The 56187-nt window shown below is 72.8% G+C and carries 53 protein-coding genes and 1 tRNA gene; 28 read left to right on the top strand and 26 right to left on the bottom strand.

Going from position 1 to position 56187, the window contains the following annotated elements; all coding sequences use genetic code 11:
- Window positions 1–58 precede the first annotated feature (58 nt).
- Together R4Z62_RS09655 and R4Z62_RS09650 are read right to left on the bottom strand one after the other, a co-directional pair.
- Entirely contained in the window at window positions 59–1063 is a 1005-nt protein-coding gene (locus R4Z62_RS09655; RefSeq protein WP_491519571.1) for a zinc-dependent alcohol dehydrogenase, read from the bottom strand.
- A complete protein-coding gene (locus R4Z62_RS09650) occupies window positions 1060–2259 on the bottom strand; it encodes a mandelate racemase/muconate lactonizing enzyme family protein (protein ID WP_491519570.1) in 1200 nt (399 codons plus the stop codon). Before R4Z62_RS09650 ends, R4Z62_RS09655 begins: the two co-directional genes overlap by 4 nt.
- A gap of 263 nt (window positions 2260–2522) precedes the next feature.
- On the opposite strand from R4Z62_RS09650, the gene R4Z62_RS09645 reads away from it, so the two are divergent.
- Window positions 2523–3434: an SCO2400 family protein gene (locus R4Z62_RS09645; RefSeq protein ID WP_491519569.1), complete on the top strand. Its 912-nt coding sequence runs from the start codon at window positions 2523–2525 to the stop codon at window positions 3432–3434.
- 34 nt (window positions 3435–3468) lie between these two features.
- Here R4Z62_RS09645 and rph read toward each other — a convergent pair whose 3' ends face one another.
- Window positions 3469–6192, bottom strand: a complete 2724-nt coding sequence (rph, locus tag R4Z62_RS09640; protein WP_491519568.1) for a rifamycin-inactivating phosphotransferase — start codon at window positions 6190–6192, stop codon at window positions 3469–3471.
- 242 nt (window positions 6193–6434) lie between these two features.
- Window positions 6435–6887 carry a MarR family winged helix-turn-helix transcriptional regulator gene (locus R4Z62_RS09635; protein ID WP_018570650.1) on the bottom strand — a complete coding sequence of 151 codons (453 nt, stop codon included), beginning with the start codon at window positions 6885–6887 and terminating at the stop codon, window positions 6435–6437.
- Window positions 6888–7014: 127 nt separating this feature from the next.
- On the opposite strand from R4Z62_RS09635, the gene R4Z62_RS09630 reads away from it, so the two are divergent.
- From R4Z62_RS09630 to R4Z62_RS09620, 3 genes are all read left to right on the top strand, one after another.
- Window positions 7015–8037, top strand: coding sequence for an NADP-dependent oxidoreductase (locus tag R4Z62_RS09630; protein WP_491519567.1), 1023 nt, complete (start codon window positions 7015–7017; stop codon window positions 8035–8037).
- A gap of 120 nt (window positions 8038–8157) precedes the next feature.
- Window positions 8158–8577, top strand: a complete 420-nt coding sequence (locus R4Z62_RS09625; RefSeq protein ID WP_491519566.1) for an organic hydroperoxide resistance protein — start codon at window positions 8158–8160, stop codon at window positions 8575–8577.
- Between the two features lie 78 nt (window positions 8578–8655).
- Window positions 8656–9552: an EI24 domain-containing protein gene (locus R4Z62_RS09620; RefSeq protein ID WP_491519565.1), complete on the top strand. Its 897-nt coding sequence runs from the start codon at window positions 8656–8658 to the stop codon at window positions 9550–9552.
- Window positions 9553–9589: 37 nt separating this feature from the next.
- Here R4Z62_RS09620 and R4Z62_RS09615 read toward each other — a convergent pair whose 3' ends face one another.
- On the bottom strand, window positions 9590–10630 hold the full coding sequence (locus R4Z62_RS09615; RefSeq protein WP_491519564.1) for a LysR family transcriptional regulator: 1041 nt from the start codon (window positions 10628–10630) through the stop codon (window positions 9590–9592).
- Between the two features lie 49 nt (window positions 10631–10679).
- Between R4Z62_RS09615 and R4Z62_RS09610 the strand changes: the two genes are divergently transcribed.
- A complete protein-coding gene (locus R4Z62_RS09610) occupies window positions 10680–11510 on the top strand; it encodes an NAD(P)-dependent oxidoreductase (RefSeq protein WP_491519563.1) in 831 nt (276 codons plus the stop codon).
- A gap of 11 nt (window positions 11511–11521) precedes the next feature.
- Window positions 11522–11911: a RidA family protein gene (locus tag R4Z62_RS09605; protein ID WP_491519562.1), complete on the top strand. Its 390-nt coding sequence runs from the start codon at window positions 11522–11524 to the stop codon at window positions 11909–11911.
- Between the two features lie 258 nt (window positions 11912–12169).
- Here the strand turns inward: R4Z62_RS09605 and R4Z62_RS09600 are convergent, their stop codons facing one another.
- Window positions 12170–13153, bottom strand: a complete 984-nt coding sequence (locus tag R4Z62_RS09600) for an aldose epimerase family protein (protein ID WP_491519561.1) — start codon at window positions 13151–13153, stop codon at window positions 12170–12172.
- Window positions 13154–13167: 14 nt separating this feature from the next.
- Entirely contained in the window at window positions 13168–14064 is an 897-nt protein-coding gene (locus tag R4Z62_RS09595) for an SGNH/GDSL hydrolase family protein (protein WP_491519560.1), read from the bottom strand.
- A gap of 248 nt (window positions 14065–14312) precedes the next feature.
- Between R4Z62_RS09595 and R4Z62_RS09590 the strand changes: the two genes are divergently transcribed.
- Entirely contained in the window at window positions 14313–14807 is a 495-nt protein-coding gene (locus R4Z62_RS09590; protein ID WP_026253000.1) for a DUF3145 domain-containing protein, read from the top strand.
- Between the two features lie 97 nt (window positions 14808–14904).
- Here R4Z62_RS09590 and R4Z62_RS09585 read toward each other — a convergent pair whose 3' ends face one another.
- The 5 genes from R4Z62_RS09585 to R4Z62_RS09565 form a co-directional block, all read right to left on the bottom strand.
- Window positions 14905–16185 (bottom strand): beta-ketoacyl-[acyl-carrier-protein] synthase family protein, encoded by a 1281-nt coding sequence (locus R4Z62_RS09585; protein WP_064533002.1) that lies wholly within the window; start codon window positions 16183–16185, stop codon window positions 14905–14907.
- Between the two features lie 86 nt (window positions 16186–16271).
- Window positions 16272–16520 carry an acyl carrier protein gene (locus tag R4Z62_RS09580; protein ID WP_018570639.1) on the bottom strand — a complete coding sequence of 83 codons (249 nt, stop codon included), beginning with the start codon at window positions 16518–16520 and terminating at the stop codon, window positions 16272–16274.
- A 100-nt stretch (window positions 16521–16620) separates the two neighbouring features.
- Window positions 16621–17652 carry a ketoacyl-ACP synthase III gene (locus R4Z62_RS09575; protein WP_491519559.1) on the bottom strand — a complete coding sequence of 344 codons (1032 nt, stop codon included), beginning with the start codon at window positions 17650–17652 and terminating at the stop codon, window positions 16621–16623.
- 21 nt (window positions 17653–17673) lie between these two features.
- The gene (locus R4Z62_RS09570; RefSeq protein ID WP_385490042.1) at window positions 17674–18591 is read right to left on the bottom strand and encodes an ACP S-malonyltransferase; all 918 of its coding nucleotides are present in this window, start codon (window positions 18589–18591) and stop codon (window positions 17674–17676) included.
- 89 nt (window positions 18592–18680) lie between these two features.
- Window positions 18681–19886, bottom strand: a complete 1206-nt coding sequence (locus R4Z62_RS09565; protein ID WP_491519558.1) for a PucR family transcriptional regulator — start codon at window positions 19884–19886, stop codon at window positions 18681–18683.
- 91 nt (window positions 19887–19977) lie between these two features.
- Here R4Z62_RS09565 and R4Z62_RS09560 point away from each other — a divergent pair, with 91 nt between their 5' ends.
- Complete coding sequence (locus tag R4Z62_RS09560) at window positions 19978–20646, top strand: pirin family protein (RefSeq protein WP_491519557.1); 669 nt, start codon at window positions 19978–19980, stop codon at window positions 20644–20646.
- 13 nt (window positions 20647–20659) lie between these two features.
- On the opposite strand, the gene R4Z62_RS09555 is transcribed toward R4Z62_RS09560, so the two are convergent.
- Entirely contained in the window at window positions 20660–21484 is an 825-nt protein-coding gene (locus tag R4Z62_RS09555) for a serine hydrolase domain-containing protein (RefSeq protein ID WP_491519556.1), read from the bottom strand.
- Between the two features lie 162 nt (window positions 21485–21646).
- Here R4Z62_RS09555 and R4Z62_RS09550 point away from each other — a divergent pair, with 162 nt between their 5' ends.
- Both R4Z62_RS09550 and R4Z62_RS09545 read left to right on the top strand, forming a co-directional pair.
- Window positions 21647–23800 carry a choice-of-anchor A family protein gene (locus R4Z62_RS09550; protein ID WP_491519555.1) on the top strand — a complete coding sequence of 718 codons (2154 nt, stop codon included), beginning with the start codon at window positions 21647–21649 and terminating at the stop codon, window positions 23798–23800.
- 140 nt (window positions 23801–23940) lie between these two features.
- Complete coding sequence (locus R4Z62_RS09545; RefSeq protein WP_107440609.1) at window positions 23941–24648, top strand: L,D-transpeptidase family protein; 708 nt, start codon at window positions 23941–23943, stop codon at window positions 24646–24648.
- A 28-nt stretch (window positions 24649–24676) separates the two neighbouring features.
- On the opposite strand, the gene R4Z62_RS09540 is transcribed toward R4Z62_RS09545, so the two are convergent.
- Window positions 24677–25147 carry a GNAT family N-acetyltransferase gene (locus tag R4Z62_RS09540; RefSeq protein WP_491519554.1) on the bottom strand — a complete coding sequence of 157 codons (471 nt, stop codon included), beginning with the start codon at window positions 25145–25147 and terminating at the stop codon, window positions 24677–24679.
- Window positions 25148–25254: 107 nt separating this feature from the next.
- On the opposite strand from R4Z62_RS09540, the gene R4Z62_RS09535 reads away from it, so the two are divergent.
- Window positions 25255–25734 (top strand): MerR family transcriptional regulator, encoded by a 480-nt coding sequence (locus R4Z62_RS09535; protein WP_064532994.1) that lies wholly within the window; start codon window positions 25255–25257, stop codon window positions 25732–25734.
- 41 nt (window positions 25735–25775) lie between these two features.
- Here the strand turns inward: R4Z62_RS09535 and R4Z62_RS09530 are convergent, their stop codons facing one another.
- From R4Z62_RS09530 to R4Z62_RS09520, 3 genes are all read right to left on the bottom strand, one after another.
- Window positions 25776–26651 carry a DUF4429 domain-containing protein gene (locus R4Z62_RS09530; RefSeq protein WP_491519553.1) on the bottom strand — a complete coding sequence of 292 codons (876 nt, stop codon included), beginning with the start codon at window positions 26649–26651 and terminating at the stop codon, window positions 25776–25778.
- Between the two features lie 66 nt (window positions 26652–26717).
- On the bottom strand, window positions 26718–27935 hold the full coding sequence (locus R4Z62_RS09525) for an alpha/beta hydrolase (protein WP_064532992.1): 1218 nt from the start codon (window positions 27933–27935) through the stop codon (window positions 26718–26720).
- Between the two features lie 154 nt (window positions 27936–28089).
- Complete coding sequence (locus R4Z62_RS09520; RefSeq protein WP_018570628.1) at window positions 28090–28755, bottom strand: TetR family transcriptional regulator; 666 nt, start codon at window positions 28753–28755, stop codon at window positions 28090–28092.
- 203 nt (window positions 28756–28958) lie between these two features.
- Here R4Z62_RS09520 and R4Z62_RS09515 point away from each other — a divergent pair, with 203 nt between their 5' ends.
- Complete coding sequence (locus R4Z62_RS09515) at window positions 28959–30494, top strand: MFS transporter (RefSeq protein WP_382851634.1); 1536 nt, start codon at window positions 28959–28961, stop codon at window positions 30492–30494.
- 326 nt (window positions 30495–30820) lie between these two features.
- A complete protein-coding gene (locus R4Z62_RS09510; RefSeq protein WP_491521855.1) occupies window positions 30821–31129 on the top strand; it encodes a small hydrophobic protein in 309 nt (102 codons plus the stop codon).
- Window positions 31130–31237: 108 nt separating this feature from the next.
- Here the strand turns inward: R4Z62_RS09510 and aceE are convergent, their stop codons facing one another.
- The gene (gene aceE, locus R4Z62_RS09505; protein WP_491519552.1) at window positions 31238–33985 is read right to left on the bottom strand and encodes a pyruvate dehydrogenase (acetyl-transferring), homodimeric type; all 2748 of its coding nucleotides are present in this window, start codon (window positions 33983–33985) and stop codon (window positions 31238–31240) included.
- 489 nt (window positions 33986–34474) lie between these two features.
- Here aceE and R4Z62_RS09500 point away from each other — a divergent pair, with 489 nt between their 5' ends.
- The 7 genes from R4Z62_RS09500 (at window position 34475) to R4Z62_RS09470 (ending at window position 39377) form a co-directional block, all read left to right on the top strand.
- Window positions 34475–34912: a DUF3052 domain-containing protein gene (locus R4Z62_RS09500; RefSeq protein ID WP_018570624.1), complete on the top strand. Its 438-nt coding sequence runs from the start codon at window positions 34475–34477 to the stop codon at window positions 34910–34912.
- A 140-nt stretch (window positions 34913–35052) separates the two neighbouring features.
- Entirely contained in the window at window positions 35053–35511 is a 459-nt protein-coding gene (locus R4Z62_RS09495; RefSeq protein ID WP_381743412.1) for a peroxiredoxin, read from the top strand.
- A gap of 161 nt (window positions 35512–35672) precedes the next feature.
- A complete protein-coding gene (locus tag R4Z62_RS09490; protein WP_382846873.1) occupies window positions 35673–36248 on the top strand; it encodes a TerD family protein in 576 nt (191 codons plus the stop codon).
- 100 nt (window positions 36249–36348) lie between these two features.
- The gene (locus tag R4Z62_RS09485) at window positions 36349–36927 is read left to right on the top strand and encodes a TerD family protein (protein WP_018570621.1); all 579 of its coding nucleotides are present in this window, start codon (window positions 36349–36351) and stop codon (window positions 36925–36927) included.
- Window positions 36928–36999: 72 nt separating this feature from the next.
- Window positions 37000–38148, top strand: coding sequence for a DUF475 domain-containing protein (locus R4Z62_RS09480; RefSeq protein WP_064532986.1), 1149 nt, complete (start codon window positions 37000–37002; stop codon window positions 38146–38148).
- A gap of 135 nt (window positions 38149–38283) precedes the next feature.
- Entirely contained in the window at window positions 38284–39021 is a 738-nt protein-coding gene (locus R4Z62_RS09475; RefSeq protein ID WP_382846875.1) for a TerD family protein, read from the top strand.
- Window positions 39022–39029: 8 nt separating this feature from the next.
- On the top strand, window positions 39030–39377 hold the full coding sequence (locus tag R4Z62_RS09470; RefSeq protein WP_491519551.1) for a hypothetical protein: 348 nt from the start codon (window positions 39030–39032) through the stop codon (window positions 39375–39377).
- 27 nt (window positions 39378–39404) lie between these two features.
- Here R4Z62_RS09470 and R4Z62_RS09465 read toward each other — a convergent pair whose 3' ends face one another.
- Window positions 39405–40265: a TerD family protein gene (locus R4Z62_RS09465; RefSeq protein ID WP_382846878.1), complete on the bottom strand. Its 861-nt coding sequence runs from the start codon at window positions 40263–40265 to the stop codon at window positions 39405–39407.
- Window positions 40266–40437: 172 nt separating this feature from the next.
- Between R4Z62_RS09465 and R4Z62_RS09460 the strand changes: the two genes are divergently transcribed.
- From R4Z62_RS09460 to R4Z62_RS09450, 3 genes are read left to right on the top strand one after another with little or no spacing between them, the layout of a single operon-like run.
- On the top strand, window positions 40438–41613 hold the full coding sequence (locus tag R4Z62_RS09460; protein ID WP_491519550.1) for an HpcH/HpaI aldolase/citrate lyase family protein: 1176 nt from the start codon (window positions 40438–40440) through the stop codon (window positions 41611–41613).
- Between the two features lie 33 nt (window positions 41614–41646).
- Window positions 41647–44124, top strand: coding sequence for a phosphoribosyltransferase (locus tag R4Z62_RS09455; RefSeq protein ID WP_491519549.1), 2478 nt, complete (start codon window positions 41647–41649; stop codon window positions 44122–44124).
- Window positions 44124–44936, top strand: coding sequence for an HAD family hydrolase (locus R4Z62_RS09450; protein WP_491519548.1), 813 nt, complete (start codon window positions 44124–44126; stop codon window positions 44934–44936). Before R4Z62_RS09455 ends, R4Z62_RS09450 begins: the two co-directional genes overlap by 1 nt.
- Before the next feature lie 6 nt (window positions 44937–44942).
- Here R4Z62_RS09450 and R4Z62_RS09445 read toward each other — a convergent pair whose 3' ends face one another.
- Window positions 44943–45164, bottom strand: coding sequence for an FmdB family zinc ribbon protein (locus R4Z62_RS09445; RefSeq protein WP_026252994.1), 222 nt, complete (start codon window positions 45162–45164; stop codon window positions 44943–44945).
- 297 nt (window positions 45165–45461) lie between these two features.
- Here R4Z62_RS09445 and R4Z62_RS09440 point away from each other — a divergent pair, with 297 nt between their 5' ends.
- The 3 genes from R4Z62_RS09440 (at window position 45462) to R4Z62_RS09430 (ending at window position 50521) form a co-directional block, all read left to right on the top strand.
- The gene (locus R4Z62_RS09440; RefSeq protein ID WP_491519547.1) at window positions 45462–47822 is read left to right on the top strand and encodes a transglycosylase domain-containing protein; all 2361 of its coding nucleotides are present in this window, start codon (window positions 45462–45464) and stop codon (window positions 47820–47822) included.
- Window positions 47823–47916: 94 nt separating this feature from the next.
- Window positions 47917–49212, top strand: coding sequence for a polysaccharide deacetylase family protein (locus tag R4Z62_RS09435; protein ID WP_355477596.1), 1296 nt, complete (start codon window positions 47917–47919; stop codon window positions 49210–49212).
- A gap of 175 nt (window positions 49213–49387) precedes the next feature.
- A complete protein-coding gene (locus R4Z62_RS09430; protein ID WP_491519546.1) occupies window positions 49388–50521 on the top strand; it encodes an amidase domain-containing protein in 1134 nt (377 codons plus the stop codon).
- 39 nt (window positions 50522–50560) lie between these two features.
- On the opposite strand, the gene R4Z62_RS09425 is transcribed toward R4Z62_RS09430, so the two are convergent.
- The 4 genes from R4Z62_RS09425 to R4Z62_RS09410 all read right to left on the bottom strand — a co-directional run bounded on the left by R4Z62_RS09425 (window position 50561) and on the right by R4Z62_RS09410 (window position 53595).
- Complete coding sequence (locus tag R4Z62_RS09425) at window positions 50561–51982, bottom strand: hypothetical protein (protein ID WP_491519545.1); 1422 nt, start codon at window positions 51980–51982, stop codon at window positions 50561–50563.
- 85 nt (window positions 51983–52067) lie between these two features.
- The gene (locus R4Z62_RS09420; protein WP_064532976.1) at window positions 52068–52838 is read right to left on the bottom strand and encodes a DUF4097 family beta strand repeat-containing protein; all 771 of its coding nucleotides are present in this window, start codon (window positions 52836–52838) and stop codon (window positions 52068–52070) included.
- 226 nt (window positions 52839–53064) lie between these two features.
- Window positions 53065–53136, bottom strand: a tRNA-Val gene (locus R4Z62_RS09415).
- Window positions 53137–53229: 93 nt separating this feature from the next.
- The gene (locus R4Z62_RS09410; protein ID WP_491519544.1) at window positions 53230–53595 is read right to left on the bottom strand and encodes a DUF8825 domain-containing protein; all 366 of its coding nucleotides are present in this window, start codon (window positions 53593–53595) and stop codon (window positions 53230–53232) included.
- A gap of 148 nt (window positions 53596–53743) precedes the next feature.
- Here R4Z62_RS09410 and R4Z62_RS09405 point away from each other — a divergent pair, with 148 nt between their 5' ends.
- Window positions 53744–54271 (top strand): GNAT family N-acetyltransferase, encoded by a 528-nt coding sequence (locus R4Z62_RS09405; protein ID WP_491519543.1) that lies wholly within the window; start codon window positions 53744–53746, stop codon window positions 54269–54271.
- A gap of 41 nt (window positions 54272–54312) precedes the next feature.
- Entirely contained in the window at window positions 54313–54549 is a 237-nt protein-coding gene (locus tag R4Z62_RS09400; protein WP_355477592.1) for a DUF2277 domain-containing protein, read from the top strand.
- Between the two features lie 126 nt (window positions 54550–54675).
- Here R4Z62_RS09400 and R4Z62_RS09395 read toward each other — a convergent pair whose 3' ends face one another.
- Both R4Z62_RS09395 and R4Z62_RS09390 read right to left on the bottom strand, forming a co-directional pair.
- Window positions 54676–55314: a DedA family protein gene (locus tag R4Z62_RS09395; RefSeq protein ID WP_491519542.1), complete on the bottom strand. Its 639-nt coding sequence runs from the start codon at window positions 55312–55314 to the stop codon at window positions 54676–54678.
- A gap of 239 nt (window positions 55315–55553) precedes the next feature.
- A complete protein-coding gene (locus tag R4Z62_RS09390) occupies window positions 55554–56006 on the bottom strand; it encodes a DoxX family protein (RefSeq protein WP_026252992.1) in 453 nt (150 codons plus the stop codon).
- Between the last annotated feature and the right edge of the window lie 181 nt (window positions 56007–56187).

Genomic DNA, 56187 nt, shown 5'->3' with positions numbered 1-56187 from the left:
GGCGGGGCGGCCGGGGCCGGGGCCGGGACCGAGGCCGGAAGCGAAGCCGAAGCCGTGATCAGGGGCGGAGCAGCACCTTGCCCACCCGGGGGTCGCCGGACCCGGCCAGACCGACGGCGCGCGCGAACTCGGTGAGCGGGAGTTCATGGGTGACCAGCGGCAGCGGGTCGAGCAGGCGGGCGGTGAACATCCGCACGGCGTGCGCCCAGGCTCCCGGCGGTGCCCCGAAGACGGTGCGCACCTCCAGTTGCCGTACCACCAGGCCGGCCGGGTCGAGTCCGGCGGCGCCCGGTGCCGGGAGGCCGGTCAGCACCAGCCGCCCGCCGCGCCGCGGCAGCGAGGCGGACAGACGGGCCGCGTCCGCCGACCCGGCGGCCTCCACGACCACGTCGAAGTCGTCCGGGAGCGCCGGATCGTCCGCGGTACGGAATCCGGTGGCGCCGAACGACCGCGCCGGTTCGGCCCGTTCGGTGTGCAGGCCCACCACCAGCAGCTCGGCCGGGGAGACCGCCCGCAGGAACTGCACGGCGAGCAGGCCGAGCGTGCCGGTGCCCACCACGGCGACCCGCTCGCCCGGCCGGACGTCCGCCTTCAGCGCGGCGGCGGCCACGCACGCGGCGGGCTCCAGCAGGGCGGCGGCGGTGAGGTCGGCGCCGTCCGGCAGGACGTGCAGCAGCCGGGCCGGCAGGGTGAGCGTGGCCGCCATCGCGCCGGGCAGCGTGAAGCCGGTCTCCTCGTACCCGGCGGCGCACAGCGTGGTCTCGCCCGCGTGGCAGCGGTCGCAGACCTGGCAGTTGCGGAACCCCTCGCCGACCACCTTGCGGCCGGTCAGCGCCGCGGGCACTCCGGCGCCCACCGCGCGCACCGTGCCCGACCACTCGTGGCCTGGTGTCAGCGGGTAACGGACGTACTCGGCGGGGCGGTTGCCCCGGTACACCTCCAGGTCGCTGCCGCAGAGGCCGACCGCGTGCACCGCGACCAGGGCCTCGCCGGGCCCCGGCGGGCGGGGCGCGTGCGGCACGATCCGGTGCTCGCCCGGTGCCTCGACGACGACGGCGCTCACGCGCCACCCCCGGATCCGGCCCCGCCGGCCTCTCCGCCCGCGCCCTGGGGCCTGCGCGTCTCCCAGCCCTCGGCCCACAGGTCGAACCGCGCCCGCTGCTGCGGGAATTCGGCCGCTGCCTCGACGTCTAGCTCCACGCCGAGGCCGGGCGCGTGGGAGAGGTGGAAGCAGCCGTCCTCCGGGTCCACCTGCGGGGCGCCCCTGACCACCTTCTTGATCTCCGCGTCCGCGAAGTCGTTGAAGTGTTCGAGGATCTTGAAGTTGGGTGTGCAGAAACCGACTTGAAGGGAGGCGGCGGTCAGTACGGACCCGCCGACGTTGTGCGGGGCCACCAGCATGTAGTGCGTCTCGGCGGTCGCCGCCAGCTTGCGGGTCTCCCAGATGCCGCCCAGATGGCCGACGTCCGGCTGGAGGATGTCGGCGGCCTGGCTCTCCAGGAGTTCGCGGAACTCGATCCGGTCGTGGACGCGTTCGCCGGTGGCGACCGGGACGTCCACCTTCGCGGCGACCTTCGCCAGCGCCTTCAGGTTCTCCGGCGGCACCGGCTCCTCCAGCCAGGCCGGCCGGAACGGCGCCATCTCCCGGGCCAGCCGGACGGCCGTGGCGGGCGAGAAGCGGCCGTGCATCTCCAGCATCAGCTCGGCGTCCGGACCGATGGCGTCCCGTACGGCCTCGATCAGCGAGACGGCGTAACAGGTCTGCTCGTGGTCCAGTTCGAAGTGCCCGGTGCCGAACGGGTCGATCTTCAGCGCCCGGTACCCGCGCGCCATGACCCCCCGCGCGGCCTCGTGGTACGCCTCGGGGGTCCGCTCGGTCGTGTACCACCCGTTGGCGTACGCCTTGACCCTGTCCGTCACCCTGCCGCCGAGCAACTGCCACACCGGCACGCCCAGCGCCTTGCCCTTGATGTCCCAGCAGGCCATCTCCACGACGGCGATGCCGGACATGACGATCTCACCGGCGCGGCCGTAGTCGCCGTACTTCATCCGGCGGACGAGGTCCTCGGCCGCGAACGGGTCGGAACCGAGGATGTGGTTGGCCTCGGCCTCGCGCAGATAGCCGATCAGCGCGTCGGTGCGGCCCAGCATGCGGGTCTCGCCGACCCCCGTGATCCCCTCGTCGGTGTGCACCTGGACATAGGTCAGGTTGCGCCACGGCGTCCCGACCACATGGGTGCTGATTTCGGTGATGCGCACGGCGGTTGCCCCTCAGCTGATCGCGACGGCTCGACTGTTCCCGGCGGTGGTGCGCGTGCAGACGGCCGCGTTGTCGTGTTGTTCGATATTTCGTCACACGTTCGAAATGCTGGCGTGACAGTAAGGACGCGGCGCGGGCAGTGTCAATGGGGCGGACCGGGATCGGTTCCGGCACGCCGTCCGGGAGTTCTCTCGATCCCCCACGGAACCTTCACAGACGCCCCTAGGAACGCGCCCCGCCCGGAACTTAGTCTTCCCGCGTCATGAACTACTGCCACCCGTGCCGACGGCATCTCAACGGCGCCCTCGCCTGCCCGGGGTGCGGCACCCCGGCCGAAACCGCCCCGGTGTCCGCACGGGAACCCGAACCCCCGGCCCGACCACACGAGTTCGCGTACGGGTACGGGAACGGATACGAGTACGGGTACGAACCTGCGGCGGATGCCGGGAGCGCCGGGAGCACGGAACGCGCGGGCGGCGCCGCCGACGGCGATGACATCGTTGCCGCCGCCGACCGCACCGCCGAGCACACCGACACCCGCACCGCCGACCGCACCGCCGAGCGAGACCCCTCCGCCGACCGCGAGCCCTCCGGCGGCCGCGACCCTTCCGACGACCGCGGCGCCGGTCGGCGCGCCCGTAAGGCGGCGGCGCACCGCAGGCGCCGCCGCAGGGTCCTGCTGGTCACCGCGGGCTTCGTCCTGGCCGCCGGTGGGCTGAGCCTGGCCGAGCTGGGCTCGGACGCGCCCGGCCTGCCGGGGCTGTCCGGCTCCGGCCCGGAAGCGGCGGGCGACCCGGCGGCCGACAGCGCCGGGACCGGTCCGGCCGACGACGGCACGGCCCGGCCGTCCGGCGCGGCGACCGCCGACGCGGCCGGTGCGCACACCACGACGGCCTCGGCGACGGCCTCGGCCTCGCACCGGGCGGACCCGTCCGCCTCCGCGTCGGACCGCTCCCCGGGAGCGGACCCGAGCGCGTCGCACACGGCGGGCGCGCCGACCTCCCCGGCGGGCGCGGTGACCGGCCCCGGCGGCTCCACCGGCGACGGGTCGTCACCCCGGGCGACTCCGCAGGACCCGCGGTCCCCGGCCGCCCCGGCGTCCTCCGCCCCGGCCCCGCCGCCGAGTCCGTCCCCGACCCACACCTGCAACCGCTTCCTGTGGTGGTGCACATAGGGGACGGCGGCCCCGCGACCGGTGCGGCGGCCGGTCAGCCGAGGATCTCCACGTACCCCCCGGCCCCGTGCACCCGGATCCGCTGCCCGTCCCGGATCAGCCGCGTGGCGCCCTCCACACCCACCACGGCGGGCAGCCCGTACTCCCGGGCGATCACGGCGCCATGGGTCATCAGACCGCCCACCTCCGTCACCAGACCCGCGATCCCCACGAACAGCGGCGACCAACTGGGGTCCGTGTACGCGGTGACCAGGATGTCGCCCGCCTCCAGCGCGGCCCCGGCGAGGTCCGTGACCACCCGGGCCCGCCCCTCCACGGTCCCGGCGGAGACCGGCAGACCGGTCAGCGCGCCGTCCGGCACGTCATCGCGCCGGTACTCCCCGGTGACGCACTCGCCGTCCGAGGTCAGCACCCGCGGCGGCGTCAGCGCGCGGTACGAGCGGAACTCCTCCTCGCGCCGCCGCACGAGCCCCGGCTCCACCCGGCGCGTGCACACCGCGTCGGCGAACTCCTGGAACGTCAGGTGGTACACGTCCTCCCGCGCGGCGAGCACCCCGTCCCGGACCAGGCGCCCGGCCTCCTCCAGCAGGGCCTGCTTGTAGAGGAAGTAGCGGCTGACGATCCCGTACTTCGGGTACTCCCGGTACCCGATGAAGGTCCGGACCCGGTCGATCATCCGCTTGGTCTCGGCGGCCCTGCGCTCACCGTCCGGCAGCGCCCGCAGCCGCGTCAGCACGTCCTGCTCCTTCTCCCGCGCGGCCCTGCGCCCCTCCTCGAAGCGCCGCGCGGCGGCCCCCGGCCCGAAGTTCCGTACGTGGTCGAGGAGTACGGGTACGAGCGCGGTGGGGCGCTCGCTCCAGCGCGGCCTGGTGAGGTCGATCTCGCCGACGCAGCGCATGCCGTACCGGTCGAGGTACCCCTCCAGGGCCTCGCGGGCCTCGGGGCCGCCCGCGACCTTCGCCAGCCCGTCCGGGAAGTCCTCGTCCCGCGCGTCCCGCAGCCAGGCGACCACCTCCGGGTACGGCCGGATCACGTCCGCGACGTCCAGCAGGGCGAGGCCCATCTCCGAGGTGACGTTGCCCGGTGCGGACAGCGTGAGCGTGTCGGCGGCGTTCTTCTCACCGAGCCACTCCGCCAGCTTGTCGTTGAGCCACCAGGTGGCCTCCATCCCCGCCATGATCACCCGGATGCTCAGCGGATCGCCGAGGACCCGCTTGTGCTCCTCGAAGGCCGTGAGCAGGAAGTCGAACAGCTCCGGTCCGCTCTTCGTCCGGATCTCGCGCCGCAGGGCGGCGACGGACGCCTCGCTGCGCGCGATCAGCCCGGCGACGACGGCCGGATCGGTCTCCAGCGGTGGCGGGGCGGCCTCGGCGCGCGCCGGAGCCGCCCCGGTGGAGCCCGGCGCCGGGGAGGACGGCGCGGCCAGGGCGACGCGCTCGCCCTCGCGTGCGAGGACGGTCTCCAGCGCGTCCCTGACCAGCGGATCGCCCCGGCCCATCAGGTCCAGGAGGGGGCCGCGGCTCGCGGGCGAGGCCAGCCGCGGTGTCACGTCGACGAACAGCCTGCCGCCCGCGACCCGCATCGGCACCATGGCCGTCAGCCGCCACACCGAGAGCCCCAGCGCCTTCATGGGGTCGGTCATCATCTGCTGGTGGCCGACCGAGACGTAGACGCGGTAGCCCCGCCCGTCCGTCCCGGCGGCCCCCGGTTCCTCGTCCCCCGGCTCCCCGTCCACCGCTTCCCCGGGTACGGGGAACAGCGTCGTGACCGGCCGGCTCTGCACGATCTGGAACTCCCCGTCGGCCAGGCACCATTCGATGTCCTGCGGGCAGCCGAAGCGCTCCTCGATCCGCCGCCCCAGCCGGACGAGCCGGACGGCCTGCGCCGGCGTCAGCGCGGGCCGCTCCCGCAACTCCGGGGCGACCGCCTCCTCGCGCACGCCGCCGCCCGGCAGGGCGTGCACGGCACGCTCCTTGACGCCGGTCGTCGCGCCGACGACCTCGCCGTCGCGCACGCGGAACACGTCCGGGTTCACCGATCCGGAGACCAGCGCCTCACCGAGGCCGGGGACCGCCTCCACGGTGGCGGTCCGCCGGTCGCCCGTCACGGGGTCGGCGGTGAACAGGACGCCCGCCGCCTGCGGGAAGACCATCCGCTGCACGACCACGGCCATGCGCACCCCGCGGTGGTCGATGCCGTGCCGACGGCGGTAGACGACGGCCCGCTCGGTGAAGAGCGAGGCCCAGCACCGGCTGATGTGCGCGAGCACCGCCTCGGTCCCCACGACGTTCAGATACGTGTCCTGCTGGCCCGCGAAGGACGCCGTGGGCAGGTCCTCCGCCGTCGCGCTGGAGCGGACCGCGTAGGCGGCGGCCCCGCCGTCGCGGGCGAGCGCGCGGGTGATCGGCGCCGCGATGTCGTCCGGGACGGCGGTCCCCTCGACGGTCCGGCGGATCTCCGCGCTGAGCGCGCGGACCGCCTCCCCGTCGTCCGGGCCGAGGCGCGCCAGCCGGTCGAGCAGCCCGCCGAGCGACGGCGCCGCCGCCAGGATCCGCCGGAAGGCGTGCGTCGTCACACAGAATCCGCCCGGTACGCGCACGCCCTCGATCCGGGCCAGCCGTGCCAGGCCCGCGGCCTTGCCGCCGACGAGGGCGGCCGTCCTCCCGAACTCGGCGTCTCCTGTCCGTCCTGCCTCTCCTGTCCGTCCTGCCTCTCCTGCGTGGATCTCCCGGAGATCCAGGACGTACTGCTCGGTCATGGCGACACCTCCCGGGCGGCGTGGCCCGGCGCACGCACCGGCCCACATCGCCCTCGTTTCCGCAGGTCGTGGGCTCGGCCGCCGATTGTGCGGCATGACGGGGGCCTTGCCGCAAGCCCCCCGGTGCGCTATAAATTGAGCATGGCGAGGAGAATGTTCTCCTCGCCTTCGTGTTTCTCCCGGCCACCGGCCGGACCGGCCGCGCCCCGCCCGCCCGCCGGACGCGACGCGACCCGACCGGCTCAGTCCGTCGAGCCGCCGCCCAGCATCCTGCGCAGCAGATCCCGCAGCGCCCGGCGCTCCGCGTCGCTCAGGCCCTCCAGCGGCTCGCGCGCGAAGCGCAGCCCCTCCCGCAGGTCCCGGGCCACCCGGCGGCCCTGCTCGGTGGCCGCCGCCACCTTCACCCGCCGGTCGTCCGGGTCGGGCCGCCGCTCCACCAGCCCGCGCGCCTCCAGCCGGTCCACGATCCCCGTCACGTTCGACGGCTCGCACTTCAGCCGCTGCGCGAGCTTGCGCATCGGCAGCGGCTCCAGGGACAGCAGGCTCAGCAGCCGCGCCTGCGGGCCGGTCAGCGCGTGCTCGCCCGCGGCCTCCTCGTAGTCCTCGTAGAACCGCGCCACCACGTCACCGATCAGCTCGACGACCTCCATGGTCAGGGCGTCGGGGCGGCGGGCGGGCGGGGGAGTCGGTGCCATGGGGACCAGGGTACCGCGTTACTTGACAACCTGAAATATTCAGGCGCATGGTTGTTTCAGAACCTGAAGCATCTCGCTCCCGCGCCCGGCCGCGCCGGGCGGAGCCCCCACCGAGGAGAGGCGCACCGTGACCGACACCCCCGCACTGCCCGCCGTCAACCGCGCATGGCACCTGCTCAGCCGTCCCGTCGGCTGGCCGGAGCCCAAGGACTTCGCCCTGGTGGAGTCCCCGATGCCGGAACCCCGCGAGGGCCAGGTCCTCGTACGGAACGAGTACCTCTCCGTGGACCCGTACATGCGCGGCCGGATGAGTGCCGCGAAGTCGTACGTGGCGCCGTACGAGCTGGACAAGCCCCTCCAGGGCGGCGCCGTCGGCGAGGTCGTCGTCTCGCGCGCCGAGGGGATCAGCCCCGGTGACCACGTCCTGCACTTCGCCGGGTGGCGGGAGTACGCGGCCGTGGACGCCGCGCAGGCCGTCAGGGTCGACCCGCAGGCCGCGCCGTTGTCGACGTACCTCGGTGTGCTCGGCATGACCGGTCTGACCGCCTACGCCGGACTGCTGCGCACCGCGTCCTTCAAGGAGGGCGACATCGTCTTCGTGTCGGGCGCCGCCGGTGCCGTGGGCAGCCAGGTCGGGCAGATCGCCCGGCTGAAGGGCGCCGCGCGGGTCATCGGCTCGGCCGGGTCGGACGAGAAGGTCGCGCTGCTCGTCGACGAGTACGGCTTCGACGCGGCCTTCAACTACAAGAACGGCCCCGTGGCCGAGCAGCTGCGCGCCGCCGCCCCCGACGGCATCGACGTCTACTTCGACAACGTCGGCGGCGACCACCTGGAGGCCGCCATCGGCTCCCTCAACCGCGACGGCCGCATCGCCGTCTGCGGCGCCATCTCGGTCTACAACAACACCGAGCCCGCCCCCGGCCCGCGGAACATGGCCCGGCTGATCCAGACCCGCGGCCGTATCGAGGGCTTCCTCGTGGGCGACCACCACGACCTCCAGCCGCAGTTCGTCGAGGAGGTCGGCCCGTGGGTGCGCTCGGGCGAGCTGAAGTACCGCGAGACGGTCGTCGAAGGGGTGGAGAACACCCTGGAGGCGTTCCTCGGCGTGCTGCGCGGCGACAACACCGGAAAGATGATCGTCAGGCTCTGACCCCCGCGGGCGGCCCGCGCCCGGCCGGCATTCCCTCAGTTTCCGACATGCGGTAACTTCTTTCCGAAACCGCGGGCGATCGTGGGCGCGAGTCGCCGCGGACCGAGGAGGAACGCAGCCATGGCCATCCAGCAGTCCGACGTCCTGTACACCGCCGTCGCCACCGCCGAGGGCGGACGCGACGGCCGGGTCGCCACCGACGACGGCAGGCTCGACATCGTCGTCAACCCGCCCGAGGAGATGGGCGGCAGCGGCGCCGGCACCAACCCCGAGCAGCTGTTCGCCGCCGGGTACAGCGCCTGCTTCCAGGGCGCCCTCGGTGTCGTCGCCCGCCAGGAGGGCGCCGACATCTCCGGTTCGACCGTCACCGCGAAGGTCGGCATCGGCAAGAACGACGACGGCTTCGGGATCATCGTCGAGATCTCGGCCGCCATCCCGAACGTCGACGCGGCCACCGCGAAGAGCCTGGTGGAGAAGGCGCACCAGGTGTGCCCGTACTCGAAGGCCACCCGCGGCGACGTGACCGTGACGCTGGCCTGAACCGGCTCGTTGCCCAGGGCGGCGGCGGTCGTACCTCTGGACGTGGGGTGCGGCCGCCGCCGTCGCTACAGTGTGCGCATGCGTGATCTTGGGGCGGGCTTCGGGTATCTCCTGAAGGGCCAGCGGTGGGTGGCCCGGCACGGGCGGTCGTACGGCTTCGGCCTGCTCCCCGGCCTGATCACCCTCGTCCTGTACGCCGCCGCGCTCACCGCGCTCGCCCTGTGGGGCGCGGACGCGGTCGGCTGGGCCACGCCCTTCGCCGACGGCTGGCCCAGCCCCTGGCTCGGGCTCTTCCGCGGCTTCCTGACGGCCGTGCTGTTCGCCCTCGGCCTGCTGCTGGCCGTCGTCACCTTCACCGCCGTCACCCTGCTCATCGGCCAGCCCTTCTACGACAGCCTCTCCGAGCAGGTCGACCGGGACGTCTCACCGGACGGCACGGCGCCCGGGTCCGGCCTGCCGCTCTGGCGCGAGCTGTGGATCTCGGCCCGCGACAGCCTGCGGGTCCTGGTCCGGGCGGCGCTGTGGGCCGTGCTGCTCTTCGCCCTGGGCTTCCTGCCGTTCGTCGGGCAGACGGTGGTCCCGGTGATCGGCTTCTTCGTCACCGGCTTCTTCCTCACCGAGGAACTGGCCGCCGTCGCCCTCCAGCGCCGGGACGTCGAACTCCGCGCCCGGCTCAGGCTCCTGCGCTCCCGCAAGGCCCTCGTCTGGGGCTTCGGCACCCCGCTCGGCCTTGCCTTCCTCGTCCCCTTCGTCGCCGTCTTCCTGATGCCGGGAGCGGTCGCCGGCGCGACCCTGCTCGCCCGCGACCTCCTGGGGGAGGAGACGGAGCCGAACCGGAGCACCGACGACACCGACACCGACACCGGCGACGACGGCGCCCCCGCGGACGGCCGCCCCGCCCCCGCCCACGGTCACACCACCGGCACCCCGGACTCCGGACCGGCCCCGGGCGCCCGCAGCCACCCCCGCCCCTGACCCGGTCCCGGCGCCTCACCCGCGTACCGGCCGTCGCCTAGGCCCCCGCGCCCCCGGCTCCGACCCCGGTCGCCCCCGGCGCCTCCAGTACCGTCGCGGCCGCCTCCCGCAGGGTCCCCAGGAAGGCGCGGGCGGCAGGGGACAGCGAGTGGCCGGGGGCGGTCGCGGCGTAGACCGCCCTGGCGGGGGTGTCCTGTGCGCACAGCGGGAGCAGGGCGACGTCCGGGCGTACGGAGGCGGCGGCGAGGGCCGGGACCAGGGCCACGCCCAGACCGGCCGCCACATAGCCCTGCTTGGCGGTCCACTCGGCGACGACATGGGCCACCCGGGGGCGGAACCCCGCGCGCAGCGCCGCGTCGAGCAGTGTGCCCTCCGGGCGCGGGCCGCCCGACACCCAGTCGGCGTCGGCGAAGCGGCGCAGCCGCACCGGTCCCGGGCGCCCCGCCAGCGGATGCCCGGCCGGTACGGCGACGTACAGCGGCTCGTCGAGCAGATGGTGCAGCGTGTACGCCTCCAGCGGGGCGGAACCGGTCGTCGAGACCACCGCCAGGTCCAGGTGCCCGGCGCTCAGCCGGTCCAGCAGGCCGGGGGTCAGACCCTCCTCGCGGGAGACCCGCACACCGGGATGGCGGGCCCGGAAGGCGGCCAGCGCCCACGGCACCAGCGCCACGTCGGCCGAGGCGAACGCGCCGAACCGCAGCCGCCCGCCCGCCACTTCGCGCAGCGCCGTCAGCTCGCGCACGGCGCCGCGCAGCGACTCGGCGACGGCCCGCGCACGCGGCACGAGCACCTGTCCCGCCTCGGTGAGCCGCACCCCGCGCGGCAGCCGGTCGAACAGCGGCCCGCCGCCGAGGGCCGACTCCAGCGCGGAGATCTGCCGGGACACCGCCGACTGGGTCCAGCCCAGGTCCCGCGCCGCCACCGTGAACGAGCCGTGCCGGGCCACCTCCAGGAACACCCGCAGCCAGAGCGTCGACAGATCGGGGACGGCACCCTCTCGGCCCGGTTCGGGGTCGGGTTCGGGTTCGGGTTCGGGGTCGGGGGCGGCAGAGTCATGCGGGTTCGGCATGGCAGTCATGCTAGACATTCGCTTGTCGCATCCCTTGGGCAGCCCTAGCGTCGGCGCCATGGAGCAGAACGAGAAGATCGCCTTCCTGGGGCTCGGCAGCATGGGCACGCCCATGGCCCGCCGGCTCCTGGCGGCCGGGCACCCGTTGACCGTCTGGAACCGCACGGCGGCCAGGGCGGCCCCGCTGGCCGCCGAGGGTGCCCGCGCCGCCGGGGGGCCCGCCGACGCGGTCCGGGACGCCGATGTGGTGATCACGATGCTCACCGGTCCGGACGCGCTCGCCGAGGTCGCCGACGCGGTGCTGCCCGCGCTGCCCGCCGGTGCGCACTGGGTGGAGATGTCGACGGTCGGACCGGACGCGGTGCACGCGCTCGCGGCCCGTCTGGACGGCCGGGCCCGCCTCGTGGACGCCCCGGTCATGGGCAGCACCGACCGGGCGGCCGAGGGCCGTCTCGGCATCCTCGCGGGCGGCGACAGCACCGGCGTCGAACGCGTCCTGTCGCACCTCGGCACCGTCACCCGCACCGGCCCCTGTGGCACGGGCGCCGCGCTGAAACTCGTCCTCAACACCGCCGCGATCGGCGGTGTCGCGCTGGTCGCCGAGGCGCTGCGGCTCGCCGACGCCCTCGGCCTCGACGCGGACACCGCCCGGGGCGCGCTGGCCGCAGGACCGCTCGCCGGAGCAGTCGCCCGCGCCTTCTCCGCCGACGCCCGCTTCACCACCGCCCTGGCCGTCAAGGACCTGGCGCTCGCCACCGCCCGCGCCGAACTCCCCGTCGTCCGGGCGGCGTCGGACGGCTACCGGCGGGCCGCCGAGGACGATCCCGCCCTCGCCGCCGCCGACCTCTCCCGGGCCGCCGCCCGGATCCGTACCCGCATCCCCGCTTGAGGAGCACCACCGTGCAGATCACCCTGGGCAGCCCCGCCGACGCCCCGCAGCCGCTGAGCCCCTACTACTCCCAGGTCGCCCGGGTCGAACAGGCCGACGGCGGCGCCCTGCTGTTCGTCTCCGGCCAGATCGCCGAGGGCGCCACGCTCGCCGAGCAGAGCCAGGGGATCTTCGAGACCCTCGCCGCGCTGCTTGAGCCGCACGGCGCGGGCCTGGCGGACGTCATCAGCATCCGCACCTATCTGACCGACATCGGCGGCATCGCCGAGTACGCCGCCGTGCGCGGGCGCCACCTCACCGGGACCCCGCCCACCAGCATGACCGTCGAGGTGCCCCGGCTGTTCCGGCCCGAGGCGCTGATCGAGGTGGAGGCCGTGGCGGCCGTGCCCGGCCGCGCGTGACCGGCGTGGATGTGGAGGCTTCGTAGATGTGAAGGGTTCGTACGAGGTTGCGGCCGGGCGCCGGGGTGCCGGACGGCGCGGGGGCCGGCGCGACTAGGGTCGGGTCCGGGACGGGTTCCCCCGCGTACCGCCCCGGCCCGGGACCTGACCCCTGGACCGGGGCCCGTGGACCGGGGCCGACGCCCGTGGCCTCGCGCCCGGACGCACGGCGGCCCGCCCGGCCGGCCCACCGGGGAGCAACGCACCGGCCCACCGGGATCAGCGCACCGAGAAGCCGTACACCGTCTCCGAGCGGAACACCTCACCCGGGCGCAGCACGGTGCTCGGGAAGCCGGGGCGGTTGGGGGAGTCGGGGAAGTGCTGGGTCTCCAGGGCGATCCCGGCGCCGGACGCGAACGGTCCCGCGGCCAGGTGGTCGGCGGTGTAGACCTGGAGTCCCGGCTCGGTGGTGGCCACCGTCAGCACCCGCCCGGACTCCGGGTCGTACAGCTCGGCGGCCTCCTCGGGGCTCGCGGTGACGCCCTTGTCCAGGACGAAGTTGTGGTCGTAGCCGGGGCCCGCCGGGCGCGGCTCACGGAAGTCGAAGCGGGAGCCGGTGACGTCCGCCGCGTCGCCCGCCGGGATCAGCCGCGCGTCGACCGGGGTGTACCGGGAGGCGGCCAGGCGCAGCGTGTGCCCGGTCGCGGGCGTCCCGGAGGCGGCCCCGGCCAGGTTCCAGTAGGTGTGGTTGGTCGGGTTGACGACGGTCGGCGCGTCCGTGACGGCCTCATAGGCCAGATGCAGGGCGCCCGACGCGTCCAGCGTGCAGGTGACCACGGTCTCCAGCCGCCCCGGGAAGCCCTCCTCGCCGTCCGGGCTGACCCGGGACAGGCGTACGCCGTGCTCGACCGGCTCCGCGTCCCACACCCGCTTGTCGAAGCCGCGCGCGCCGCCGTGCAGCGTGTTGGCCCCCTCGTTCGGCGTGACCGTGTACGTCCACCCGTCCAGGGCGAAGCGGCCGCCCTCGATCCGGTTGGCGTACCGGCCGATCAGCGCGCCGAGATACGGCTCCGGATGGGCGAGGTAGCCGTCCACCGAGGGGAAGCCCAGCACCACGTCCGCGGTACGCCCGTCCCGGTCCGGGACCTCGACCGACTGCACGATCCCGCCGTAGGACAGCACCCGTACCCGCACCCCGGCCCGCTCCAGCGTCCAGCGGTGCACCGGCGTGCCGTCGGAAAGTGTGCTGAAAAGTTCGTTCATGGGGGAACCCTAGGTCACGGATCTGTGGCCGTGACAGTGCGGTAGGCGATCTCCGCCAGCCTGGCCTGGCCGTTGCGGCTGGGGTGGAACCAGTCCCAGTGGCTCAGCTGCTTGGTGCCGAACCGGTAGTCGAAGACCGCGTTGTCGTCGAAGCGGCAGCGGCGGTCCTTCGCGCACACCTCGGCCAGCACCTTGTTGTACTCCACCACCCGGGCCTGCACCGTGTCCCGCCGCTGGGTGGCCGCCGCGTCCAGCGCGTCCGCGTCGCCGAGCATCGACGGGCAGATGCCCAGCTTCCAGACCTGCTTGCCCAGCGCGTTGGTCCGGCCCTGCGACCACAGCCGCTTCAGGTTCGGCACGCTGGAGACGTACACCTCCGTCTTCGGCAGCGCCTGCCGCAGGGCGGTCATGGCGGACTGGAACTGGCGGCGGAAGTCCGCCACCGGCGTCATCTGGCCGGTGGAGTCCCGGCACGCGTCGTTCGCCCCGGCCATCACCGTCACCAGCTCCGGCCGGTGCAGCACCGCCCGCTCCATCTGCGCGCGCAGATCGGCCATCCGGGAACCGGTCACCGCGTGGTTCCAGCTGCGCTGCGCCGCTCCGGTCACCCCGAGCAGCCGCACGGCCAGGCTGTCCACGCCCGCGTCGCTGCCCGTCGCCCAGGAGACCTCCGGACAGTCCGTCAGCACCATGCACGCGTCGAAGCCGCGGGTGATGGAGTCGCCCACCGCGGCGATGGAATCCGGACGGGTGTTCCACACCGGAGCGGGCGACGCGGACCGGCCGGCCGCGGTGCCCGCCTCCCGGCCGCCGGAGGCGCCCGCACCGGCCGCGTCGCAGCCCGCCGCGGTCAGTACGGCGGCCGCCACGACGGCATGGGCGGCCCGCAGCCGGTGATTTCGCTTGGGCATGCCGGTCTTCCCCTCGGTCGTCGTGCGGTGGTCCCTTCCAGAACAACGCCTGAGGGTTCCCAGCCTCACCCGATGTGACGGCGCACACCCGTACAAGCGTCCCCCCGGGTGAATGGCGGGCGTTTCCAGGCCCCGGGACCGACCGTACGTCACACTCCCCGGCCCGTCGCACGGTAGCCTCGCCCTCAGTGTGGCCCCGCGCCACTGCCGCCCGCCCGCCCCCTTCCCCGCTCTGCTCGGAGGTCCCGGTGACGACACGTGGAGTTCTGTACGTGCACTCCGCGCCGCGCGCGCTGTGCCCGCACGTCGAGTGGGCCGTCGCCGGGGTGCTCGGCACCCGCGTCAGCCTGGACTGGATCCGCCAGCCGGCCGCCCCCGGCACCTGGCGCTCGGAGTTCTCCTGGCAGGGCCAGGCCGGCACCGCCTCCAAGCTGGCCTCCGCGCTGCGCGGCTGGCACCTGCTGCGCTTCGAGGTCACCGCCGAGCCCTGCGCGAGCGCCGAGGGCGAGCGCTACAGCTGCACCCCCGAGCTGGGCATCTTCCACGCCGTCACCGGCATCCACGGCGACATCCTCATCCCCGAGGACCGCCTGCGCGCCGCGCTGACCCGCTCCCAGCGCGGCGAGACCGACCTGGAGGCCGAGATCGCCAAGCTCCTCGGCAAGCCCTGGGACGACGAACTGGAGCCGTTCCGCTACGCGGGTGAAGGCGCCCCGGTCCGCTGGCTCCACCAGGTGGTCTGAGCCCGGCGGGCGGGCGCGGACGAACGGCGACGGCTGCGGCCCGGACCCCGACGGGGGTCCGGGCCGCAGCCGTTCACTCGGACGGTGCCGGGCGTCCTCAGATCGTGCGGAACGCCAGGACGACGTTGTGCCCGCCGAAGCCGAACGAGTCGTTCAGCGCGGCGATCCGGCCCTCGACCGGCAGTTTGCGGGCCTCGCCGCGGACCACGTCCGCGTTGGCCTCGGCCTCGGGGTCGATGTCGTCGAGGTTGATGGTCGGCGGCGCCACCCGGTGGTACAGGGCCAGCACGGTCGCCACCGACTCCACACCGCCCGCGCCACCGAGCAGGTGACCGGTCATCGACTTGGTCGCGGAGACCGCCATGTGGTCGGCGTCGTCGCCGAACACCTTCCGCAGCGCCTTCAGCTCGGCGATGTCACCGGCGGGCGTCGAGGTGGCGTGCGCGTTGACGTGCACGATCTCGGCCGGGTCCAGGTCGTTGCGGTCCAGCAGGTTCTGCAGGGCGTGCGAGATGCCGCGGCCCTCCGGCTCCGGCTGCACGATGTCGTGGCTGTCGGCGGAGATGCCCTGGCCGACCGCCTCCGCGTAGACGCGGGCGCCGCGCGCGGCGGCGTGCTCGGCGGACTCCAGCACGATCACGCCCGCGCCCTCGCCGAGGACGAAGCCGTCCCGGGCGACGTCGTAGGGGCGCGACGCCGTCTCGGGGTTCTCGTTGTTCTTGGACATCGCCATCATGTTGCCGAACGCGGCGATGGGCAGCGGGTGGATCGCCGCCTCGGTGCCGCCGGCGACGACCACGTCGGCCCGGCCGGTACGGATCATCTCGATGGCGTAGCCGATGGCCTCGGCGCCCGAGGCGCAGGCGGAGACCGGGGTGTGCACGCCCGCGCGGGCGCCCACGAGCAGGCCGACGTTGGCCGAGGGGCCGTTCGGCATCAGCATGGGGACGGTGTGCGGGGAGACGCGGCGTACGCCCTTCTCCTTCAGCACGTCGTACTGGTCCAGCAGGGTCGTCACGCCGCCGATGCCGGAGGCGATGACCGCACCGAGCCGGTCGGGGTCGACGGCGCCGTCGCTGCCGTCCTCGCCGGCCTTGCCGGAGAAACCGGCGTCCTGCCACGCCTCCTGGGCCGCGATCAGCGCGAACTGCGCCGAACGGTCCAGCCTGCGAGCCTGCGGACGCGGAATGATCTCGGTCGGCTCGACGGCGATCGGAGCCGCGATACGGACGGCCTGCTCGGCCGCCCAGTCCTGGGTGAGGGGCTTGACCCCGGACTTGCCGGCGATCAGACCCTCCCAGGTAGAGGCTGCGTCGCCACCCAGCGGTGTGGTTGCGCCGATACCGGTGACGACCACGGTGCGATTGGTCGGGCTCACGGGAATTCTTTCTCCAACGGAACGAGGATCAAAAACGGCGCCACCGCCGGGTGGCGGGGCATCAGCCCACAGCAGTGATCGGTAGATCAGCTCTGGTGCTTGAGGATGTAGTCGGTGGCGTCCCCGACCGTCTTGAGGTTCTTGACGTCCTCGTCCGGGATCTTGACGTCGAAACGCTCTTCGGCGGCGACGACGACCTCGACCATGGACAGCGAGTCGACGTCCAGGTCGTCGGTGAAGGACTTGTCCAGCTGGACGTCCTCGGTGGGGATACCGGCGATCTCGTTCACGATCTCGGCGAGACCGTCGAGGATCTCCTTCTGAGTGGCGGCCATGTCGGCGCTCCTTCGTAGATGTTCAGAGGGTGTGGCGCCCGCCGCGGCAGCGGCAGGTGTGGCAGTGCCGTACCGGACCCCATGATCCGGCACGGAGTGCCTAGGGGAGGGTAACGACCGTAGCGGCGTAGACGAGACCCGCCCCGAAGCCGATGACGAGCGCGGTGTCGCCGCTCTTCGCCTCGCCGGTCGCCAGGAGCCGCTCCATCGCGAGCGGGATCGAGGCGGCCGAGGTGTTGCCGGTGGTGCGGATGTCACGGGCGACCGTGACGTGCTCCGGCAGTTTCAGGGTCTTCACCATCGAGTCGATGATCCGCACATTGGCCTGGTGCGGGATGAAGACGTCCAGGTCGTCCGGGGTGATCCCGGCCGCTTCCAGCGCCTGCTGGGCGACCTTCGCCATCTCGAACACGGCCCAGCGGAACACCGCCTGGCCCTCCTGCGTGATCGCGGGGAACTTGACGTTGCCCTCGCTGTCCCGGGGCAGACCGTCGAGGTCGCCGCTGCGGAAGCGGTCCCAGGGGACGGTCTGCTTGATCGTCTCGGACTTGTCGCCCTCCGAGCCCCAGACCGTCGGGCCGATCGCCGGCTCCTGGGAGGGGCCGACCACGACCGCGCCGGCGCCGTCGCCGAACAGGAAGGCCGTGGCACGGTCCTCCAGGTCGGTCAGGTCGCTCAGCCGCTCCACGCCGATGACGAGCACGTACTCGGCGGAACCCTCCACCACCATGCCCTTGGCCAGCGTGAGGCCGTAGCCGAAGCCCGCGCAGCCCGCCGAGATGTCGAACGCGGCGGCCCTGTCCGTGCCCAGCCTGTCGGCGATCTCGGTCGCGACGGCCGGGGTCTGGCTGAAGTGCGACACGGTCGAGACGACCACGGCGTCGATCTGCTCGGGGGTGATCCCGGCGTCCGCGACGGCCTTGCCGGCCGCCTCGATCGACATGGCCGCGACGGTCTCCTCGGGGCCCGCCCAGTGCCGGGTCTCGATACCGGAGCGCGACCGGATCCACTCGTCGGACGAGTCGATCTTCTCGAGGATCACCTCGTTGGGCACCACCCGGGTCGGGCGGTAGCCGCCGACACCGAGGATGCGCGCGTACGGGGCGCCCTTGCTGGGCCTGATCTTCGACATGAACGTCGGCTCCTTCGGTCGTCAGGCGTTCGCGTGCTCGGCGATGAGCTCGCGGGCCGCGTCGAGGTCGTCGGGGGTCTTCAGCGCCAGCGTCCGCACGCCGGGCAGCGCCCGCTTGGCCAGACCGGTCAGCGTGCCACCCGGGCACACCTCGACCAGCGCGGTGGCGCCCAGCTCCTCGAAGGTCTTCATGCACAGGTCCCAGCGGACCGGGTTGGCGACCTGGCCGACCAGCCGCTCCACGACCTCGGCGCCGCTCGTCACGGCCCGGCCGTCCTTGTTGGAGACGTAGGTGACCTTCGGGTCGCCCGGCTCCAGCGCCTTCGCGGCCTCGGCGAGCCGGTCGACCGCGGGGGCCATGTGGGCGGTGTGGAAGGCACCGGCCACCTTCAGCGGCACGACCTTGCGCACGCCCTCCGGCTTGTTCTCGGCCAGCTCGGCGAGCTGCTCCAGGGTGCCGGCGGCCACGATCTGGCCCGCGCCGTTGACGTTCGCCGGGGTCAGGCCCAGCTTCTCCAGGTGCGCGACGGAGACCTCGGGGTCGCCGCCGAGCAGCGCCGACATGCCCGTCGCGGTGATCGCGGCGGCCTCGGCCATCGCCAGCCCGCGCCGGCGGACCAGGGTCAGCGCCGCGGTGTCGCCCAGCACGCCCGCGAAGGCCGCGGCGGTGATCTCGCCCACGCTGTGCCCGGCGACGGCATCGGGTGCCACGTCACCGAGTGCCGCGGCCGACAGGATCCCGGCGGCGACCAGCAGCGGCTGCGCCACCGCGGTGTCACGGATGGCGTCCGCGTCGGCCTGCGTCCCGTAGTGGACGAGGTCCAGGCCGATGGCGTCCGACCAGGCGGCCACACGATCGGCGGCACCGGGCAGTTCGAGCCAGGGGGTCAGGAAGCCGGGCGTCTGGGCGCCCTGGCCGGGAGCGACGAGTACGAGCACTCTCACACTCTCTCTTGGGGACGGGCATGGCCGCCCGTGAGGACAGGGACGAAGAACACTGAGGGGTTTTGTGGACCCCCGACAAAAGGCTAGGCCTGGGTATCTCCATCGGCCAGACGCCCCAGGATCAGGGCGATCCGCAGCGTGAACGCGGATCGTACATCGGAGGGGGACCATCCGGTGACGTCAGTCACACGTCGGAGCCGGTAGCGCACGGTGTTCGGGTGAACGAAGAGCATCCGGGCCGCCCCCTCCAGACTGCTCGCCTGCTCCAGATAGACACTCAGCGTCTCCAGGAGCGCGGACCCGGCCTCCTCCAGCGGTCTGTAGATCTCCTCTACCAACTGCTCCCGGGCGCTCGGATCCCCGGCGATGGCGCGCTCCGGCAGCAGATCGTCCGCCAGCACCGGGCGGGGCGCGTCCTGCCAGGCGAAACAGGCTTTGAGACCGGCCGCGGCGGCCTGCGCGGACCGGGTGGCGGCCAGCAGGTCGGGCACGATCGGCCCGGCCACCACCGGCCCGGCCGCGTACGGCCCGATCAGCGACCTGGCCACGGCCAGCGGATTGTCGTCGCCGCCCGCGATCACCACCAGACGGTCGCCGAGCACCCCGGTCAGCACCTGGAGCTTGGCGTGCCGGGCGGCCCGCCGGATGGCCTCCACGGTCAGCTCGGAGTCGCCCTCGGGCGCGGTGCCCAGCACCACGCACACATGGTCGGGCGAGTTCCAGCCGAGCGCGGCGGCCCGCGACACGGCGCCCTCGTCGGCCTCCCCGCTGAGCACCGCGTTCACCACCAGCGACTCCAGGCGCGCGTCCCAGGCACCGCGTGCCTCGGCGGCCTGGGCGTAGACCTGGGCGGTGGCGAAGGCGATCTCCCGGGCGTACACGAGCAGCGCCTCGCGCAGCACGTTCTCGTCGCCGGGCGCGGCCACCTCGTCGATGGCGCTCTCCATGACCTCGATGGTGGTGCGCACCATCTCCACGGTCTGCCGCAGCGTGATCGCCCGCGTCAGCTCGCGCGGCGCCGTCCCGAACACATCGGTGGAGATCGCCTGCGGGGCGTCCGGGTGCCGGAACCACTCGGTGAACGCGGCGATGCCCGCCTGGGCCACAAGGCCGATCCAGGACCGGTTCTCCGGTGGCATGGCCCGGTACCACGGCAGCGATTCGTCCATCCGCGCGATGGCCTGCGCGGCGAGCGACCCGGAGGACCTCTCCAGCCGTTTCAGGGTCGCGGAGTGCCGGTGGGCGGGGCGGGCGGCGGCTTCGGGGCGGTGGGATTCGGGTTCGGGCACGGGGACAAGACTGCCTTATCCGGACGTGCGTGCGTGCCGCGGGTCGGACCGGGGGCCCGCGGCCCCGTCCCGCGGGGCTACGGTGGGGCGCGTGAGCACGGACGTACGACGCGCCGCGGACCGCTACCCGGGCGGCGACGAGGGCGCCGGGATCAGCACCCGGCACGCCTTCTCCTTCGGCCCCCACTACGACCCGGACAACCTCGGCCACGGCGCCCTGATCGCCTGCAACGAGGAGCACCTGGCCCCCGGCGCGGGCTTCGCCGAACACCCGCACAGCCACACCGAGATCGTCACCTGGGTCGTCGAGGGCGAACTGACCCACCGCGACTCCACCGGCCGCCGCACGGTGATCCGCCCCGGCGACCTCCAGCACCTGTCCGCCGCGGCCGGCGTGCGCCACACCGAACGCAACGACGCGGACGTCCCGCTGACCTTCGTCCAGATGTGGCTGACCCCGCTGCACCCCGGCGGCGAGCCCCGCTACGAGGCCGTACGCGCCCTGCCCGCCGACACTTCGTACCCCGTGCCCGGGGCGGGCGCCACCCTGCGCGTCCTGCGCCTGCGCGCGGGCGGACGCGCCCTGCTCCCGTCCGCCCCGCACGTGTACGTCCACGTCGTGCGCGGCGAACTGCGCCTGCCCGGCCACCTCTTGGCCCCGGGCGACGCGGCCCGCCTCACCGCCCCGGCCGAGGCCGAGCGGGAGGCGGTGGCGGTGGGCGCCGCCGAAGTGCTGGTGTGGGAACTGCGCGGGCGGTAGCCCGCAGAACCCCTCACACGCCCCGGAGTTCCGCCAGCACCCCGTCCGTGAAGGCCGGCCACGCCTCGATCGCCCAGGGGCCGAAGGCGCGGTCGGTCAGGGCGACGCAGGACGCGCCCGCGTCGGGGTCGGTCCACAGGAAGGTGCCGGACTGGCCGAAGTGGCCGAAGGTGCGCGGGGAGGAGGAAGTACCCGTCCAGTGCGGGGACTTGGCGTCGCGGATCTCGAAGCCGAGGCCCCAGTCGTTGGGGTTCTGGTGGCCGTAGCCCGGCAGGACGCCCTTGGTGCCCGGGTACTGGACGGTCATCGCCCCGGCGACCGTGCGCGGGTCCAGCAGGCGGGGGGCCTGGAGTTCGGCGGCGAAGCGCAGCAGGTCCTCGACGGTGGAGACGCCGTCCTTGGCGGGGGAGCCGTCCAGGACGGTCGCGGTCATGCCCAGCGGTTCCAGCACCGCCTGGCGCGCGTACTCCCCGAAGGGGATGTCCGTCGCCTTGGCCACATGGTCGCCGAGCTGCTCGAAACCGGCGTTGGAGTACAGCCGCCGCTCACCGGGCGGCGCCGTCACCCGGTGCTCGTCGAAGGCCAGCCCCGAGGTGTGGGCGAGCAGATGGCGGACCGTGGCACCGGGCGGCCCGGCCGGCTCGTCCAGCTCGACGGCGCCCTCCTCGTAGGCGACGAGGACCGCGTAGGCGGCCAGCGGCTTGGTCACCGAGGCCAGCGGGAAGCGGTGCCCCGTGGGGCCGTGGGTGCCTACGACCGTGCCGTCCGCGCGGACCACGCCCGCCGCGGCGGTGGGCACCGGCCAGTTCTCGATCGACGCCAGGCTGTTCAACGACATGCGCCGAGCCTACGCGGCCGGGCCGCGCGCCCAGGACCGGACCACCGGTGTGACAAATACCCCTCCGAGGTGCTCCGGTCGAATGAGAAACGTCGCGAGATGCGCTCAGCCGCACGTGTCACGCGTCCGGTCCGGCCACCGGGGCTGACCACCATGCCCCCCATGAAACGCTTCTCCCAGCACCTCGGCGCGCTGCGTACCCGCGTCGGTGCCACCGGAACCGCCTGGGCCCTGGCCGCGGCGGCGGCGCCCGCCCTCGCCCTCGGGCTCGGCGCGGCCCCCGCCCACGCCGCGCCGCTCCCGGGCGGCCTCGGCCCGTGTGTCCCCGGCTCCTGCCCGAACCCGTTCCCCGGCATCAACAACGGGCCCCTCGCCGGCCGCGACAACGCCATCAACATCTTCGTCGGCGACGACTTCCTGGTGCGCGGCCGGGCCGCGGAGGCGGAGGGCCGGGTCGTCGTCCTCGACGACTTCGACCAGAACAAGGACCCGGCCGGCAGCAGCCTGTACAACCTCGGCATCGTCGGCGTGGGTTCGCGCGTACCGCCGCCCACCGACGCGGACTTCCTGACCACCGGCGGCAATGTCACCATCGCGCCCGGCCAGCGGCTGGAGACCACCGGCGGGATCCTCGGCGAGCGGGGCATCGTGCGCTACGCGGGCACCGAGTCCGGCACGGTCAACGGCGAACTCGTCCACGACCCGGACGCCGCCCAGCCGTACACGGCGCTCAGGAACCAGCTCACCGCGGCCAGCCAGTGCTACGCCCGCGTCGGCGGCCAGCCCCGGCAGGCGACCGGCACCGCCGTCAACGAAGGCGGCCAGACCGTGTTCCGGGGCGACGGGACCTCCGCCCTCCAGGTCTTCAACGTCGACTTCGACCTGACCGCGCCCGGCGGCGGCCAGCAGGGCATCGTCTTCGAGAACGTCCCCGCCGACGCCACCGTCCTGGTCAACATCGTCGGCGGCGACCGCACCATCAACACCTACAGCGGCGGCATCGACGACAGCACCGACCCGCTCAACGCCTACCGCGAGCGGCTGCTGTGGAACTTCCCCGACGCCACCACGGTCCACCTCAGCGGCACCGGGCAGATGCAGGGCAGCTTCCTCATGGGCGACCAGGCGTCGATGACGACCGTCACCCTGCCCGGCATCAACGGCCGTTTCTTCACGACCGGTTCGCTCACCCACACCAGCGCGGCGACGGGCGGCGGCGGCCAGGAGTTCCACGCCTATCCCTTCGACGGCGACCTGCCCGACTGCGGCGGCACCGGCCCGACCACGGGCGAGGTGCGCGTGGTGAAGACCGACGCGACCACCGGCGACACCCTGCCGGGCGCCGACTTCGAGCTGTGGCGCGAGACCAACGACGTCCCCGGTCTCCAGACCACGGGCGCCGACCCGGACACCCGAGTCACCTCCTGCACCACCGGCGACGACGGACGCTGCGGGGTGACCGTGGCGACCGGCACGTACTACTGGCGGGAGACCGCGGCCCCCGACGGCTACGACCTGCCCGACCCGAACGTCTTCGGCCCGCTGACCCTCACCGCCGACAACGCGGCGCAGGGCGTGCAGGCCGTGGCCAAGGACACCCGCAGCACCGTGCCGCCGGTCAGCGGCGAGGTGCGCATCCTCAAGACCGACGCCGATACCGGTGACGTGCTGGAGGGCGCCGACTTCGAGCTGTGGCGCGAGACCAACGGCGAGGCCGGTCTCCAGACCACGGGCGCGAACCCGGACACCCAGGTCACCTCCTGCACCACGGGCACCAACGGCCGCTGCTCGGTCACGGTCGAGACGGGCACGTACTACTGGCGGGAGACCGCGGCCCCCGACGGCTACGACCTGCCCGACCCGGACGTGTTCGGCCCGCTGACCCTCACCGAGGCCAACGCGGAGGCCGGTGTGCAGGCTGTGGCCGCCGACACCCGCTCCAGCGTCCCGCACGGCAACGGCGCCATCCACCTGACCAAGACCGACCGCAAGGACGGCAGCCCGCTGGCGGGTGCCGTGTTCGAGGCCTGGCGCGAGACCAACGGCGTCCCCGGTCTCCAGACCACCGGCGCGGACCCGGACACCCGGGTCGGCGGCGGCTGCTCGACCGACTCCGCGGGCCACTGCGCCTTCGACGACCTCCCGGCCGGCGAGTACTACCTGCGCGAGACGGCCGTGCCCGAGGGCTACGTCCTGCCCGGCAACCCGGTCTCCGGTCCCTACCGGGTGACCGACAGCTCCACCGCCGTGGACGTCAGCCTCTCCAACGAGCGCGGCGAGCCCTGCAAGGGCAAGGACTGCTCGTACGGGTACTGACCGACCGGGTCCGCCGACCCGCTGACGGGCGGGCCGGGCCCCCGGTCCGTTCACCGGTTCGGCCGTCCTCCCCAGGGCGGCCGGAGCGGCCCGGCGCTTCACTGGCAGGAGAAGCCCGCTCCGCTCAGGAGGTCTCCGCCGTGGGTCCTGCCCGTATCCGCATATCCGGCGCCGCCACCGCAACGGTGGCGGCGCTGGCCTGCGTGGCGCTCGCCGTGCCGGGCGCCGCCGCCGCTCCCGGCGGCGCGGCCGCCGAGTGCACCGCGCCGACCGGCCCCTACCAGCGGCCGCTGGAGCAGTACCTCGGCCTGCCCGTCGACGGGATCCAGTCCCCGGCGGACTGCGAGGCCGTGCGCGCCTTCCAGAACGCGCACCAGGTCCCCCGCACCGACGGCTACGCGGACCTGGCCACCTACCGCTACATGCTCGCCGCGCAGGCCGCGGCCGACCCCAACGCGGCCGGCCACTGCCCGGTGCGCGGCTACCGGGTCACCTGCGTCGACATGGACCGGCAGCTGCTGTGGGTGCAGACCGGCGCGCACGTCGACTTCCGCCCGGTGCCGATCCGCACCGGCCGCGACACCCAGGAGACCCGGCCCGGCTGGCACTCCGTCTACTGGCGCGACAAGGACCACGTCTCCTCGCTGTACGACGACGCCCCGATGCCGTACTCGCAGTTCTTCGACGGCGGACAGGCCCTGCACGGGCACCCGGGCAACCTCTACGACGGCGGCGGCTCGGCCGGCTGCGTCAACCTCACGGTGAGCGACGCGGCGGCCCTGTGGGACCTGCTCGCCCTGCACGACGCCGTCTACGTCTGGGGCACCAAGCCCGGCACCGCGGGCTGACCCGGCCGGGAAAGGCGGGGCCCCGGTCTCAGAGCAGCAGTTCCAGCAGCGGGTCCGGCTTCGGACGGAAGCCGAGCGAGGCGTACAGCGGGGCGGCCTCGGCGGAGGCGGTGAGCTGGATCCGGCGCGCACCGCGCTCGCGGAACCACTCCAGCAGCGTGCCCATGCACGCGCGCGCGTACCCGCGCCTGCGGGCGTCGGAGTCGGTGGCGACACTGAAGACGTAGCCCACCGTGCCGGTCGGGTCGCCGGCCTTCCCGATGCGGTAGTCGACCGTCCCGGCCACCAGCGCCGCCAGCGCTCCGGGCCGCTCGGGGTGGTCGACGACGAAGGCCGCGAAGCCGCCGTCCGGGTCGCCCAGCCGGGCCCGCAGGGCGGGCAGGGACCGCTGGTGCCACGCGGTGGACGGATCGGAACCGGGCAGCGAGTCGATCATCACCTGGCGCAGCCGCAGCACTTCGGCGGCGTCCGCGGGTTCGGCACGTCGTACGAGACTCATGCCTTCGCACGCTAGTCATTGCCGTCCGCCCGTGTCCCGCGCTTTTCCCGCCCGGCCGGGGGACCGCCCTTGCTTCGAGCGCACTCCAAGGCCCTAGCGTGGGGACCATGACGGTGACGCAGACCACGGCCGTGGCCACCCGGGAGACGCCGCAGAGCGAGGACACCAGCACCGGCCTGTGCGCCGAGCCGCGGCGGCGTCCGCGCCCGGACGGACAGGACAGCTACACCATCAGCGAGGTCGTCGCCTTCACCGGGCTGACCGCCCACACCCTGCGCTGGTACGAGCGGATCGGCCTGATGGCCCACGTCGACCGCTCGCACACCGGCCAGCGCCGCTACAGCAACCGCGACCTGGACTGGCTCGGCCTGGTCGGCAAGCTGCGGCGGACCGGCATGCCGGTGGCCGACATGGTGCGGTACGCGGAGCTGGTGCGCCAGGGCGAGCAGACGTACGGGGAGCGGTTCGAGCTGCTGGAGGCGACCCGCCGGGACGTGCTGTCCCGGATCGCCGAACTCCAGGACACCCTGGCCGTGCTGGACGGCAAGATCGGCTTCTACGCGGCGGCCGGGAGCGGGGCCCGCTGAGCCGTCCGGGCCCGCCCCGGCCGTACGGCCCGGCGGCGGGCTCACAGCTCGGCGAGCAGCTCCGCCTTCTTCACCGAGAACTCCTCGTCCGTCACCAGACCCGCCTGGTGCAGCTCCCCGAGGTGGCGGATCCGCTCCGCGATGTCGGCGGGGTCGCGGCGGGCCGCCGGGACCGACAGCGCGGGCGCGGGCGCGGCCACCCGCACCGCGGCCAGCACCGCCGCCGCGAACGGCAGCGACTCGTGCACCGGCCCGTAGCCGCGGCCGAACACCACCGCCGCCGGGTCCTGGTCGGGCTGCGGCGGCTGCCCCGCGCCCGCGGTGGCGCCGGCCGCCCCGCAGCCCTCGCGCGGCAGCAGCCGCAGATGGCCCTCGAAGGACTCCGGGGAGCGCCACTCCACCCCGCTCAGCGCGGCCACCGGGAAGTGCTGGTCGCCCGTCTTCCACTTGGCCGAGGACGCCCCGGTCCAGGACCAGCGGAAGCGCACGGCGCCGCCGTCGAAGGACGCCTTGCCGTCGTACGCCTTGAACTGGAGCGGCGGCTCGGGCGCGGCCACCAGATGGCGGTCGGCGGGCCCGCTCCCGGTGAGCCGGGCGTTCAGCTCGTCGGCGTAGCGCCCGGCGAGGGCCTCGCGGTCGGCGGGCAGCACCAGCCGGTAGGGGTCGCAGCCCTCCTTGAGCTGCCCGTCGGCCGCGTCCATCAGCGGATCGGCGCCCGGCCGCGGTGCGGCGCGCAGGACCACGGTCCCGCGCCGCCCCGGCGTGAGCGTCACCGACGCGAGCGCGTCCAGCGGAACGCGGCGCTCGCCGAGTGCCTGGAAGAGCTTCGGTGTCCGTATCCCCCGTTCGTAACGGATGAGCACGGAATCGGACGCGAACTCCCAGGCAGCGTGAAATCCGGCCAGTACGTCACCCATGCGGCTCATCGTAGGGGGCACGCGCTGCTTCGTCCCTCCCCTGGCGGACCGCACTTCCTGCTGTCTCTACGCGCGTTCGGCCGTCGTCGTGCCGGACAAACCCGCCCGGCATCCGTCATTGTCATGGGCGCACCGCACGGCGTCGTACGCGCCGACGCCGATCTCGGCGAAGTTGGCCAGGCTGTCGGTGCCCGGCTCGAAGTAGCCGGCGTGGCCCTCGGCCGTCTCGGCGGACAGCACCCGGGCGCCGAAGGCGCCGGAGACCGGGTCGGCGCCGTGGCCGAGACCGCCCAGCTCCAGGTAGGGCACGTCGCGGATCCAGTCGGTGGCGTCCCGCATCGCCCAGACGTGCGCCGAGGTGTTCAGGCGGGACGCCTTCTGGGCGCGCATGCCGGGGCTGGCGGCGACCGCTATGTCGGCGACCCGGCCGGGCAGCTCCCGGGCGGCCACCCCGCAGAGCACCGAGCCGTAGCTGTGGCAGAACAGGGCGACGGGCGCGCTGCCGGGCAGCGCGCGCAGCAGCTTGTTCAGCCGCACCGCGCCCTCCTCGGCGCGCATCGCGGTGGCCGCGTCCACGCCGATGCCGCTGGGCGCGGTGTAGTCGGCCCAGGCGATCACGGCGGTGCGGGTGGCGGGGGCGGCGGTGCGTTCGGCGGCGTACAGCGCCTGCGCCATGCCGTACGGCGCCGAGTAGGGGCGGTAGGTCTTGCGGAACGTGATCAGGTCGGTGTCGACGCCGGGGACGACGACGGAGACCCGCTGGGCCCGGGGCAGGTCGCCGAAGACCTCGGCGACGCGGCCGGAGCCGGTGGGGTCGAAGGCGAGGATCTGGCGGCCCGTGCCCAGCAGCGAGGCGAAGCGGTGCATCCGCCGGCCGGCGGCCTGCTGCCCGGCGGGGGAGAGCCTGCTGTCGTGCATGCGCTCGCGTTCGACGTCCCGGGCCTGGCCGAGCGCGACCCGGTTGGCCAGATAGCGCAGCGGTACCGGGGCGCCGTTCATGTTGCCGACCGCGAGCGGGTAGCGGTGCGCGAGCCGGGTGCGGTCCTGCGCGGTGAGCGAGGTGAAGAAGCGGGTCAGCCGGGCGGAACCCGCCTCGGGGTCCGGCAGCCGGTGCCCGTGCAGGCTCCCGTGCTCCCAGGCGGACAGGGATGCCTGGAGGGCGGTGGTCCCGCGCTGGTGGCGCACGGCGGTCCAGCCGGTGGTCGCCAGCATCACGAAGACCACGGCCAGCGCGAGCAGCGCGCGCCAGACGTTGAGCTGCGGGGAGGTGTCGAAGGAAGTCACTGGGAGGACACACTAGGAGAACGGGGCGGTCTCGCGTCAATCGAGTGACCGGGATCACGTTTCACTTGGCGTGCCGTGTGTCACCGCCCGCACGGCTGTTCAAGATCGGCCGCGCATACGGAAGTTCAAGATCCGCGCGGTAAGTGCCGCGGGGTCACGGACGGGTGGTCCGCCAGTTCCCGGTGAGCGCCGGACCCACCTGATCGAGGTACGCGGCGGTGAGCGTCCGGATCGCCTCCAGGCTGAGGTCCGGGCCCGCGCTCCACTGACGGCCCGTCACCCGCATCGCCCCGCCGAAGAGGGCCACCAGCAGCCGCGGGCGCGGATCGGTGTCCGCGTCCAGGCCCTCGCGGGCGGCGAGCAGCCGGGCGACCTGCTCCTCGGTCTCCGCCGCACGGCGCAGCTGCGCGGCGAGCAGGACGGGCGTCGACTCGATGGTGCAGAACATCCGCAGATACAGCTCGACGGGCACGACGCTCAGCACGGCGTCGCTGATCGTGTCCCAGCCCTCCAGGACCGCCTGGCGCAGCGCCTCCAGCGGGGCCTCGTGCGGCGGACGGGCGCGCAGCGCCTCGACGAAGTGCGCCTCCACCATGTCCTGCACGGCGAAGGCGGCCTCCTCCTTGCCGGGGAAGTACCGGAAGAAGGTGCGCTGCGAGACGCCGACGGCCTCGGCGATGCCATCCACCGTCGTGCGCTCGTAGCCGACGGTGGTGAACAGCTCCAGCGCGGCCCGCAGCAGGGCGTCCCGGGTGCGCTGCTTCTTGCGCTCACGCAGCCCCGGTGGTGGTGCCGCCTCGGCGGTCCCCGCCGTCTCCATGTGCCTCTCCGGACCTCTCGGCGAACTGTTTCCCCAGTTCAGCCTATAGGAGGCTGACATGTCAGTTACCGACTTGTGAATTGGTTTGTCATTTGTCAGTCGCTGACATTAGCCTCGAATGTATGACTAGTCAGACCACCGTCGACACGACAGGGCCGGGGGACAAGGCGTCAGCCCTGTCGGACCCCGCACCGGCCAAGGGGATGCGCGGACACCCGTGGGTCACGCTCATCACCGTCGCCGTAGGGGTCATGATGGTGGCCCTCGACGGCACCATCGTGGCCATCGCCAACCCGGCGATCCAGAAGGACCTGCACGCCAGCTTCGCCGACGTCCAGTGGATCACCAACGGATACTTCCTCGCGCTGGCCGTCTCCCTGATCACCGCGGGCAAGCTCGGTGACCGCTTCGGGCACCGGCAGACCTTCCTGATCGGCGTGACCGGCTTCGCCGCCGCCTCCGGCGCGATCGGTCTGTCGAGCACCATCGCCATGGTGGTCGTCTTCCGCGTGCTCCAGGGCCTGTTCGGCGCGCTGCTGATGCCGGCCGCGCTCGGCCTGCTGCGGGCCACCTTCCCGGCCGAGAAGCTCAACATGGCCATCGGTATCTGGGGCATGGTCATCGGCGCCTCCACCGCCGGTGGCCCGATCCTCGGCGGCGTCCTCGTCGAGCACGTCAACTGGCAGTCGGTGTTCTTCATCAACGTGCCGGTCGGCGCCCTCGCCCTGGTGCTCGGCCTGCTCATCCTGCTGGACCACCGCGCCGAGAACGCGCCGCGCTCCTTCGACATCCCCGGCATCGCGCTGCTCTCCGGTGCGATGTTCTGCCTGGTGTGGGCGCTCATCAAGGCCCCGGCCTGGGGCTGGGGCGACGGCAAGACCTGGGCCTTCCTCGCCGGGTCCGTACTGGGCTTCGTCCTCTTCTCCGTCTGGGAGACGAAGGTCAAGGAGCCGCTGATCCCGCTCGGCCTCTTCCGCTCGGTGCCGCTGTCGGCCGGTGTGGTCCTGATGGTGCTGATGGCCATCGCCTTCCTCGGCGGCCTCTTCTTCGTCACCTTCTACCTCCAGAACGTGCACGGCCTGAGCCCGATCAGCGCGGGTCTGCACCTGCTGCCGCTGACCGGCATGATGATCGTCGGCTCGCCGCTCGCGGGCGCGCTGATCACCAAGGCCGGACCGCGCATCCCGCTCGCGGGCGGCATGGCCGTCACCGCCCTCGCCATGTTCGGCATGTCCACCCTGGACACCGGCACCGGCAGCGCCACCATGTCGGTCTGGTTCGCCCTGCTCGGCCTCGGCCTGGCCCCGGTCATGGTCGGCGCCACCGAGGTCATCGTCGGCAACGCCCCGATGGAGCTGTCCGGTGTGGCCGGCGGTCTCCAGCAGGCCGCCATGCAGATCGGCGGCAGCCTCGGTACGGCCGTGCTGGGCGGCGTGATGGCCTCCAAGGTCGACCACGCGCTGCCGGGCAACTGGAAGGACGCGGGCCTGCCGCCGCTCACCCCCGCCCAGGCGGACCAGGCGTCCGAGGCGGTCCAGGTCGGCGTCGCCCCGGTGCCGAAGGGGGTGCCTGCGGAGGTCGCCGCGAAGATCACCTCCGTCGCGCACGACACGTTCATCTCCGGGATGAGCCTCGCCTCGCTGGTCGCCGCCGGTGTCGCCGTGGTGGCCGTCCTGGTCGCGCTGCTCACCAAGCGCGGCGTCAACGCGGAGGCGGGCGCGGGCGTCGGCCACATCTGACGCGCGGCGGTCGGCCCGGTGCGGTTTCCCCTATCAGGGTGACCGCACCGCGCAATCGCCGCCCCCGGTCCCGGCCGCGGGTGACAGTGGGCCATGTCCGGTACGGGAAGACGACCCCGACGAGCGGGACGAGCGGAACGGCGGGGGCGCCGGTCCATGGCGCGCCGCCGGAGGGGGGCGGCGCGTCGGCCGGGCCGGAAGGCGGCATGCGGCTTGCGCGGACGGCCCGTGCGGACGGCCCGTACGGATGGCCCGTCAGAACCGGGGTACCCGCTCCCCGAACCCCGATGGAACTCCAACCCGACCCGGGGTTCGAGGAGTTGATGATGGCGGGCTTCGGACACCGAACGCGCGGGTACCCCCGTTCACGGGGCCGGACGTGGCACCGGGAGGGGCCGGACCGCGCGACGCTCGGGATCATCGGAACCGTCTGCGCGGTCGCGGGCTTCTTCGCCCTCGGGATCGTGCTCGGCCCGGTGGCGGTCGTCTGCGGATGGCTGTCGATGGGCCGCAGCTGGACCGGCGCGAGCCGCTCCGTCCCGGCCCTGGTCGCCCTCGTCCTGGGCGCCGTAGACACCCTGCTCGCGCTGGTCGCGCTCGCCGGAGCCGCGACCTGGGGGCACGGCGTGCTCTGAGCGGCCGGACGGACGGCGCCCGCCGCGCGCGGGACGGACGTACGCCGAAGGGGCGGTGGAGCCGAGGCTCCACCGCCCCTTCGCGGTGTGCGGGTGCGGGCCCGGCCGCTACGCGTCGCCCCCGGCCGCGCCCGGGTGCGCCGCCGTCACGTCGAGCAGCTGGTAGCGGTCGATCGCCTGCTTGAGCAGCGAGCGGTCGACCTTCCCCTGGCGCGCCAGCTCGGTCAGCACCGCCACCACGACCGACTGGGCGTCGATGTGGAAGAACCGCCGGGCCGCCCCGCGGGTGTCGGCGAAGCCGAACCCGTCCGCGCCCAGCGACTGGTACGGACCGGGCACCCAGCGCGCGATCTGGTCCGGCACCGAGCGCATCCAGTCGGAGACGGCCACGAACGGCCCCTCGGCGCCGCTCAGCTTCCGCGTCACCCACGGCACCCGCTGCTCCTCCTCCGGGTGCAGCAGGTTGTGCTCCTCGCAGGCCACGGCCTCGCGGCGCAGCTCGTTCCAGGAGGTGGCCGACCAGACGTCCGCCTTGACGTTCCACTCGGAGGCGAGGATCTGCTGCGCCTCCAGTGCCCAGGGCACGCCCACGCCCGAGGCCATGATCTGCGCCGGGATCTCGCCCGCCGTGCCCGCCGAGATCCGGTGGATGCCCTTGAGGATGCCCTCGACGTCCACGTCGGCCGGTTCGGCGGGCTGGCGGATCGGCTCGTTGTAGACGGTGAGGTAGTAGAAGACGTCCTCGCCGTGCGGGTGCTGCTCGTCACCGCCGTACATCCGGCGCAGGCCGTCCTGCACGATGTGCGCGATCTCGTAGCCGTACGCCGGGTCGTAGGCCACGCACGCCGGGTTGGTGGAGGCCAGCAGCTGCGAGTGGCCGTCGGCGTGCTGGAGCCCCTCGCCGGTCAGGGTCGTACGGCCGGCGGTCGCGCCCAGCACGAAACCGCGCGCGAGCTGGTCGGCCATCTGCCAGAACTGGTCACCGGTGCGCTGGAAACCGAACATCGAGTAGAAGACGTAGACCGGGATCAGCGGCTCGCCGTGGGTGGCGTAGGCCGAGCCCGCCGCGATGGCGGAGGCGGTGCAGCCCGCCTCGGAGATGCCGTCGTGCAGCATCTGCCCGGTCGGGGACTCCTTGTAGGCGAGCAGCAGATCGCGGTCGACCGACTCGTACTGCTGGCCGAGCGGGTTGTAGATCTTCGCACTCGGGAAGAACGAGTCCATGCCGAAGGTGCGGTACTCGTCCGGTGCGATCAGCACGAACCGCTTGCCGATCTCCTTGTCCCGCATGAGGTCCTTCAGGAGCCGCACAAAGGCCATGGTGGTCGCGATGGCCTGCTGCCCCGAGCCCTTCTTCACGGACGCGTACGTCTTGTCGTCGGGCAGCGGCAGCGGCTTCGCGCGCACGATCCGGGTCGGGACATAGCCGCCGCACTGCTTGCGGCGGTCGTGCATGTACTGCATCTCCTCGGAGTCGCGCCCCGGGTGGTAGTACGGCGGCGCGCCGGACTCCAGCTCCTTGTCGGAGATCGGCAGGTGCAGCCGGTCGCGGAAGCGCTTGAGGTCGTCGACCGTCAGCTTCTTCATCTGGTGGGTGGCGTTGCGGCCCTCGAAGTTCGGGCCCAGCGTCCAGCCCTTGACCGTCTTGGCCAGGATGACGGTCGGCTGCCCCTTGTGCTCCACGGCCGCCTTGAACGCCGCGTAGATCTTGCGGTGGTCGTGACCGCCGCGGCCCAGGTGCAGGATCTGGTCGTCGGTCATGTTCTCGACCATGGCGCGCAGCCGGTGGTCGTCGCCGAAGAAGTGGTCGCGGATGTAGGCGCCGGACTCGGTAGCGTAGGTCTGGAACTGGCCGTCCGGGGTGGTGTTCATCCGGTTGACCAGGATGCCGTCGCGGTCCTGGGCGAGCAGCGGGTCCCAGGTGCGGTCCCAGATCAGCTTGATCACGTTCCAGCCGGCCCCGCGGAAGACCGACTCCAGCTCCTGGATGATCTTGCCGTTGCCGCGCACCGGGCCGTCCAGGCGCTGGAGGTTGCAGTTGACCACGAAGGTCAGGTTGTCCAGGCCCTCACGGGCGGCGATGGAGAGCTGGCCCAGCGACTCCGGCTCGTCCATCTCACCGTCGCCGAGGAAGGCCCACACGTGCGAGTCGGAGGTGTCCGCGATGCCGCGCGCCTGCATGTACCGGTTCATCCGGGCCTGGAAGATCGCCCCGATCGGGCCGAGGCCCATGGAGACGGTCGGGAACTCCCAGAAGTCCGGCATGGAGCGCGGGTGCGGGTAGCTGGACAGGGCGTGGGGCGCCTTGGACTTCTCCTGGCGGAAGCCGTCCAGGTGCTGTTCGCTCAGCCGGTCCAGCAGGTACGCGCGCGCGTAGATGCCCGGTGAGGCGTGGCCCTGGAAGAAGACCTGGTCGCCGCCGCGCCCGTCGTCCTTGCCGCGGAAGAAGTGGTTGAAGCCGACGTCGTAGAGCGAGGCGGAGGAGGCGAAGGTCGCGATGTGGCCGCCGACGCCGATCCCGGGGCGCTGGGCGCGGGAGACCATCACCGCGGCGTTCCAGCGGGTGGCGTTGAGGATCTTGCGCTCGATCTCCTCGTTGCCCGGGAAGAACGGCTCGCTCTTGGTGGGGATGGTGTTGACGTAGTCCGTGCTGCGCATCTCCGGCACGGCCACGCGCTTCTCCCGCGCGCGCTCGATCAGCCGGAGCATGAGGTAGCGGGCCCGCTCCCGGCCTCGCTCGTCGACGGCTGCGTCGAGCGAGTCGAGCCACTCCTGGGTCTCCTCGGGATCGAAGTCAGGAACCTGACTCGGAAGGCCGCCAATGATGATCGGGTTTCGATCGGATCCGGAAGCCACGCTGTTCCTTACCTGTCAGAGGGCTGACATATCTGTGACGTCTCTGGGCTCTTGCTGGGGTTTCCCCGGGGCTGTGCGGTTCTGGCCGTTCTGTTCGCTCTGTTCGCTCTGTTCCGTTCCGGGTCGTCTGTCTGTGTGTGCCTGCACCGTTCCCCATCGTGTACCTCGGGTGAGGCAAACGTCATCTTTACTCACCGGTAACAGGGGTGGTGCGGCCGCCTCTCCGGGGGGTGAAAGGGTTCCCCTTCGGATCTCGTGCCGAGCAGGGGTTCCCAAACACGCAAAAGCGGGCAGAAGGGTGTGGTGTGTGTCACCGCGGAGCGCGATACCGTGTCAGGAGTTGCGGCGACACAGCCGGGAACGTCACCGTTTCGGCGGTCCGGAGCGCCGGGTACTTGCGCGATCCGGCCCGCCCGTGTGGACTACGGCCAATGCTTCGCGCACGCGCGTGGCTGAAGACCCAATCGCAACACCATCAGGAGGCAACCCGTGAGCGCGACCGCGGACCACGCGGAGGAGCGGACTAACCCGGCCGCCAGGCTGGGATTCCAGCCCGGACAGGTGGTCCAGGAGATCGGCTACGACGACGACGTCGACCAGGAGCTCCGCGAGTCCATCGAGGAAGTCATCGGACAGGACCTCGTCGACGAGGACTACGACGACGTGGCCGACGCCGCGGTGCTGTGGTTCCGCGACGAGGACGGCGACCTGACGGACGCGCTGGTCGACGCCCTGGGGTTCCTCGACGAGGGCGGCGAGATCCTGCTCCTGACGCCGAAGACCGGCCGGGACGGATACGTCGAACCCAGCGACATCGGCGAGGCCGCGACGACGGCGGGTCTGTCGCAGACCAAGAGCGTCAGCGTGGGCAAGGACTGGAACGGCACCAGGCTGCTCACGCCGAAGGCGGCCAAGCCCAAGAAGTAGCCTCCGTCCCGCGGGCCGTGCCCGCGGGCGCCCGGCGGAGCCCCGGACGGGCCGGCGCGTGTCGGCCCGTCCGTGGGTGCGCGGTGTGCGCTGCGTAGGGTGGTCTCACCCGAACAGCCCCACCGAAGGGAAGCAGCGCGATGGCGATCCAGGTCGGCGACAAGGCACCCGACTTCGAGCTGAAGGACAACCACGGCCGCACCGTACGGCTGTCCGACTTCCGCGGCGAGAAGAACGTGGTGGTGCTCTTCTACCCGTTCGCCTTCACCGGTGTGTGCACCGGCGAGCTGTGCGCGCTGCGCGACAACCTGCCGAAGTTCGTCAACGACGACACCCAGCTGCTCGCCGTCTCCAACGACTCCATCCACACCCTGCGCGTCTTCGCCGAGCAGGAGGGCCTGGAGTACCCGCTGCTCAGCGACTTCTGGCCGCACGGCGAGACCTCGCGCGCCTACGGCGTCTTCGACGAGGGCAAGGGCTGCGCCGTGCGCGGCACCTTCATCGTCGACAAGGAGGGCGTGGTGCGCTGGACCGTCGTCAACGGCCTGCCGGACGCCCGCGACCTGAACGAGTACGTGACGGCGCTCGGCGCCCTGTGAGCCGCCCCCGCCCCCTGCCGCGGAGCCGGGAGGACCCGACACCTGGGAATCTTCGGTCACACGGCCTGCGGGGGGCGGGAACCCGTCACTAGGATCGACACGTTGATCCCATATCCGATGCACGACGGGGCTCCCCGCCCCCGGACACCAATGGAGGACTCGTGGGAGTCAGCCTCAGCAAGGGCGGCAACGTATCGCTTTCGAAGGAGGCGCCGGGCCTGACCGCGGTCCTCGTCGGCCTGGGCTGGGACGCCCGGACGACGACCGGCACCGGCTTCGACCTCGATGCCAGCGCGCTGCTGCTGAACAGCGCCGGCAAGGTCGGCAGCGACCAGAACTTCGTCTTCTTCAACAACCTCAAGAGCCCCGACGGCTCCGTGGAGCACACCGGTGACAACCTCACCGGCGAGGGCGAGGGCGACGACGAGGTGATCAAGGTCGACCTCGCGGGCGTCCCGGCCGACGTCGAGAAGATCGTCTTCCCGGTCTCCATCTACGACGCCGAGACCCGCCAGCAGTCCTTCGGCCAGGTCCGCAACGCCTACATCCGCGTGGTGAACCAGGCCGGCGGCGCGGAGATCGCCCGCTACGACCTGAGCGAGGACGCCTCCACGGAGACCGCCATGGTCTTCGGCGAGCTGTACCGGAACGGCGCGGAGTGGAAGTTCCGCGCCATCGGCCAGGGGTACGCCTCCGGCCTGCGCGGTATCGCCCAGGACTTCGGCGTCAACGTCTGAGTTCCGCACCACGCCCGACCGTCCGGCGCCGCGCGTCCCAGCGCGGCGCCGGACGCGCAGGACACCGACACAGGCACCACCCACGGGGAGGACCAGCAGCATGGGCGTCACGCTCGCCAAGGGAGGCAACGTCTCCCTGTCCAAGGCCGCACCCAACCTGACCAACGTCCTGGTCGGGCTCGGCTGGGACGCGCGCTCCACCACCGGAGCCCCCTTCGACCTGGACGCCAGCGCCCTGCTGTGCGGCGCCGGGAACCGAGTGCTGGGCGACGAGTGGTTCGTCTTCTACAACCAGCTCACCAGCCCCGACGGCTCCGTCGAGCACACCGGCGACAACCTCACCGGCGAGGGCGAGGGCGACGACGAGTCGATCCTGGTCGACCTCGCCCGGGTCCCGGACCGCTGCGAGAAGATCGTCTTCCCGGTCTCGATCCATATGGCCGACGAGCGCGGCCAGACCTTCGGACAGGTGAGCAACGCCTTCATCCGCGTGGTCAACCAGGCCGACGGCCAGGAGCTCGCGCGCTACGACCTGAGCGAGGACGCCTCCACCGAGACGGCGATGATCTTCGGCGAGCTCTACCGCTACCAGGGGGAATGGAAGTTCCGGGCCGTGGGACAGGGGTACGCCTCCGGACTGCGCGGTATCGCTCTAGACTTCGGAGTCAACGTTTCGTAAAGCCGAGTGCGGCGACGGGGGAGACCCGTACAGGCGACGGGGGAGACCCGTACTTAAGGGATTGGGTAGCCAGTGCTTCTGAAAACCTTCGGCTGGTCGTTCGCGATCACCGTGCTCGGCCTGATCGCGGCCGCGTTCTACGGGGGGTGGACCGCCTTCGGAGTCGTGGCGATCCTCGCCGTCCTGGAGATCTCGCTCTCCTTCGACAACGCGGTGGTCAACGCCGGAGTCCTGAAGAAGATGAATGCCTTCTGGCAGAAGATCTTCCTCACGGTGGGCGTGCTGATCGCGGTCTTCGGCATGCGGCTGGTGTTCCCCGTCGTCATCGTCGCCGTCACCGCCAAGATGGGCCCCATCGAGGCCGTCCGGCTGGCGTTCGACGACAAGGACCAGTACCAGCAGCTGGTCACCGACGCGCACCCGGCGATCGCCGCCTTCGGTGGCATGTTCCTGCTGATGATCTTCCTCGACTTCATCTTCGAGGACCGGGACATCCAGTGGCTGCGCTGGATCGAGCGGCCCCTGGCCAAGCTCGGCAAGGTCGACATGCTGTCGGTCTGCATCTCCCTGATCGTCCTGCTGATCACCTCCTTCACCTTCGCCACCCACGCCCACCAGCACGGCGGCGCGCACGCCGACAAGGCGCAGACCGTACTGATCGCCGGTATCGCCGGTCTGATCACGTACATGATCGTCGGCGGTCTCTCCGGGTTCTTCGAGGACCGCCTGGAGGAGGACGAGGAACGCGAGCACGAGGAGGAGGAAGAGGCCGCCCGCAGCGGCAAGCCGCGCTCGGCCGTGAAGCTGGCCGGCCAGGCCGCGTTCTTCATGTTCCTCTACCTGGAGGTCCTGGACGCGTCCTTCTCCTTCGACGGTGTCATCGGCGCCTTCGCCATCACCAACGACATCGTCCTGATGGCCCTCGGCCTCGGCATCGGCGCCATGTACGTCCGGTCCCTCACCGTCTACCTGGTCCGCCAGGGCACCCTCGACGACTACGTCTACCTGGAGCACGGCGCCCACTACGCGATCGGCGCGCTGGCCGTGATCCTCATGGTCACCATCCAGTACGAGATCAACGAGGTCATCACCGGCCTGGTCGGCGTGGTCCTGATCGCCTGGTCCTTCTGGTCCTCGGTCCGGCGCAACCGCGCGCTGGAGGCCGCGGAGGGAAAAGCGGCGGGCCCGGGGGAGAAGACTGAGGTGCAGTCCGGGGTGTGACGCCCCACCCGGTACGGGAACGCTCTGAACGGGGCGGCCGACGGGACCGCACGGCAGCCGAGCCGGGTGCGTCCGACCGGCCGCCCCGCGAGCATGTGGACGGGGGTGGACGAGCGCGGTGAAGGTGGGGGGAAGATGGGATTCTTCGACGGTCTGCGCGGCGGACGCCTGGCCGAGTTCGACTCGGGCAGCGCCGCGTCCAACGCGATCGAGCTGACCAAGCGGCACGCCCAGGTGTCGCTGACCAAACAGGGCGCGGCCACCGGCAATCTGCGCATCAACCTGAACTGGCGGATGCGCACCTCGGACTTCGGCGGCGCCGCCCGGGAGAGCCTGCTGCGCCACCCGTTCAAGGCGCTCAAGCCGCCGGAGGTGCAGGGCCACAGCCAGTCCATGGTCAACGTCGACCTCGACCTGGGCTGCCTGTACGAGCTGGCGGACGGCACCAAGGGCGTCGTCCAGCCCCTCGGCAACCTCCTGGGCGATGTGAACGGCCCGCCGTACATCAAGCTCAGCGGCGACGACCGGTTCGGCTCCGCGTCCGGCGAGACGATCTACGTCAACCTCGACCACCGCGACGACATCAAGCGGATGCTGGTCTTCGTCTACATCTACGACCAGACACCGGCCTTCGACCGCACCCACGCCGTCGTCACGCTCTACCCGAGCAACGGCCCGCGCATCGAGATCGGCCTCGACGAACGCCACCCCGAGGCCCGCTCCTGCGCGGTCGTCCTCATCGAGAACGTGAAGGGCGAACTGGTGGTGCGCCGCGAGGTCAGGTTCGTCTACGGCTTCCAGTCGGAGCTGGACCGGCTCTACGGCTGGGGGCTCCAGTGGGGCCGGGGCTACAAGTCGAAGGCGGACCGGTAGGCGAGGGCATGACCGACACCGCGGCCGGTTTCCGCGCCGCCTTCGACGCCTTCCGGGCCCTGCCGTACCCCGCTCTTCCCCGAGGGGAGGAGCTGCGCGACTGGAACTCCCGCTTGCTCGACCTCGACGGGTATGTCGCGGGGTACGCGGCACGGGTGCGCGACGGCCGGGTCGGTGCCGCCGAGGTGCCGGGGACCGGCGCGCTGCTGCTGGAGGCCGAGACGCTGCGGCGGGACCTCGACGCGCTCGGCCCGCAGGAGGGCGACGACGCGGAGCCGGTGGACGACTACCGTGCGTACCTCGGCGCGCTGGAGCGGATGGTCCGCCTGCTCGCGCTGCTCGCTGGGCCGGTGTGAGCGCGGGAGCTGCAGGTCACCGGCGTCTCAGCGGCCGATGAACTGCGGTCCCTGCGGGGGCAGCCGGAAGTCCGGGTCCGGGGCGGAACCGGCCGGCTGCGGATAGCCGTAGCCGCCCGGCGCGGCGCCCGCGGACACCGGCGCGGGCTGCTGCGGATAGCCGTAGCCGGGCTGCGGATAGCCGTAGGAGGGCTGGGCCGCCGTCGTGCGCGGCGGCTGCTGCGGCGCCGCGGTCTGCGGCGGCTGCGGGGGATAGGCGTACGTGGGCTGCTCCGGGGGCAGTGGCTGGGCCGCCGGGGCCGTGGCCGCGGCCGCGTCCGCCGCGCTGCCGTCGGCCGCCTCCGCCGCCTCGTCCACCGAGATCCCGAAGTCGGTGGCCAGCCCCTTCAGCCCGTTCGAGTAGCCCTCGCCCAGCGCCCGGAACTTCCAGCCCTCGCCGCGGCGGTACAGCTCGCCGCAGATCAGCGCGGTCTCCTGGCCGGTCTCGGGCTTGACGTCGAAGGACGCGAGCGGCTCGCCGTCGCCGGCCGCCGCGTCGTACAGCAGGATGCTCAGCGCCCGGACGCGGTCGAAGGCCACGCCGTCCGCCGAGGCGACCAGCAGGATCCGGCCGATCTCCGGCTCCACACCGGTCAGCTCGGCCTGGACGGTGTCGGTCAGGCCCTCCGCGACCCGCCGCTTGCCCAGCCGCCAGACCGTCCCGGAGGGGTGCCGGGGCTGGTTGTAGAAGACGAAGTCCTCGTCGGAGCGGACCCGCCCGCCGGGGCCGAGAAGCAGCGCCGACGCGTCGACGTCCGGCACCCCCTGGCCCGGCGTCCAGCGCACCACGGCCCGTACCGTGGCCGCTTCCACCGGGACGTTCGACCCCTTCAGCATCGCGCGCGTCATGCCGTCATCCTGCCTGCTCGGTCCTGCTCACGACAACGCGGCCCGGCAACCCCGCTACGGTGGCGGGCGCCCGTCATCAGGAGTTCACGCCCGGCGGGAACCGCCGACACCGGTATGTACGTACTATTACCGGCCACCTAATTTCCGCCGGGCGTCACCACAGGGGAGCTACATGCGTCATTTCGGGCATCTCGCCCCTGAGGCACGGCAGCGGCTCTTCCACCGGGAACCGGCCGAGTTCACCGCCGATTCCCCGGCCCGGCTGCTCTCCACCGCCCTGGGCGCCACCCTCTACAGCCCGGCCACCCGCCCGAGCCTGGCCGAGGACATCACCAAGCAGGCCGCCCGCGGGGTCGTCTCCATGGTGCTGTGCCTGGAGGACTCGATCGGCGACGCCGACGTGGCGGAGGGCGAGGCGAACCTCGTCCGGCAGTTCGCCGCGCTGGCCGTGCTCCCCGCGGGCACCGGGCTCCCGCTGCTGTTCATCCGGGTCCGCGCCGCCGGCCAGATACCCGACCTGGTGCGGCGCCTGGGCCCCTCGGTCCGGCTGCTGTCCGGATTCGTGCTGCCGAAGTTCACCGGCGAACGCGGCCTCGGCTTCCTGGAGGCCGTGCAGGCCGCCGAGGCCGACTGCGGCCGGCGGCTGTTCGCCATGCCCGTCCTGGAATCGCCCGAACTGCTCTACCGGGAGACCCGCGTGGAGACCCTGGAGGGCATCTTCCGCGCGGTCGACAAGTACCGCGACCGGGTGCTGGCGCTGCGCCTGGGCGTGACCGACTTCTGCTCCTCCTACGGACTGCGCCGGGCCCCCGACATGACGGCCTACGACGTCCAGGTCGTCGCCTCCGTCATCGCCGACGTGGTCAACATGCTGGGCCGGGCCGACGGCACCGGATTCACCGTGACCGGCCCGGTGTGGGAGTACTTCCGGGCACAGGAGCGCATGTTCAAGCCGCAGTTGCGCCAGAGCCCCTTCCTGGAGGTGCAGGCGGCGGGCCTGCGCGCGACACTGATCGAACACGCGATGGACGGGCTGCTGCGGGAGATCACCCTGGACCAGGCCAACGGGCTGCTCGGCAAGACCTGCATCCACCCCTCGCACGTCCTGCCCGTGCACGCGCTGTCCGTCGTCAGCCACGAGGAGTACAGCGACGCGGCCGACATCCTGCGCCCCGAGCGCGGCGGCGGGGGCGTGCTCAGGTCGGCGTACACGAACAAGATGAACGAGGTGAAGCCGCACCGCGCCTGGGCCGAGCGGACCCTGCTGCGCGCCGAGGTCTTCGGCGTCGCCCGGGAGGACATCGGCTTCGTGGAACTGCTCGCCGCGGGCATCCCCGCCGACCGCTGACCCCGGCCCCTCACCCCCCTCCCCTAGGAACGCATGAACAAGGCAGTGCACGACGGCATCTGGTCCGGCAGCTGGGTCGCCGAGCGGCTCGGCGTGGACCTCGTGGGCGGCGGCGAGCTCAAGGACCTGCTGGGCCTCGCGCTGCGCCGCAACCCCAAGCGGGCCCACCTGCTCGTCTCGTACGTCCTCGGCAAGCACGTACCGCAGTCGCCCGCGGTGGTCCACGGGCACGGCCTCGCCCTGGGCCGCCAGGTCCGCGCCCTGCTCGGCGAGCGCGACGCCGCCGGTGCGGTCGTCCTCGGCTACGCGGAGACCGCCACCGGACTCGGCCACTCGGTCGCCGACGGCCTGGGCCCGGTGCCGTACCTGCACTCCACCCGCAGGCCCGTGCCCGGCGTCCCCCCGGCCGGCGGCTTCGAGGAGTCCCACTCCCACGCCACCTCGCACCTGCTGCTCCCCGAGGACCCGGCGCTGCTGTCCGGCGGCGGCCCGCTGGTGCTGGTGGACGACGAGTTCTCCACCGGCAGCACCGTCCTGAACACCATCCGCGACCTGCACGCCCGCCATCCGCGCGAGCGCTACGTCGTGGTCGCCCTGGTGGACATGCGCTCACCGGCCGACACCGCGCGCCTGGACGACTTCGCCCGGAGCATCGGCGCCCGCGTCGACCTGGTCGCCGCCGCCTCCGGCACCGTCCGGCTCCCCGACGGCGTGCTGGACAAGGGCCGGGACCTGGTCGCCCGCCACGAGACGGCGGCGCCCGGCTCCGCCGCGCCGCCCGCCGGGCGCGCCCGCGGCCGGATCACCCGCGTCGGACTCGACTGGCCCGCCGGCCTCCCCGACGGCGGACGGCACGGCTTCACCCCGGCCCACCGCGCCCGCCTGGAGCGTGCCCTGCCCGGCATGGCGGCCCGGCTCGCCGCCGCGCTGCCCGCCGGCGCCCGCCGGATCCTGGTCCTCGGCTGTGAGGAGCTGATGTACACGCCGCTGCGGCTCGCCCACGAGCTGGAGCGGACCACCGGCGCCGAGGTGCGCTCCTCCACCACCACCCGCTCGCCCGTCCTCGCCGTGGACGACCCCGGCTACGCCATCCGCAGCCGCCTGGTCTTCCCCGCGCACGACGACCCGGCCGACGGACCCGGCGAGCGCTACGCCTACAACGTGGCGGGCGGCGGCTTCGACGCCGTCCTCGCCGTCGTCGACTCGGCCGCCGACACGCCCGCGCTGCACGCCCCCGACGGCCTGCTCGCCCGCCTCGCCGAGCACACCCCGCAGGTGCTGCTCGCCGTCGTCCCGGCGTACGTCCCCGCCGCCCACCCGGCTGTTCCCGCCTCCCGCCCGGAAGGTCCCCCCATGCTGCCCGAGCCCCTGCGCGGCCCCGACTTCTCCTCGTACGCGCCCGAGGAGGTCGGCTGGCTGCTCCAGGACCTCTCGGACGTGACGCTGGAGGCGCCCACGGAGGAGCGCGAGGAGGCCATCCAGCGCGGCGGCGCCCACTACGCCGAGTCGCTGCCGGTGGAGTACCAGCCCAGCGCGGAGTACCAGGAGCTGTTCCACTCCGCGCTCACCGCCTCCGCCGACCGGCTCGCGCGCGGCGTCGGCGCGGTCACCGAACTGGTCCTCGCCGAGCGCTCCCCGCGCCCCGTCCTGGTCTCGCTGGCCCGCGCGGGCACCCCCGTCGGGGTGCTGATGCGCCGCTGGGCCGCCTTCCGGCACGGCCTCGACCTGCCGCACTACGCGGTGTCGATCGTGCGCGGCCGGGGCATCGACGCCAACGCGCTGCGCTGGCTGGCCGCCCATCACGACCCGGCCGACGTCGTCTTCGTGGACGGCTGGACCGGCAAGGGCGCCATCACCCGCGAACTCGCCGAGGCCATCGGCCGGTTCGAGGAGCAGGGCGGCGCCCCGGGCTTCGACCCGGAGATCGCGGTGCTCGCCGACCCGGGCGCGTGCGTGCGCACCTACGGCACCCGGGACGACTTCCTCATCCCCTCCGCCTGCCTCAACTCCACCGTCTCCGGGCTGATATCGCGCACCGTGCTGCGCGCCGACCTGGTCGGCCCGGACGACTTCCACGGCGCGAAGTTCTACCGTGAACTGGCCGGCGCGGACCTGTCGAACGCCTTCCTCGACGCCGTCTCGGCCCGCTTCCCCGAGGCCGCCGAGACCGTGGAGGTGGCCGTCAAGGAACTGCTGGCGGGTGACCGCGCCCCGACCTGGGCGGGCTGGGCGGCCGTCGAGCGGATCAGCGAGGAGTACGGCATCCACGACGTGAACCTGGTCAAGCCGGGCGTCGGCGAGACCACCCGGGTGCTGCTGCGCCGGGTGCCGTGGAAGATCCTCGCCCGGACCGGCGCGGGCGCGGACCTGGACCACGTACGCCTGCTGGCCGGGCAGCGCGGGGTGCCGGTCGAGGAGGTGGACGGCCTGCCGTACACCTGCGTGGGGCTGATCCACCCCCGCTACACGCGCGGGGCGACCGGCGCCGACGGCAAGGCGGTGACCCGCTGATGACGGTCATGGTGGCGAGCGACCTCGACCGTACGCTCATCTACTCGGCCGGGGCGCTGGCCCTGACCATGCCGGACGCGCGCGCCCCGCGGCTGCTGTGCGTGGAGGTGCACGAGAGCAGACCGCTGTCCTATCTGACGGAGACGGCGGCCGCCCTGCTGAGCGAACTCGGCGACGCGGCCGTGTTCGTGCCCACCACCACCCGCACCCGCAAGCAGTACCTGCGCATCAGCCTGCCGGGCCCGCGGCCGGAGTACGCGATCTGCGCCAACGGCGGCCATCTACTGGTGGACGGCGTGTCCGACGCCGACTGGCACCGGCGGGTGACCGCGCGGCTGGCCGCGGAGTGCGCGCCGCTCGCCGAGGTCCGCGAGCATCTGCTGCGCAGCGCCGACCCGGTGTGGGCGCGCAAGCACCGGGTCGCCGAGGACCTGTTCGCCTATCTCGTGGTGGAGCGCGAACTGCTCCCGGAGCAGTGGGTGAAGGAGCTGGCCGGGTGGGCGGAGGGCCGCGGCTGGACGGTCTCGCTCCAGGGCCGCAAGATCTACGCCGTGCCCAAGCCGCTGACGAAGGGCGCGGCGGTGCGCGAGGTCGCCCGCCGCACCGGTGCGGAACGAGTGCTCGGGGCGGGCGACTCGCTGCTGGACGCCGATCTGCTGGAGGCCGTGGACCGCGGCTGGCGGCCGGGCCACGGCGAACTGGCGGAGAGCGGCTGGACGGCCTCCGGCATCAGCGCGCTGCCCGAGCGCGGGGTGCTGGCCGGGGAGCGCATCCTGCGCGAGTTCCTCGCGGCGGCCCGCAGGCCCGCGTAGAGCGGGTCAGCCGCAGCAGCCACCGCCGCAGCAGCCGCCCCCGCCCCCGCCGCCCGCGCCCTGGGAGCGGGGCGCGCTCGCCGAGCCGCCCACCGCGACCGTGGACAGCAGCTTGACCGTGTCGCCGTGTCCGGCCGGGCAGGTGGCCGGGTCGGCCGACTGCGCCATGGGACGGTTCAGTTCGAAGGTGTCGCCGCAGCTGCGGCAGCGGTACTCGTAACGAGGCATGCGACCAGGTTAGGCCAGGCCCCGGCGGGCGTGACGGGGGACACAATGCTGGGTGTTCCTTGTGTGTTCTGTTCTGTCCCGTTCTCCTGCGGAGAAATTGAAAAGACGGCTGATAATTTTGTATGGCCGTGCGAGCCGCGAAGCGGCTGGGAGTGAGGGGGCCGGCGGCCGCGGTTGCGGCGGCTGTGTCGACCCGCGCGAGCAACACGGGGTGCGGAGGGAGACGCAGTCGTGACCGAGGCAGGGCAGGGGGGAGACCTTCCGGAGGAAGGCCGCCCACCCCGAATACGCCGCGCCGTGCCGGACCGCGCGCAGGACCGTGCGCCGGATCCCGGGACGGACGAGACCCGCCCGCCCGTACGGGCGGACGAGACCATGCAGTTGAACGTCGGCGCGCTGCGCAGAAGGCTGCCCGCACGGCTGCGGCCGGCGGACCGCGGGACCCCCGGACCGGACGCCGGGCCCCCGAGGGCGGACCCGGGCGGCGAGGCACCGGAGCCGGTGGAGTCCGGCGAGCCGCCGCCGCAGCCCCACGAGACCATGCAACTGCGCGTCGCCCAGCTGCGGTCGGCGTCCGCGAAGGACGACGCCACCGGCGGCCGGGCCGAGCGCCGCAGCCGCCGCAAGCCGCGCCGCTCCCGTCTCCTGCCCCCGGCCGTCGCCAGGGCCGTCGCCCCCCTCGCCCGGCGCCTGGCCCCGCTGTTCGCGGTGATCGCGCCGTACGCCCGGAAGCTGAAGCCGGTCTACCCGCGCCGCGGCCGCACCGGCTGGCGCCGCTGGCTGCCCTCCTGGCGGCAGTGGATCGGCCTGGCCTTCTCCGGGATCGGCGTGACCACCCTGTTCCTGGTCGTCGCCTACGCCGCCACGGACATACCGGACAACCTCAACTCGTACGCCACCCAGCAGGACAACGTCTACTTCTGGTCCGACGGCACCCCCATGGCCCGCACCGGCTGGGTGCAGCGGCAGGCGATGCCGCTGAAGGACATCCCCGAGGACGTGCGCTGGGCGGTGCTGGCCGCCGAGAACGAGAGCTTCTACAGCGACCCGGGCATCTCCTTCAAGGGCATCACCCGCGCCCTGTGGCGCACGGTCGGCCAGGGCGACACCGAGGGCGGCTCGACCATCACCCAGCAGTACGTCAAGAACGTCTACCTGACCCAGAACCAGACCGTCAGCCGCAAGTTCACCGAGGCGATGATCGCCCTCAAGCTCGACAACAGGATGAGCAAGGACAAGATCCTGGAGGGCTATCTCAACACCAGCTGGTTCGGCCGCGGCACCTACGGCATCCAGCGCGCCTCCCAGGCGTACTACGGCAAGGACGTCAGCCGGCTCAACGCCAGCGAGGCCGCGTTCCTCGCCTCCCTGCTCAAGGGCGCCGGCCTCTACGACCCCACGCTCGGCCCGCAGAACCACGCCCGCGCCGTCAAACGCTGGAAGTGGACCCTGGACCGCATGGTGAAGATCGGCAAGCTGTCGGAGAAGGAGCGCGCCGGCTACACCACCTTCCCCGAGCCGCTCCAGCGCAACCCGCTCTCCGACACCGGCCAGCAGAGCGACTACCTGGTCGAACTGGCCTCGCAGAGCGTCAAGAACACCGCGCACCTGTCGGACAAGGACTTCGACCTGGGCGGCTACCAGATCTACACGACCTTCGACCGCAAGCGCGAGAGCGCGCTCACCGACATCGTCACCAAGGCCCGCGCGAAGGCGAAGAAGAGCGACGCGGGCGCCGCGAAGACCGCCCACTACGGCGCCGCCTCGGTGGACACCGACGGCCGGATCCTCGCCGTCTACGGCGGCCCCGACCACCGCACCCAGGGCTTCAACGAGTCCAACGCGGCGACCGTACCGGCCGGTTCGGCCTTCCAGCCGTTCGTCTACGCGGCCGGCCTCGAACACGGCGTCGTCAAGCAGCGCGACGCCCCGCGCCGGCAGATCTCCCCGGACACCGTCTACGACGGGGACGACGCCGTGCCCGTCAGCACCCCCGAGGGCCCCTACTGGGACCGCAGCGGCCGCAAGGTCGCCGCCCACAACGACGACAAGAAGTCCTACGGCAAGATCACTCTGCGCAAGGCGCTCGCCCAGTCGGTGAACACGCCGTTCATGCAGCTCGGCATGGACACCGGCCTGGACAAGGTGAAACAGACCGCCGTCGCCTCCGGACTGCTCTCCTCCAGCCTGGGCCCGCAGGTGCCCGCGCTGACCCAGGGGAACTCCCGGCCGAGCGCCATCCGCATGGCCAGCGGCTACGCCACCTTCGCCGCCGCGGGCGTACACACCGAGCCGTACTCGGTGCTGCGCATCACCCGCAACGGCGCCACCGTGCCCATGGACCGGCCGCTCAGCGGGCAGGCGGTCAGCACCCGGACCGCCCAGCGGGTGGACGACGCGCTCGCCGACGCCTTCCGCACCGCCCACCCGGACGCGGCTCCCGCCCAGGCACGGGTCACCGGCAAGCGGGGCACCACCGAGGACGACACGGCCGCCTGGTACGTGGGCAGCGCGCGCAAGGTGACCACGGCCGTCGTCGTCTACCGCATGGACCTGGCCAAGAGCCTCGAACCGCTGCCGCTGAAGGGGATCGACGAGACGATGCCCGGCGGTGTGCCGTACTCCATCTGGGAGGGTGCCATGGCGCCACTCGGCTGACCCGCGCGGCGCCCCGGTGCCGCACGGCTGACCCGCGAGCCGCCCGCTCCCCGCAGCAGACTCCCGCAGCCCACCACGCAGATTCGAGCCGCCCATGAAGCCGCCCCCCGGCCGACGCCGCAAAGCGCCCGCACGCCGCCGACCCACCCGACCGCAGTTCATCACTCTGGCCGCCTTCCTGGTCGTCGCCTCCGTGGTGGCCGGCTTCCTCGCCCTGACCCGCCCCGACTCCACCGCGCCCACCGCGTCCGACGGGGCCGGGGGGACCGCCACCAGGGGCCCCGTCCCGTCGGCCACGGCGAGCAAGGAGCCCGCCTGGGACGGCAAGGTCAAGGTGCTCGGCGACGGCTCCACTTCTTACACGGGCCCGCAGAAGGGAGAGTTCAAGCCGGTCCCGCTCAAACCGGGCGAGAAGCCGCCGCAGTTCGTGGTGTTCTCCTGGGACGGCGCCCTGGAGGGCAGCGACCACCTGTTCTCGCACTACCGGGAGCTGGCCAAGCAGTACAAGGCCCACATGACCTTCTTCCTCACCGGCATCTACCTGCTGCCCAAGGACAAGAAGACCCTCTACCACCCGCCGATGCACGAACCCGGCGACGCGGCCATCGACTACGCCACCGACGAGCACATCCGCGACACCCTCGGCCAGCTGCGCACGGCCTACCAGGAGGGCAACGAGATCGGCACCCACTTCAACGGCCACTTCTGCGGCGCCAAGGGCGGCGGCGACTGGAGCGTGGAGGAGTGGAAGAGCGAGATCGACCAGTTCTACGACTTCGTGGAGAAGTGGAAGACCAACACCGGCTTCACCGACATCCCGCCGCTGCCCTTCGACTTCCGCAAGGAGGTCACCGGCGGCCGGGCGCCCTGCCTGGAGGGCCAGCCCAACCTGCTCAAGGCGATGAAGGACTACGGCTGGCGCTACGACGCGTCCTCGCCGGGCGACTTCCAGATCTGGCCCGCCAAGAAGAACGGCATCTGGGACTTCCCGCTCCAGATGCTCCCGTACGAGGACGGCAAGTACCAGGGCCTGTCCATGGACTTCAACTTCCTCTACAACCAGTCGGCGGGCGAGACCAAGGGCGACCCCGCCAAGTACCCGCAGTGGGAGAAGCAGACCGTCGACTCCTACATGGCGGGCTTCAACCGCGCCTACTACGGCAGCCGGGCACCGCTGTTCATCGGCAACCACTTCGAGGACTGGAACGGCGGCATCTACATGAAGTCCATCGACCAGGTCATCAAGAAGGTCTGCACCAAACAGGGCGTCAAATGCGTGTCGTTCAAGGAGCTGGCGGACTGGATGGACGTGCAGAAGCCGGCGACCCTGCAAGCCCTGCGCGGACTGGATCCGGCGCAGTCGCCGGACTGGTCCACGGTGGTCAAGTGACCCGTGTAACCCCTTGGTTCCACTTGCGCACACCCTCTTCACAACCGGCGCTCGCCCCATGCGAAGATGCGTCCGCCCGGTAGGTGTACCGGCGTAGAGGGGATCATCATTGAAATCAAGAAAACTGAGCCGTAAGCGGCGTCGCGCCACCATAGTCACCGCCGCTGCCGCCTCCGTGGTCGCCGGCGTCGTGCTGGTGCCCAACTGGAGCGCGGGCGCGGCGGTCACCGACGACCCGACGGTCGACGCGGCCACCAAGGCCACCTTCCAGAAGCTGGCGGACGCGGTCTTCACCGACCGCACCGAGGCCCTGGTCGACGGCGGCAAGGGCGGCAAGCAGGGGAAGCAGGGGCACCACCAGCGGCTGTCCTCGCGCTTCTCCGGCAAGGTCCGCCTGTCCGGCACCCAGTCCAAGTACGAGGACTCCGCGCTGAGCCAGCTGCGCGGCCGCAAGGACCGGCTGGAGAAGCTGGGCGAGAAGTACAGCGCGGGCAGCACCACCGTCACGCTGAACGCCACCCAGGTCAAGGGCCGCAACGCCAAGGTCGCCGTCACCGAGAACACGACGCTGACCTATGCCAGGGTCCGGGGCAACGAGCCGAAGAACACCGGCTTCCAGGCCCACCACGAGCTGTCCTTCCAGGCCGACAAGCACGGCAACTGGCAGCTCACCAGCATCCACGACACCGACGACGGCGTGGCCGTGAACCAGCCCGCGCCGCCGCCGGCCACCAAGCCGGAGACGCCCGCCGACGACGGCAACCCGCCGGAGGCGACCCGCTCGTCCACGGCGAAGAACGCGCCGGCCAACAAGAAGAACCTGACGTCGGGCACGTACGACTACCAGGCCATGGCCGCGTACGCGCAGAAGTACTGGAGCAAGTACAACCCCGACTACCCGAGCTTCGACGGCCAGGGCGCCGGCGGCGACTGCACCAACTTCGTCAGCCAGTCCCTGAAGGCCGGCGGCTGGAAGCACGTCCCCGGTTACACGAACGACTTCCACAACTGGTTCGGCAACAACGAGATCCAGTCGGACTCGTTCGTCGGGGTCAACGAGTTCTCCTGGTTCGCCCTGTCCTCCAAGCGGGCCACCAGCCTGCCGTACGTCTACCAGATGGACGTCGGCGACGTGCTCCAGGTGGACTTCAACCGGGACGGGTCCAAGGACCACTCCATGATCGTCACCTACCGCAGCCCGCAGGGCGTGCCGTACGTGTCGTACCACTCCACCAACACCTACAACAGGTCGGTGGCGAGCCTCATCGCCTCCTACCCGAACGCCAACTACTTCGCCTATCGCACCTGAGCCGCGCGGGAGCGGGAGCCGGCCGGACGGGGCCTCGTCTCAGTGGCCGGCTCCCCGCTCCTCGCGGATCTGCGCCACCACCCGGGCGGCCGTCCGCCGGACCGTGTCGGTCTCCGTCAGGAAGTGCCAGTAGTCCGGGTGCCGTCCCTCCAGGCCCGTGATCGCCCGCTCCAGCCGGGCCACCGCGTCGTCCAGCGGGCGCGCGTGCCGCGGATCGGGCGTCGTACGCCCCGTCATCGCCAGCCGCTGCGCGTCCCGGATCGCGAACCGGGTCTTCTCGATCTCGCCCTGCGGGTCCTTCTGCACCGCGTTCAGCCGGTCCAGCCGGTCCCCGGCCGCCGAGACCGCCTCGTCGGTGGTGTTCAGCAGCGCCCGCACCGTCGACAGCAGCGCGGTCGCGTCCGGCCAGCGCTGCGCGTCCCGCGCGGCCTGCGCCTCCTTCAGCTTCGCCTCGGCCTGCCGGACGTTCTGAGCGGCCTGCTCGGGGACCTGCTGGAGGTCCTGCCAGCAGGCGATCGTGAACCGCCGCCGCAGCTCGGACAGGATCGGGTCCACCTGGCCGCTGCGGGTGGTCAGCGCCTGTGCGCGGGTGCGCAGCGACACCAGCCGGTGGTCGATCTCGGCGGCCTTCTCCGGCAGCCGCCCGGCCTCGGCGCCGATGGCCGCCGCCTCCCGCGACACCCGCTCGGCCCGCTCCAGCGTCGGCTGCACGCCGTGCTGTCCCGCGCCCTGGTTCAGCTTCGTCAACTCCGGGGCGAGCGCGGCCAGCCGGGCGGCCAGGTCGTCGGCCCGCAGGCCGGCGCCGCGCACCGCGTCCAGCGCGTTGCTGGCGGCCAGCAGTGCCTGCCGGGCGCGCTCCACGGCGGGCGCGAGCCGCGCGAGCTGGGTCTCGGCCTTGCCGAGCAGCGGCCCCAGACCGCTGCTGAAACGGTCCAGCTCGCGCTTGACGTTCAGCAGTTCGTCCTTGGCGGCGGTCAGATCGGCGCGCGCCCGGGAGGCGGCGGACGCCTCCAGGTCGTCGCGGTCCAGGTCGGTGGCGTCGACCGCCTGGATGTAGCGGCCGCTGGCCTGGTCGATGCGCTGCCCGAGCGCCTCGAAGTCGGCGACCGCGCGGCGGGCGGCCGGCGAGTCGTCGACGGCGGTGATGGTCTCCATCGAGATCCGCAGGTCGCGCTGGGCGGTGTCCAGCTCGTAGAAGGCGCTCGCCGCCGCGTCCTTGGCCGCCTGCGCCTCGGCCCGCTGGCTCTCGGCCCGGCCGCCGAACCAGCGCCGGGTGCCGCCGCCCGCGAAGGCGGCGGGCAGCGCGAGCGCGGCCAGCAGCGGCAGCGCCGCCAGGGCGAGCACGTCGACCGCGCGCCCGGCGGGTCCGGCACCCGGCCGGGCCCGCCGGGCGGGCGTGCGCGGCCGCCGCGCTGGTACCGGTGCCGTCGCCGTGGCCCGTCCCGCCGGTGTGGCCGTCACATTCCTCTCCCCGTGCCGTCGTCCGCCCCGCCTGAATCAGCGTGGGTTCATTCTCCCACCTGTACAGGACGAACACACGGGCCGGTCAGTTCGCCGTGCGCACCGTGATGCTCCCGTTGGAGGTCCGCGCGGACACCACGTGCGGGCTGGAGTCGTCCCGGGGCACCGACACATGGGTGGAACCGTGGCTGGTCTCCGTCGTCACCCGGTACCGGCCGCCGGGCAGCGCCACGGTCACCGGACCGTTGGAGGAGTGGGTGTCGACCAGGTCGGGCACGGCGCCGAGTTCGAGGTGCACGGAACCGTTGCTGGTGGTGGTGCGCACCTGGCGCGCGGCGACCTCGGCCCGCACGGAGCCGTTGGACGTGCGCAGGTCCAGCGGCCCGGTGGAGTCGGTGATGTGCACGGGCCCGTTCGAGGTGCGCACGGTCAGCGGGTCCTTGAAGCCCTGCGCCCGCACGCTGCCGTTGCCGTCCCGCACCTTCACGGCGACGCCGCGCGGCACCTCGATGCGGTGCCGGGCGTCGCAGTCGGTGACGATCCCGGAGCACTTCAGGCGCAGCACCAGCCGGTCGTTCTTCATGGACCAGGTCACATGGGGGTCGTCGCCGATCAGCACGGAGCCCTTGAACCACCGTGTGACCTGGACCGTTCCGGCCTTGACGCCGTCGGCGGAGACGATCTCCAGCGCCGAGTCGTCGGAGTCCACGGTCAGGGTGCGGCCGTGCAGGGAGAAGGAGTGCTGCTCGGGGTCCTTGTCGTCCGCCGCGGAGCCCCCGCAGGCGGTGGCCGTGGCGAGCAGGGCCACGACGACACCGGTCACGGCGGCGGCGCGGACGGGAACGGAACGGGACATGTCGGTCTCCCCCAGATGCGGAACAGCGCTCTCGGCGCTTCGTGCTGCGGTCTCCCACGACCGTAGAAGAGGAGGACCGGGCGGGGAATGCGGTTCACTGCCGGGTCGGGGGTGGGGGTAACCCCCCTACGACGGCCCCGGGCACACCGAAGGCCCAGCTCCTCGGGACACCCCGTGGTGCTGGGCCTTCGGGTTCGCGTGACACGACGTGACGTGACGCGGCCGGTGGGCGCGGACGGTTTCGAACCGCCGACATCCTGCTTGTAAGGCAGGCGCTCTACCCCTGAGCTACGCACCCGGGACGAGTGGACAGCCTACCCTGACGAGGGGACCGTCCCGCAAACCCCTTCCGGCGGGCCCGGCGGCGCGGCGCCCCGGTGACCAGCGGGCATCACCCGTCGCCCGGTCCGTCCCCGCGCGAGGAGCGCTCGTGGTCCTCGCGGGCGTGCTTGAGCCGGGTACGGGCGGCGACGGCGTCCGGGCCGCTGAAGGCCGACCAGTAGCGGTGCGTGGTGACGAACACCGCCAGTTCGTGCTCGCGGCGGCGGAGCTTCTCCACCTCGGCCTGGTCGTCGGCGGACCAGCCGGGGGACGCGGGGCGCTCCACCTTGCGCCAGCCGCCGTCGTCGCTGAATCCGTCCAGCGGCTGGACCGACCAGGGCAGCCGTTTGAGCAGGGCCGACAGCTCGGCCCGGACCTGATGCAGCTCCTCCTGGCCGGCGAGGAGGTCACTCGGGAAGTCATAGGGCGTAGCCACGCCGCAATGCTACGCCTGTTCGATTTTCGCTGGCGACTCGCGCGAGGGGGTTCATGCGTTCGATGAATCCGCCGGTCGCGGCCCGTTGTCAGACCCCTGCCCTACGGTGACGGGGATGGGATGACGAAGGACGGAAGGGGAGGGCGTCATGGGTGAGGCGGACGAGACGAAGGTACGGCTGGAGCCGTGGGGCGAGGACGACTTCTGGCTGCTGCGGCTGCACAACAGCCCGGAGATGACCGAGCACCTGGGCGGCCCGGAGAGCGAGGAGAAGCTCACCGAGCGCCACCGGCGCTATCTGCAACTGCCCGCCGGGGGGATGTACCGGGTGGTGGCGGCGGACGACGGGCGCACGGCGGGGGTGATCGGCTTCTGGGAGCGGCCCTGGCCCGAGGGGACCGTCTGGGAGACGGGATGGGCGATATCGCCCGGATTCCAGGGGCGCGGGCTCGCGGCGGCGGCCGCGCGGGCGGTCATGGGCCGCGCGCGGGCCGCCGGGCGGCACCGGTCCCTGCACGCGTACCCGCGCCTGGAGCACACCGCCTCGAACGCGGTCTGCCGCCGCGCCGGGTTCACCCTGCGCGGCACGGTCGCCTTCGAGTACCCGAAGGGCCACCCGATCACGTCGAACGACTGGTACGCCGACCTGGACGCCGAGTCCCCGGGCGGCGAATGAGGGCACCGACGGTCCCGCGGGACCGGGAGGAGACTGGAAGCATGTGCCGGAGCATCAAGACGCTGCGCCCGCCCGCCCTGCCCGAGGAGGCGACCGAGGAGGAGATCCGCGCCGCCGCCCTCCAGTACGTCCGGAAGGTCTCGGGGTTCCGCGCGCCCGCCGCGCACAACCAGGAAGTCTTCGACCGCGCGGTCGAGGCGGTCACGGCGGCGACGGCGGAGTTGCTGGCGGGACTTCAGGTGCGGGGTGGTGGTACGGCGCGACGGGCCGCCGGGTGAGGCGCGCCGCGGCTGGCGGGCTGGCGGGCTGGCGGCCGACGGGCTGGCGGCCGACGGGCCTCCGCGCCCCGGGCTCCGGGGTGCGGTGAGGTCAGCCTTACCTGAGACGGCCGGGGGGGCGGTGACTCAGGATGCCTCGCGCGCCTTCGGGGTGCGGCGCATCAGATACGCCGCCGCGGCCCCGGCCGCGAACAGGGCGGCCACCGAGACGCAGGTGGCGAGCCAGGCGGTGCCCAGCCAGCGGGTGCCGAAGTAGCCGAGGGCCACGCTGTAGCCCGCCCAGGACAGCCCGGCCAGCGCCGACCAGGGCAGGAACTCCCGCACCCGGCGCTGTGCGGCGCCCGCGCTGAAGGAGACGACCGAGCGGCCGGCCGGGGCGAAGCGGGCGATGACCACCAGCGCGCCTCCGCCGCCCCGGGCGAGGGCGGCGCCCAGCCGCTCCTGGGCGGTGCTGAGGCGGCGGGAGCGGGCGAGGGCCCGGTCCAGCCGCTCGCCGCCGCGCCGGGCGAGGCGGTAGGCGAAGAGGTCGCCCAGCACCGAGGCGGTGGCCGCGCACAGGATCAGCGCGAGGATGTCGGGCACGTCGTGCGGGACATGCCCGGCGGCGGCGCCCGTGCCCGCCGCGGCGGCCGTCGCCGCCGTCACGATCAGCACCCCGCTGGGCAGCACCGGCAGGAACACGTCCAGCAGCACCGAGAGGGTCACCGCGACATAGATCCACGGAGTGCCGGTGAGCGCCCCCACCCTCGCCACACTCTCCAGCACCGCGAACTCCCTCGACTCCCCCGGGGACCGGACCGTGTGCCGCGTTGTCGCGGGGGAGCGGCAGGGGCGGTCTGTGAACAGCCATACAGCGTACGCCCGGGGTGTGACAGGGGATTCATCGGGGGCTCATGTGTTCGCAGAGGCCCCTGTGGGGTGTGCGGGGAGGCCGGGGCCGGTGCGCGGGAGGACCGGCCCGGGGCCGGGGCTGCCGGGTGGGACCGGCAGCCCCGCGCCCGCCGTCAGGCCGCCACCGGGGTCTGCTCGGCGGCGGGCTGACGCTGCGTCGAGCGCCGGGCGAGCAGCCCGTCCAGGGCGAAGGCGCCGGAGCCGGTGAAGACCAGCAGCAGGAAGGACCAGCAGAACAGCACCGGCATCTCGCCGCCGTTCTCGATGGGCCACAGCGCCGCCTTCTGGTGCACGTCGAAGTAGGCGAAGGCCATCGAGCCGGAGGCGATGAACGCGGCGGCGCGGGTGCCCAGGCCCAGCACGACCAGGGCACCGGCGACCAGCTGGATCACCGCGGCGTACCAGTTCGGCCAGGTGCCCGCCGAGAGCGTGCCGCCATGGGTGCCCGCGGCACCGCCGAGCACGCCGAACAGGGACGCGGCGCCGTGGCAGAAGAACACCAGTCCCACGACGACGCGGAACAGGCCGAGGACATAGGGCTGCGCGGAGTTGAGACGTCCGGTCAGGCCGGTCATGTGGGGGTTCTCCTTCGGTCAAGGCCGGCCCGGGGAGGGGACCGGCTGGGGGACGCATCCGAACGAGTGACCTAGGTTAGGTCGACCTAATCTGTACTTGCAAGTTCAACATCTGGCCATGCTGGGGGTGCGGTTCCGATTCCGTTTGCTCCGGTACGCAGCGGATTAAGCG

The sequence above is a fragment of the Streptomyces sp. PL-25 genome (genome assembly GCF_058344915.1).
The sequence above is the reverse complement of the archived record's forward strand: the minus strand, read 5'-3'. Positions and strand labels throughout refer to the sequence as shown.

Bases quoted from the DNA above. Each gene is read 5' to 3' on its own strand.
- R4Z62_RS09495 (WP_381743412.1), top strand. From the start codon at position 35,053: ATGGCGATCCAGGTCGGCGACAAGGCACCCGACTTCGAGCTGAAGGAC.
- R4Z62_RS09540 (WP_491519554.1), bottom strand. From the start codon at position 25,147: ATGAGTCTCGTACGACGTGCCGAACCCGCGGACGCCGCCGAAGTGCTG.
- R4Z62_RS09435 (WP_355477596.1), top strand. From the start codon at position 47,917: ATGAAGCCGCCCCCCGGCCGACGCCGCAAAGCGCCCGCACGCCGCCGA.
- R4Z62_RS09420 (WP_064532976.1), bottom strand. From the start codon at position 52,838: ATGTCCCGTTCCGTTCCCGTCCGCGCCGCCGCCGTGACCGGTGTCGTC.
- R4Z62_RS09455 (WP_491519549.1), top strand. From the start codon at position 41,647: ATGAACAAGGCAGTGCACGACGGCATCTGGTCCGGCAGCTGGGTCGCC.
- R4Z62_RS09555 (WP_491519556.1), bottom strand. From the start codon at position 21,484: ATGTCGTTGAACAGCCTGGCGTCGATCGAGAACTGGCCGGTGCCCACC.
- R4Z62_RS09515 (WP_382851634.1), top strand. From the start codon at position 28,959: ATGCGCGGACACCCGTGGGTCACGCTCATCACCGTCGCCGTAGGGGTC.
- R4Z62_RS09575 (WP_491519559.1), bottom strand. From the start codon at position 17,652: ATGTCGAAGATCAGGCCCAGCAAGGGCGCCCCGTACGCGCGCATCCTC.
- R4Z62_RS09400 (WP_355477592.1), top strand. From the start codon at position 54,313: ATGTGCCGGAGCATCAAGACGCTGCGCCCGCCCGCCCTGCCCGAGGAG.
- R4Z62_RS09470 (WP_491519551.1), top strand. From the start codon at position 39,030: ATGACCGACACCGCGGCCGGTTTCCGCGCCGCCTTCGACGCCTTCCGG.
- R4Z62_RS09475 (WP_382846875.1), top strand. From the start codon at position 38,284: ATGGGATTCTTCGACGGTCTGCGCGGCGGACGCCTGGCCGAGTTCGAC.
- R4Z62_RS09580 (WP_018570639.1), bottom strand. From the start codon at position 16,520: ATGGCCGCCACTCAGAAGGAGATCCTCGACGGTCTCGCCGAGATCGTG.
- R4Z62_RS09610 (WP_491519563.1), top strand. From the start codon at position 10,680: ATGGAGCAGAACGAGAAGATCGCCTTCCTGGGGCTCGGCAGCATGGGC.
- R4Z62_RS09635 (WP_018570650.1), bottom strand. From the start codon at position 6,887: ATGGCACCGACTCCCCCGCCCGCCCGCCGCCCCGACGCCCTGACCATG.
- R4Z62_RS09550 (WP_491519555.1), top strand. From the start codon at position 21,647: ATGAAACGCTTCTCCCAGCACCTCGGCGCGCTGCGTACCCGCGTCGGT.
- R4Z62_RS09595 (WP_491519560.1), bottom strand. From the start codon at position 14,064: ATGCCCAAGCGAAATCACCGGCTGCGGGCCGCCCATGCCGTCGTGGCG.
- R4Z62_RS09530 (WP_491519553.1), bottom strand. From the start codon at position 26,651: ATGGGTGACGTACTGGCCGGATTTCACGCTGCCTGGGAGTTCGCGTCC.
- R4Z62_RS09620 (WP_491519565.1), top strand. From the start codon at position 8,656: ATGCGTGATCTTGGGGCGGGCTTCGGGTATCTCCTGAAGGGCCAGCGG.
- R4Z62_RS09405 (WP_491519543.1), top strand. From the start codon at position 53,744: ATGGGTGAGGCGGACGAGACGAAGGTACGGCTGGAGCCGTGGGGCGAG.
- R4Z62_RS09465 (WP_382846878.1), bottom strand. From the start codon at position 40,265: ATGACGCGCGCGATGCTGAAGGGGTCGAACGTCCCGGTGGAAGCGGCC.
- R4Z62_RS09460 (WP_491519550.1), top strand. From the start codon at position 40,438: ATGCGTCATTTCGGGCATCTCGCCCCTGAGGCACGGCAGCGGCTCTTC.
- R4Z62_RS09535 (WP_064532994.1), top strand. From the start codon at position 25,255: ATGACGGTGACGCAGACCACGGCCGTGGCCACCCGGGAGACGCCGCAG.
- R4Z62_RS09520 (WP_018570628.1), bottom strand. From the start codon at position 28,755: ATGGAGACGGCGGGGACCGCCGAGGCGGCACCACCACCGGGGCTGCGT.
- R4Z62_RS09510 (WP_491521855.1), top strand. From the start codon at position 30,821: ATGGCGGGCTTCGGACACCGAACGCGCGGGTACCCCCGTTCACGGGGC.
- R4Z62_RS09445 (WP_026252994.1), bottom strand. From the start codon at position 45,164: ATGCCTCGTTACGAGTACCGCTGCCGCAGCTGCGGCGACACCTTCGAA.
- rph (WP_491519568.1), bottom strand. From the start codon at position 6,192: ATGACCGAGCAGTACGTCCTGGATCTCCGGGAGATCCACGCAGGAGAG.
- R4Z62_RS09615 (WP_491519564.1), bottom strand. From the start codon at position 10,630: ATGACTGCCATGCCGAACCCGCATGACTCTGCCGCCCCCGACCCCGAA.
- R4Z62_RS09645 (WP_491519569.1), top strand. From the start codon at position 2,523: ATGAACTACTGCCACCCGTGCCGACGGCATCTCAACGGCGCCCTCGCC.
- R4Z62_RS09485 (WP_018570621.1), top strand. From the start codon at position 36,349: ATGGGCGTCACGCTCGCCAAGGGAGGCAACGTCTCCCTGTCCAAGGCC.
- R4Z62_RS09625 (WP_491519566.1), top strand. From the start codon at position 8,158: ATGGCCATCCAGCAGTCCGACGTCCTGTACACCGCCGTCGCCACCGCC.
- R4Z62_RS09450 (WP_491519548.1), top strand. From the start codon at position 44,124: ATGACGGTCATGGTGGCGAGCGACCTCGACCGTACGCTCATCTACTCG.
- R4Z62_RS09600 (WP_491519561.1), bottom strand. From the start codon at position 13,153: ATGAACGAACTTTTCAGCACACTTTCCGACGGCACGCCGGTGCACCGC.